Raw genomic sequence first — 55,146 nt, 5'->3', positions numbered from 1 at the left:
CAGAGCCTTCTTCTATCTCGCTTGCCTCTGGATCACAATGCGCAGGTGTTTATGAAACACGCTCTAGTAAGTCGTGACGTATTCCAATGGCTTGGATTCGCGCAATCGTCCTATGACTAATCGAGACAGCGTCTTCGTGATCACTGCCTTCATCCACAATGGGAGGAATACTCTCCCGCTTGCTTTATTTGCTACAAGCAAGCTAAAGCGGCGGTTGTTCTACGTCTCCTGTAAGTAATGCCAGTATCCCAGACTCCACACAGACGAGACGATCAGACACAACATTGGTATTCATTCGATGTTGATACATTTTTCAAGAGCGTACGAGACGGTTGGGAAACTTTACCGTGGAGTGGTCATCATGGCGTTGACTATTTCGAGTACAGTCTCGCTCCTAGCATCGAGCATCATCCCTTCTGCTGTAGATGCTCGGACGATAGCCAAGAATGCTGCACAGATAAAGACATCGCCTCAGTTCTTCGATGTGGCGAGTTTTCTGCTTCGATTCTGTTCTACTCAGCCCGGCGAAGCCGCTCTAAGCTGTTCAGGTTTTGAGAGTTTCTAAATGCTTGTCAGTTGTCCATGGAGAATCCTCTCATGATCAAGCGCCGCTACTGTTTTCTTCTTGGACCTGGGATCTTCCTTTTCACCGTTTTGCTTCCCGCGCAGGAAACGTCTGTGCCGCCACAAAATGCTCAAGCGACGTCCGCGCCAGCCGTGACGATGAGCGATACCGACGCGCTGGCGAAGGCTACGCAAAATCCGGTTGCCAGTCTGATTAGCGTTCCGCTCCAGAACAATTCAAACTTCGCAGTCGGGCCTTATAACCGGACGCAGGACATCTTCAATATTCAACCCGTGGTCCCTAAACGCATCAGTGAAGACTGGATGTTGATCACGCGAGTCATTCAGCCGATTGTGTGGCAGCCCTATACGACCCAGGATCAGGGGGGCGAGGTCGGCTTTGGAGATATGAATCCGACATTCTTTCTCTCTCCTGCGAAGCCCGGAAGACTAATCTGGGGGGTCGGGCCTGCGATCGGTATACCTACTGCGACCAGTACACTTCTCGGCCAGGGGAAGCTAAGTTTCGGGCCTTCCGTTGTCGCACTGGTACAGCCGGGACACTGGACCTTCGGAGCTTTGGTCAACAATGTTTTTTCTGTCGTCGGCTCCTCTCATCGTCCGTCTGTCAATCAGATGACCCTCCAATACTTCATCACCTATAACCTGAAGAAGGGTTGGAATATCAACAGTGGGCCGATCATCGCTGCAAACTGGCATAATAAGGCGAGCGGCGATGCGGCCGACGGAGACGATACCACTGCGGGAGGAAGATGGACTATACCCTATGGTGGTGGTGTTGGGCGTGTCACGCGCATGGGGTTCCAACCAGTGAACTTTTCGGTGAACTTCTATGGCAACGCCGTGCATCCTCCAGGCGCGTCGCCGTGGGGCATGCGGCTTCAAATCGCGTTACTATTTCCCCAGAAGCCGAAGGGCAAATAACTTCTGATCTGCCCCCGTGTTGAACACCGTTACAGAGAGTCTGGCAGGTTCTAGCTACACTATTTAATCAATTGCCAGGGCCGATACGCAGTTGTATATAGTAGTGGATCAGCGCGTCATCTGAATTATCCGAAACATCATTCACTGCAACGATGTATGCCGGATGACGCCTTTTCCAATGGCTCTCAAGTTCTTGTCGCGGACAGGTGAAGGATTTCGCTGGTAGATGAGATCTCCAAATCTTAGACAAGCCACAACTAGCTCTCGATTCTGGACATCTAACTCAGGTACTGGAGGGCGGCATGACGGTAGCAGAGATTTGCGCAGGGGCGCTTTGCCTCTTGATCTTAGGGTGGATCGTAATCGGGCGGCTGCGAGCAAAGCGCTTTCTGGAGGCGAACAGCATTGAGCCTGAGGCGCTACATGAGCTACTAAGTTCGAAACAGATTAAGTTGTACGATGTGCGCCAGCCGCTGGACTTTCTGGCTCATCCGGAGATTATTCCAGGAGCGATGAGGATCGCACCTAAAGAAATCGCCGAGAAGACCGCGTCGTTTTCTCGCAATCAGAACTCAGTAATCTATTGCACGGGAGCGGACGATGATACGAGCAAAATGGTTCTGGGAAAGGCGCGCGCACTCAAATTTACGCAGATAAGACTGCTGAGGGGTGGCCTCGCAGCATGGAAGGCGAAGGGATACCCGGTGGAGCCGTATACGACAGCGTTTCAACTGGATACCGCGACCTAAGTATGGTGAGTTATCGCCCGATTGAAGATAGCTCTGCTCAATTATCACTTCGCTTTGTTTCTGACTTTTCTCTGAACTGGAAAGGCCGGCTCTCGCGAGCCGGCCTTTCCAGTTCAGAGAAATTGCTCAGCTCTGCGTGATGCCCTTCAATCCAGTTAGTACAGCCATCTTCGTTTTATCGGCGATCATTCCCACAGCCCGTCGCGCGCTTAAGGCAGCACCTTCCTGCCAGGCGACGACATGACTAGCTGTATCTCCGGCAAAGTATAGCGGCCCATCTGCCTGGATGATCACGTCGTAGCCACTCGGACCACCGCCATAGTTCCGTATCCACGAGCCCTCATTCCAAACCACATGTTTCCAGCCACAGAAGATCGGGTTCTTCAACTCCTTGCCATGGCCGGGATGAAGCTTCTCAATTGATGCTCGTGACGCTGCGAACTTCTCGTCTAACGTCATATCGAAGAACGGCGTATTCTGCTCCTCCGAATAACCTGAGACAACCACCCCGGTCGGGTGCATCAGCCGGGACGACGGGTACCAGATCGGGCTGGGGCCCTGCGATACAAATGACAGTCCCCCGTAGATGTTGCAGTCCTGCTCCCAGAATCGGCGGCTCTCCCATGCGACTTTGTAGGATCCTGCCATCGTGCTCTCATCCACCACCTTCTTGAACTCCGGAGATAGGTCATTAGGAATCTTTTTCAAGATAGAGAACGGGATGGCAACGATGCAATAATCGGCTTCGATGTTTTTGGCTGCACCGCCTTGTGTATAAGCGACGGAGACACCTTTCGACGTCTTCCGTATCTCCGTTACAGGAGAGTTGTACTGCACAATCGGCCCAAGAGACTTTGCAAACGCATAAGGTATGCGATCCATTCCACCCACAGGCTGCATCATCGTGGCCTGCCAGTCCCAAGTCTCTTCATACAACATGCCGCGCCAGAAGTTTTCATCAAGCAGCATATGCATATCCATCGGAGCCTCGGGCACAGCCGTCTGTCCGCCCGCGCCTGGCGGCGTCTTCAGTCCAGCTCGGTCAGATCCCACATAGTTCCCCGTGGCATTCAACGGTCCGTAGATCGTTAGAAATGCCTTCATTCTCTCGCGATCTTCCTTCGAGATATCGGAGTCTAATGAGCCTTGCGAGATACACTTTGATAACAACTCCGACACGTGCCCTCTTGTATCGTTGATCGCCTTACGTTGCGGAACCGCCGCTCCACCGTTTGCGTTGTCGTTCTGTAAGAGCGTGGAACGAGACGTGTTGATCTCCACCTCCATCGGGATACCCAACTCCCTCGCATAGCCAAGCATCGTCCAGTGAGTCGAAGGCAGCCGCGCAGGCCCGAGGTTCTGGTAGTTCCCTTCTTCCCAGTTGATCGTCTGCTTGGTGCCATCCACGAAAGAAACGACTGTGCCGTCTCTTCCTGTCCAGTTTCGTCCGCCCGGCCGCTCCCTCGCCTCCAGCAGCGTTACGTCATATCCCAGCTTTTTCAATTCATATGCTGAGACCAGCCCGCCGATGCCTCCGCCCAGCACCACGACCTTTACCCCTTTTCCGCTGCCCGCTACCGCCTCAATCGGCGCCGCCAGGGCACCTTTCATCGGCATCATCCCAAGTGACTGCATGGTTGCGAACGCCGCACTGTAACCGCCGGCCTGGCCTACACGCATGAGAAAATCGCGTCTGGAGATACCCATGAACAACACCTCTTCCTTCGTGAGTTGAATGTGCAACGCAGCTGGTAAATGTCCAGGTGAGTGTGGCTTCGCGAAACAGAATGTGGGCGTTCTGTCGCGACTTTATTTTTTTTAACGGGAACTTGGATTTAATGTAACTCAAATTTTGGCTGTGTCAAAACTGAATTAAATCCACACACCATCCTGCGAAGGTGGTGCCGGCAAGACGTGCGGCTGCCACCCTTACCCATTTGTGGGATACCGGTTCGCCTAAGCCTCTCGCATCATCGGATAATGCCATCGAACCGACAGAGAAACGGTCTTCCGGCGATGCTACTGTTTTGGGCTGCTCTGCCTCTGAGCGCCTCAACAGCGGCGAATAGTCCGCGTGTTATTTCTTCGAATGTTGCCATCCATTCGGCGAATTACAGTGACACAATGCAGTTTCGTGCGAGCCTCAGACAGGATGTGATGAACCATCCCAACGAATTCATCACCTTCGAGACACAGACTTCCGCCGATCGATTCCTTGAAGAACACAGCGAAGAGGCACGCCGTGAGACTGACCGCAGGGTGGTTCTTCGCGGCATCGTAGGTTACTGGCAGGGCAAGATGCTTGTGGTCATGCCAAGTCTCTCCGATCTCAGGCCACTGTAAGTAACACTTCAGCAGACTATTTCATAATCGATCGAAAGAAGTAAACAGCGTGACGCTTACTGCGTGTTGGGCGATCTGTCCATTCTCTTCTTCTAACAACAGCCGTTACCAATGAATATCGCGGATAGCCCTGATCTTGCCATCGACGGAAGATCTGTGATGGAACGCCTTATCCGCGCTGGTGGCATACGCTCGTGCTGCTCGCATCTGTGCCATGGGGTAGAGCGTTCCTCCCAACATTGCATCCGTGCCTCGCCGGGCCAGAACGTCCTGAAAATCATCGGCAGCAAGCGGCATCTGGCCCATAGCGACATGAGCCAATCCACGGAGATAAGATGCGAGCGAAATCTGATCGTATTGTCTGACCGAAATGAGACCCGGTAATGCCCTCTCCGGTTCGTTTACTCCAATCGACGCGGCGGCTTCCAACTCCGGCACATAATATTGCGCGACTGCCGTATTGCGGGGAAAGTCACGGAGGAGCTCGGCAACGGTCTTCTCCGCGTAGGTCTGGTCTCCGCACAGCGCCGCAGCGATACCTGCATTGACACTCGCAACCGGCCCTTTCGGCAGATCTCTTAGATCGTTCACCATCTTCAGAGCCACCGTGCAGCTATCCGTCAACGCACGATCAAGCGCTCCCTGCGCCAACAGATACGCCTGTGCCGAAGCAAGCTCCGGCATCCTGGCTGCGCTGTCTGCAGCCGTAATCCAAAGTTCGAGTCCCGCGTCCATCTCGCCTGTCGCATCAAGGTAGAGCCCGTAGTTATCGAGGTCCGCATAGCTGAGCTGCCCATCTCCTGCAGATGATTCTCCGGAGATTCCAACCCGCAACGCGTTCGTCTCTTCCGTGACAATATCCTCTCTCCCATTGAGGTAGCCAGCCGTCAGTGTCAGCCCCGCAGGCAAAACGCCCAAGCGCCGGGCCTGCGCATCCAACTGCAGTGCGCTGTCGTAACGGTTCATTGTGATCATCGCGATCTCGGCCTCCGCATACGTCTCCGCGTCGTAAGGATCTTCGTTGTATCCCTGTTGCGCGGCCAGCAATGCCTCGGCGGGGTGCCCTTGCAGTCGAAGCACGCGCGCTAGTCCCTTCATTCCCTCCACATCTCGCGGATATCGTGCAACGAACTCGCGAATGGTCTGCGTAGCCTTCCCGTAGTCTCCAGTCGCAATCAACTCATAGCAGAACTGCGAGAGCAGCTTCATCTTGTCACTGGCTTGCGCTGGCGCAGATTGAGCCAGTTCCGCCGCATGTGTAGCAGCCACTTCTGCCTTCTCAGAGCGGTAAAGCCACGCCAGACGCATCTGCGCCTGCAAAAACTTGGGATCGAGCGAGGTTGCCGTTTGATAGTCCGCCAACGCGTCCTGTGGGCGACCACGCAGCACCGCATCCTCACCCATCGCAAACGCATGCAACGCATCTACATTGGCCGTGGCGTACTGCGCCATCGCGATACTTCTCTTCGTCCCCGCAGGACTGTCATTGCTCACCTCATTTCGCACCGCCTGGGCCAGGTTTCCGATCGCTTCGGGAATCTCCGCACGAGTCTCCGCCGTCTCCTCCAGGGTCGCTAACTTATCGTTTGAGTCTGTATTCAGCACATCGACGTTGATCGTATACGGCGGCTGATCTCCGCGGATCTCGCCGTAGAGATAGGCCTTTGCTCCCACTCGCTGCGCCACCTTCTGTCCAGAGGCCGACTCGCCCGAGTGTTCTGCCTCAATCTCTCGCAGACCAGCGCGGTATGCATCGCTGCTCATCATGTTCAAAGACTGCGACTGTCCCAGGGCAATCTCCAACCCCTGCATCACCGTTCCATCCAGCGTCTTATCCCCGGTCTTGTTTTCGATCATCGTCATCAGCATGCGTTCATTTGGCGCCAGCACGACGGGGCGAAAAAATCCCTTCCGTTGGAGCAAGACAACGCTAATGACGATCAGCCCGACTAAAGCCACAGCTACCGCTAGCCGCATCCGGTCACTCAGACGTCTGCTTTCAACCGCATTCAAAGTCAATTCGTTCGCAGCCGGATCGACGATGACGCTCCGTCCTCCGGTGGTCTTGCCCAATCCCTGCAGCTCAATATCGTTGAACCCATGCACAAATTGCCCTGCGTCAGAGTACGGTGCTGCAACTGCTTCTTTTTCCCGTATCGATCTGGCCGCGAGTGCGTCCCTCTCGGCCCTCTGCGCAGCCCTCACGTCGGCGGCAGCGGCAGACGAGTCGGTCTGCGCCGCAATACCATGTGCCCGCCGCAACCCGGTCGGCAACTCCGCATTAATTGCAGACAGCGCACCCATCGGACGCTCTACACTCGGTTCGTCCGGCGAGGATGTACGCCTCGGGCGAATCAAAATCTCCGTACTCGACTCTACCGCGGCTGCACCAATCAACGGCATCACCTCGCCACTCGAGTCCCCCGCGAATCTATCCGGTCGTTGTCTCTTGCCTCGATGCCGGGCTACCGGATCGACCGCACGCACCAGCGGCACCGGCGGCGCTGCTCGCCTATGCAGCCATCCTGTGCGGACCGGCTTTCTGCTCAAACTGGCTAACGCGTCGCTCAGGTCCTTCGCGGTCTGGAACCGGTCTTTGGGCTGCTTCGCAAGCAGTCTGAAGACCACTCTTTCGAGCTCTCGCGGAATCGTCTCATTCCAGTTTCGTACCGGCTCGGGCGTATGGGTGAACAATTGAACGAACATCAGCGCGCTGGTCATTCCACTGAATGGGACCTGTCGCGTGGCCATCTCATACATCACGACGCCAAGCGAAAAGAGATCCGTCCGCATATCCAGATACTCGCCGCGGGCCTGCTCCGGCGACATATACGCCAGCGTCCCCACAGTCGAGCCAGCCAAGGTCAGATCGAGCGTACGCGACTCCCACCCTCCGCGAACCTCCAGTTCGATCTTCGCCAGGCCGAAGTCCAGGACCTTCGCCTGACTCCTGCCGTTCGCCATGGCCACCAAAAATATATTTGCCGGTTTAATGTCCCGGTGCACGATGCCCTTTGCATGCGCAACCGTCAATGCCTCCGTGATCTCCTCCGTGTAGCGGATGATCTCCTCCGCCGGCAGAGCGCCACGTGCAATCCGGTCCTTCAGCGTCTCCCCCTCCAGCAGCTCCATCACCAGGTACGGGTCGCCACCTTGCTCGCCAATATCGAAGATTGTGCAGATATTGGGATGATTCAGAGCCGAGGCTGCACGGGCCTCCTGTAAAAACCGCTCACGCATTCCCGGCATCTTGAAGTCGTCATGAAGCAGCTTTATCGCCACCTCACGGTGCAGGCGCTCATCCCAGGCGCGAAAGACCAGACCCATGCCACCGCCGCCCAGCCTGCCCAGGATCTCGTACGGCCCGAACCTTTGGCCAGTGACTGGAATCATCTCTGCGGTGAGTCTCTCTCTTTCCCTTGTTTGAAACCGCCGGTAAACCCCGTAAAGGCTTGTGTAGCTTCATCATACCGACCATCGACTTCCACTCGGAACTCGACCTCGAACGGGTTCCACACTCGATAACCCACATCGGCTGACGATCTTGAACCATGAGTCGTTTCGACTTCGTCCTTCATCCCGGGTCCCACTGCACTTTCACAAGTCACCATCTCCAATCTGGCACATCACAGGCTTGGAACCCATCCCCCAACCGTGCCATGACCACGCTTCTATCGATCTACGTCCGCCCACGAGACCGCCTTATAATCAGCATGTGAACGATCTTTTCCACAGCAACGAGCCTCAAGGCGCCAACGTCTCGATCTCACGCCACTCCACCAATCAGACCCTGCTTATCGACGCCGATGACACGCTCTGGGAGAACAACATCTACTTTGAGCGCGCAATCGCGAGCTTCATCTCCTACCTCGACCACCGCGTCCACACCCCCGAAGAGGTACGCGACCATCTCAACCGCGTCGAGCACGCTACGGTCCTCTCCCACGGCTATGGACTTCACAGCTTCCGCCGCTCCCTGATTACCTGCTTCGAACAGCTCACCGACGAGCCCCTCACAGCCGATAAACATAGCCGCATCGAATGCTTCGCCCAGTCCATCGCCGACCAAGAGATCGAACTTCTGCCCCGTGTGGCCCTGACCCTTGCTGAGCTTGCGACACGTCATCGCCTTATTATGGTCACCAAGGGAGACAAGATCGAACAGACAGACAAGCTCCAACGTTCAGGTCTTTCCCCACACTTCAACGGGGTGGAGGTCCTGCACGAAAAGAACCACGATGCCTACCAGGCCGTCTCCGCACAGTATGCCTGCGAATCGTGCAATACGTGGATGATCGGCAACAGTCCGCGCTCGGACATCAACCCCGCCCTCAGCGCAGGCCTTAACGCCATTTTCATCCCCCATGACTACACCTGGGTTCTCGAACATGAGGTTGTTAGTCAGCCACCCGACGGCCAGCACCTCCTGCGACTGACGACCTTTGCTGACCTTACACGCCATTTCTAAATAGCCATCTCGGTCGCCTTGGTCGTTTCCACCTTCGCCGTTGGCCGTTCTTCATCGGCCGCCATGGATGAAATTCCAGCTTAAATTCCTTCTGTCTGCCAAAACTGTAATATCGACGCCTCTCGTTCGTCAGCAGCAGTGTCGGGCGCAATAACCCGGCCAAAGGAGAACAAATGACCACCGAATACACATGCCCCTGCGGCGTTGAATGCACCTGCCCCCTCCCCTGCCCCTGTGGAGCCGCCTGCTCCTGCGGACCCATCTGCCCCTGTGCCTCATCTAAATAACCAGATAACCAGAAGCGGTGTGGAGCTATTCCTCTGCACCGCTCTTCGAGAGTCCACTTTGCAACCGAAGACGCAGGCCATCGACGATCTCATCCTTCAACGCGGGAAGTTCCTGCAGTTCCTGCGTAGTCGCGTCGATACGGTGACTACCGCCGAAGACATTCTCCAAAACGCGTACGTTCGCGCCATGGAGAAATCCTCAACCCTGCATAACGACGAGTCCGCCGTAGCCTGGTTCTACCGCATCCTGCGCAATGCCGTTATAGACCACTACCGTCATCGCGCCGCCGAAGACCGCGCCCTGGATCGCTGGGCACAGGACCTCATCGATCTGGATCAGACTACTCAGCCTGCACCCGATCAGGTGACTCACGATATTGTCTGCCGCTGCATTGAACAAGTAATGACCACGTTGAAGCCGCAATACAACGACATCCTTCGTCGAATTGACCTTGGCGGCAGTACTTTGGAAGCCTTTGCGAAGTCAGCTAACATCACTACTGGCAACGCCGCCGTTCGCGTCCATCGCGCCCGCCACGCCCTGAAGAAGCAGCTCGCCCTTACCTGCGGCACCTGCGCGGAGCATCGCTGCGTCGACTGCACCTGCGCATAAATCTCGAGCTCAAACGTCCATAAAATCGCCCAGTATTAACATCCCATAAACCTCCCACAAAACTTCCCTGTACCATCTATATGGATCACAAGAAGCAGCGAGAGGTGTATGAGCGAAGGACGTTGGGTTTTATTGATTGCGAGTGAGGTAGGTGGCACGGATTCGGTCTCGGATCGTGCCATGGAGCGGCTGGTTGATGCCATCGGCGAAGAAGGCTATGAAGTCGTGCGTACCTCTACGCCGGAAGACGGTCTTTCGCTCGTCACCTCCGACCCGTCTTACTCTGCGATTTTGCTCGACTGGGACCTGGAAGGCGACAATCAGTTCGACGAACGTGCTGCACTCCAGATTCTCCGCGCCGTGCGTCGACGCAATAAGAAGATTCCTATCTTTCTTATCGCCGACCGCACCCTGGTCAGCGAGCTTCCGCTCGAAGTCGTCAAGCAGGTCCACGAGTACATCCATCTCTTCGGCGATACCCCGGCTTTTATCGCCAATCGCGTCGACTTCGCGGTCGAGCGTTATCACGAACAGCTCCTGCCGCCTTACTTCCGTGAACTCAAGAAATACAACGATCAGGGCGCTTACTCGTGGGACGCGCCAGGCCACATGGGCGGCGTAGCTTTTCTTAAGCATCCGATCGGAATGGAGTTCCACAAGTTCTTCGGCGAGAACATCATGCGTTCGGACCTGGGCATCTCCACCTCGCCGCTGGGCTCCTGGCTCGATCACCTCGGACCTCCGGGCGAATCCGAACGTAATGCTGCTCGCATCTTCGGCGCCGACTGGACCTTCTACGTACTTGGTGGCTCGTCGACCTCGAATCAGATCGTAGGCCATGGCGTTATAGCCCAGGACGACATCGTCCTCGCCGACGCGAACTGCCACAAGTCCATCTGCCACTCCCTCACTGTTACCGGTGCGCGTCCCGTCTACATGAAGCCCACCCGCAACGGATACGGCATGATCGGCCTCGTGCCGCTGAAGCGTTTTGCTCCCGAGTTCATCCGCGGCATCATCGACAAGAGCCCGCTCACCACCGGCGTCGCCAACCAGAACCCCACGTACGCCGTCGTCACGAACTCTACCTATGATGGTCTCTGTTACGACGTGAACAGAGTCGTCACAGAGCTTGCCAAATCGGTGCCGCGTATTCACTTCGACGAGGCGTGGTATGCCTACGCCAAGTTCCACCAGATCTACCAAGGCCGCTTTGCCATGGGCGTACCCGACGATATGCCAGACCGGCCGGCCATTTTCGCCGTTCAATCGACTCACAAGATGCTCGCGGCCTTCTCCATGGGCTCCATGATTCACGTTAAGCTCAGCCCACGCGCTGCGCTCGACTTCGATCAGTTCAACGAGTCCTTCATGATGCATGGCACCACGTCGCCGTTCTACCCGCTGATCGCATCGCTCGACGTAGCCGCTGCCATGATGGACGAGCCGGCCGGCCCCACGCTGATGAGCGAGACGCTGCAGGATGCCATCAGTTTCCGTAAGGCCATGTCGTCCATCGGCCACCGGCTTCGCGCCGCAGAACAGGGCTGGTTCTTCCGGCTGTATCAGCCCGAGTATGTCTTCGATCCCCTCGACGGCCAGACCTATCTGCTTGAAGAAGCTGCGGACGGCCTGCTCACCAATCGATCGAGCGCCTGGACTCTCAAGCCCGGCGAAGACTGGCATGGGTATCAGGACGAAGATATCGCCGACGACTACTGCATGCTGGACCCTACCAAGGTCACTATCCTCACCCCGGGCGTCAACGCGCAAGGTGTCGTCAGCGACTGGGGCATCCCCGCATCCATCGTCACTGAGTTCCTCGACGGCCGCCGGGTCGAGATCGCCCGCACGGGCGACTACACCGTCCTCGTCCTCTTCTCCGTCGGTACGTCCAAGGGTAAGTGGGGCGCGCTTCTCGAAAATCTCTTCGAGTTCAAGCGTCTCTACGACAGCGAGGCCCCTCTCGAAGAGGCTCTCCCTGAACTCGTCACCCGCTATCCCCACCGTTACCGAAACGTTACTCTCAAAGAACTCTCCGATGAGATGCACGCTGCCATGGTCCAGCTCAATCTCTCCGGCCTGGTCAACGACGCCTGCGACGAAGACTTCGACCCCGTCCTCACGCCCGCGCAGACCTATCAGAAGCTGCTTCGCCACGAGACTGAGAAGATCCGCTTCTCCGACATGGCCGGCCGCATCGCCGCCGTCATGCTCGTCCCATACCCACCAGGCATTCCGATGTCCATGCCTGGTGAGCGCCTCGGCGGTCCAGACAGCCCCGTCATCAGACTCATCCTCGCGATGGAGGAGTTTGGCAAGCGCTTCCCTGGCTTCGAGCGTGAAGTACACGGCATCGAAGCCGACGCCGAAGGAAACTATTGGATGCGCGCTGTCATCGAGACTAATGGCAAGCGCCGGAATGGGAACGGAAATGGAAAGCAACGGCCACCCAACGCCGCTCCGCCGGTCAAAAAGAAGAAGCGCTCACCGGCGACCGGTCCGGTGGTTCCAGGAAGCGGGCTCGGCACGGAGAGGTAATCCTCTCCGTGGACGCGCTAACTTCCTCGTCTGTAAAACCTTCCACAGACGCTCTCAACCAACCCCTCGAAGATGCTATACTTACCTTCGGATTGCTTACCGCAACTCGCGCTTACCGGCGTCGAGATAAATGCGCGGAGGTGGCGAAATTGGCAGACGCACTAGCTTGAGGTGCTAGCGCCGCAAGGCATAGGGGTTCAAGTCCCCTCCTCCGCACCAATCCAACGAATCAATGACTTACTAAGAGGCTAACCAATAATGGTTAGCCTCTTTTCTATGCTGTAGCGTTTTGGCAGCCGTTGTCATTCACCTAACCATGGCTACCGAGAGGCGCTAAGGCAATCTCCGTGACACTTTGCGGCCTGAGCGAAAACGAGAGTGTTCTTGGCGAATAATCGGGTCTATTGAAGGGCAAGTACAGACGACCCAACATTCAAGGCCACCAACGCATTTTGCGCTTATCTTATGGTTGAAAACTCTCTATAAGACTGGTAGTTTACCTGTGTTCTTTCAGCACTGGGTTACTCTGTTCGCCGCAGTTGGCCTCGACAAGGAGAATACATGCGCCAGTCTGTTCTTTTTCTCATTGCTGTCACGGTTTTCGCTGGAACGATGCGTGCGACCTGCGCGGAGTCTACAGACAGCGTCCGCGCACAATCCATTTCAGGCTCCACAACCTCTCCGGAACTATCCGTTGACGGGCCGATCATTGAAGTAGTCTCGAAGCGCTCTCTCGGCAGTCCGCAGGGAACTCATCTTCTAGTGAGCGCCAACATGCAAACCATGGACGTAAGCGTTGGCCCTTACCTGGCACCCGACGTCAGGACAAAGATCTCTAAAGCATCCCAGATCCACGTAACCGGCGTCATGAGGTCAATCAACGGCAAGACCTATCTGGTGGCGCGAGAGATCGTACTCAATGGACAGACGTTTGTAATACGGAATCAGAGTGGATTTCTAGTTCATGGCTCTTCTTCAAATGGCCAGCCTGGGTCCAGGCGCGAGCACACCGAGCAGGTTGGAGGTGCTAATTGAAACTCCGCCAAGCAATCACTCTCGCCAGTCTCACGTCTCTCGTCTGTCTGCTCAGCGCCTGCAGCAGCAGCTCAAATACACCGCCCCCACCCGTAGTCATCTCAGTAACTTTCTCTGCGCCAACATCTCTTGCGACATCAGCTACGGCCAATCTCACAGCAGTTGTCACCAACGACAGCGCTAACGGCGGCGTTACCTGGTCGGTCACCTGCGGAAGTGCGCCATGTGGCAGCTTCAGCGCCACTTCCACGGCCAGCAATGCACCCACCACGTATACAGCCCCCTCTACTGTTCCGACGAATAATACCGTGACGATAGTTGCTACATCAGTCACGGATAAAACAAAGACGGCATCGAACACCATTACCATTACTGCCGCTCCTCCGCCTTCCATTACCGTGGCACTCACCCCGACTCCGCCGACCTCACTCTTAGTAGGCTCTACCACTAGTCTTACTGCGGTTGTTACCAACGACAGCGCAAATGCCGGTGTTACCTGGTCTGTCACCTGTGGAAGCACAGCATGCGGTAGTTTCAGTTCCTCCTCAACGGCCAGTGGTGCGTCGACAATCTATACAGCTCCGACGGCCGTTCCAACAAATAATGCGGTCATGGTTGTCGCTACCTCGGTTACGGATAAGACGAAGTCAGCATCCGCGACTATCGCCATTACAACAATGCCGCCGCCGAATTCCCTTCTCAATGATGGAACGTACGTCATTCATGCAGCAGGACAAGACGCAAATAGCCAATATTTCGTCGCTGGTGCATTCACGGTGAAGAGCGGGGCGATCACGGGAGGAGAGCAGGACTTCCTCGACAGTAGTTTCGGAAAAACCGATCAGCTGTCAGCGTCCGGATCCAGCCTCTCCCAGACTACGGACGGCAATATCCAGATCACTCTGAATACTGGCGATACGACGATCGGCGTCAATGGTGTAGAGACCTTCACCGGAACAATAGTCTCTGCAACGCGCGTACTGATTACCGAATCAGACACCTTCGCTGCTGGGACAGGTTCTGTCGACCTGCAAACCAGCGCCGCAGCACCGTCGGGAGGCTATGCATTTGCCGTCTCCGGCTTAGATAACCAACAGCCGCAACTTCCTTTGGGAGTTGGAGGTGTGCTCAACTTCTCAGGAACTTCTCTGGCCACGACCTCAAGTGTCTTCGACTGCAATGATGCTGGCGCACCCGGTCTGGGCCAGTTCTTCACAAGCGGATCAGTCAGCACTCCTGATAGCTTTGGCAGAGTCACCATTACTTTGAACCCAGCCACCGTTTGCACGCTGGCACAGATGGTATTTGGCGGTTACATCGTGGGAACAAACCAGATTCAGCTCGTCGAAAGCGGCGCGGATACCTTCAACGGAACCCTAGGCGGACTGGCTCTCGGACAGGGCAGCCAGGCGGGTCAGTTCAGCGCTTCCAGTGTCAACAATACGACGTACGTCTTCTCATCGCTCGGTGAAGATACCAATGGCTCGCTTACACTCGCAGGTGGATTCAACTTCAGTTCCACCGCGCCACTCTCAGGAGATCTTGCTATCAATGACCTGGTTGTATCGGGTGGAAACACAATTACCGGCGGTTCGTTCCTGGTCGATCCTACGGGACGAGTAACACTCAGCAATGTCACAACCTCAGGGAACAATTCGACCAATCCCCTGACACTCGGCTTCCAGCTTTATCTCGACGGGAATGGCAACGCTCTTGAACTCGGTGTAGATAGCGTTCAGGTCACCAGTGGAATGGCATATCTGCAGACCACCGGTGCATTCCCGCCTGCAGGAAACTCCGGGTTGTCGGCTCAGGGGCTTGTGCCCGTATCAACCAATACCATTGCATTTTGGAGCGCGGCTGGCCCGCAAACCTTAACCACGAATGCATTCACAGGATTTGTCGATTACAACCTGCAAGGTGGTTCCTTTACCGCTAATGTCGGCGTCAATGGAACGGTTGATCCCACAAATGGTGTCATTACGATTGGCGGACTCGATCCAAACTTTGCAACAGGATTTGGTTACTATCCCATCGACGGTTCGAGAGTACTCGCTATCGAAGTAGATGGAAACCAACTTGGATTGCTGCAAATCGAAGGCGTCTCCCCTAACTGATTAGACAGCTACAGATCCCGCTGGAGATGTGTCTCCTGCGGGACCACTCTCTCCTAGTCTGTGCGAAGGCGAAGATAGGACACTTGTCTACTCTCCCCCGTGTGCCCTATCAATCCTGCGATAGCACCACACACGTATAGGCCCCTAAACTCAAGTTGGCGCTATACGGCATCCCATTCATCGCCGGCCCATTGGCATTGGTATCGTAGGTTGGCCAGTTACCGAAGCCATAGTCGCCGGAATCGCCGTTAAAGCGCACCCACCACATCCCCTGCCGTGGCACTCCAATCTGGTAGTTGGTATAGGACTGATTGGCGAAGTTGCATATCACTACTACATCGTCGCCTCCTCCGCCCTGGTCCCACCGGTGGTATACAAGCACGTTATCGCCGAAGACGGGGAGCACATGCACGTTGGGGCCGCGCAGGCCGCGGGTGTTGTTGTACCAGTTTCGGCGCAGACGGATCATATCCCGATAAAGCGTCCAGATCCCGTTGTATGTATCCTTCCGGCTCCAGTCGATTGGCTGCGGATCGCCGAAGTTGCTCGGTGGTCCTCCATAGTTCGGAAACGTCCTGTACTCTAGGAACTCCTGCCCCATAAACATCATTGGAATTCCTGATACGCTCAGTACCACGCAAGCAGCTAGAGTGGACTGTTTTCTCGCAAACCAGCTGTCCGCCACCCCATTGCCAATGATTGCCGGGAGCCGGCCGCCGCCCGCATTCTGAGGATCGTCCTGGTCGTGGTTCTCGCTGTACAGTATCGACTTGAAAGCATTCTCTCCGGTCATCCCTGCGATCGACCCTGCCAAGTCGCCTATATTGCGTTGGTTGTCCATCGGAGCCGTTGCCGCCCAGCGCAGCTTGCCACAAAAATCGTTGTTCCATTGGGCGTTGAAGCCATATCCGCCATTACTCACTTGGGTTGTGATCGACACGTCGCCCTGTAGATCTTCGGCGATCATGATCTTCCATCCCTGGGTACTCTGCACATGCTGGTTTATGCGCTGCAGCAGTTCGATCCCTTCAGGCACAGGCTGTTCCAGCTTCCAGTTGTCGAACTGGTCCTGGATGTTGCGTATGCTCACCGTCGAATCTAAGCGCAGCCCGTCCAGAAACCGATCCTCCAGCCATCGCGTCACATTGTCGAACAGATATTGGCACACCTCGGGTCGCCCCACATCGAAACGCGCATGCGAATACGGCGTGTGCGACCGCCCATCCTGGAAGAAGTAGATCCCTCCATTGGTATAGTTCGGCGGGTTAGTGTTCCCGGCGCACCACGGGCAAATATTTCCGTCGATCGACCATCCGTCGAACTGCCAGAGGTCGAGGCCGTTGACGTGGTTGTATACCACATCCAGAATGAGCGCAATATTCTGCGAGTGGGTTGCGTTCACGTAGGTGCGCAATCCATCTGGCCCTCCAAAGTCCGGGTCGACCGCAAAGATATAGCCAGGGTTGTAGCCTGTGCCCGCGTTACCCGGAAACTGCCCCAGAGGCATGACCTCGATTGCATTCACGCCTAGTTGCGCCAACTCTGGAAGCCGAACCATGGCACTGTCGAAGGTCCCGGCCGCCGGGAGTGTGGGATCGGAGTTGAAGGTGGGAATGTGCAACTCGTAGAGCACCGCCTCATTCCATGCCGGCGTGCTATATACACCGCCTTCATAGACGACCGTAGTACTTGCAATGACCGCGTTCATGCGGCCAAACCCATCCGGGGAGAGCGATGTCGCATACGGATCCATGCGATCGTTCAACCGTCCCGGCTTGGCAGCGTACGGCAGTACAAACTTATAGGGCTGGCCTACTGCCGCTCCTGGCACGTCGACCGACCAGTAGTTGCTGCCCGGCGCATCGGGCGTCAAGGGCGTCGATGTCCAGCCATTGAACAGGCCCGATACCGACACCGAATCGGCGAACATCGACCAGACCCGAAACGTTACCCCTCCCGGGTAAGGAACCGCCCCCATGCCTTTGTGTCCGGCAGCAGCCGGAGCGACAGGGGGACTAGGGGGAACCGCGGCGACTGGTGTAGTACCCATGAGCTTGCTCCTCGAAGTGGTCTCGACGGAAGAACGCGGCCGAATTGTCATGTGGAAGCTCGATTGTGCGCCGATCATTCTCGTGATGCAAGTGCCTCGAAGGTTGATTGCCCGTGAGTGGACTCGGCCCTTACCGATCCTCATCGTTTGCGACACACCGGCTGTCTTGCGACGGCTAGGCAATCCTTGTGTGTTTCTTATTACCAATCTATTCATGTTTCGCATAAGTCCTCACCACAATAAAAATCTGGAAGGCTCCTGTCGTATGCTTAAGTCAGTTGCTGTCGATATCAACGAGATAGTGATTGTAGTCAGTTCGACACCGTGTCCACGGTGAGAGGCATGCATAACGAGGAACACCGCGAAGAAGTGATTCTGTAACAGTTAGCTCACGCCAAACCAATCAATACGGATAGAGGGAAGACGAGATGAAACAGTTAGCGATAGCGGGGCTATTTCTGGCTCTGGCAGCGACCCAAGTAGATGCGCAGATCAATGCAGGCGAGCAGAAGCCTGAGGCTAGCCTGCCTTTCAATATGGTCCAGGTCACGACCCTCAAACTGCCTTGGCGGATTGCTTTCCTACCCGACGGGCGGATGCTGATTACCGAAAAGGTCGGCGCTCTGTGGGTGGTCACTCAGCAGGGAGACAAGACGCCCGTCGCGAATGTGCCGGCCGTTCTTGCGAAAGGACAGGGCGGCATGCTGGGCGTCTTTCTCTCGCCACATTACGCCAAGGATCATAGCGTCTACCTCACCTATTCGGAGCCGGGCGAGGGCGGATCGAGCCTTGCTCTTGCACGAGCGACCCTAACACTTGGCAAGGATTCCGCGAGCCTTGACGGGCTGAAGGTGATCTGGCGCGATGGCGAGAGGGGCGAAGGCGGACAGTTCGGTGCACAGATAGCCTTTTCGCCGGATAGCCGCTATTTATTCCTTACCGTTGGCGATCGGCAGCGCATGACGCCGGCTCAGGATCCTAATCAACCTCTCGGCAAGATCCTGCGTCTGACGTTGGATGGCAAGCCTGCTAAAGGCAATCCGATGGCTGGAAAGATCGGCGCGGCCAGTGTTCCCGTGATTGATCCGCCGGCGGATACTGAAGCCGCGAAGACTGCTCCGGTCGTAAAGACTTACACCTTCCCCGGCCCTAACCTGACGCTGGCTGAGACCTGGACCAGCGGACATCGTACGCCCTATGGTCTGGCCTTTGCGCCTGACGGGAGGTTATGGGAGATTGAGCACGGCCCGAAGGGTGGTGATGAGCTGAACCTGATCGAGCCCGGCAAGAACTATGGATGGCCGCTGGCTTCCTACGCGACCAACTATAACGGTGTGCCGATCCCCAGCCCGGATACGCGGCCTGATCTGACCAAGCCCATCATCTACTGGACACCAATCATCGCGCCAGGCAACCTCATCTTCTACAACGGCGCAATGTTCCCTCAGTGGAAGGGCTCTGCTCTCGTGAGCGGCCTGGCAAGCAAGGCGCTCTTCCGCATTACCTTCGATGGTAAGGGTGGTGCCAAACCTGCGGAACGCTGGGAGGTCGGTCACCGAATCCGCGACGTGGAGGTCGCTCCCGATGGCGCACTGTGGTTGCTTGAGGATGCCAGGTCAGGTGGTGTCTTCCGCGTGACGCCGAAAGACCAGTAGGTCATCTCCTGAAGGCTGAAGATCGATTCTCCGGCTCACTTATCCATCAATGGTGAGCCGGAGAATGCCCAGCCTATTCCTAATAGAATTCAGGTTTCAGGATGACAACAGACAAGACGCCACAAACACAGATCAACACACCACGCCAAGTCCTCTTCGCCAGCATGGTGGGGACTACCGTCGAGTTCTTCGACTTCTATATCTATGCCACGGCAGCGGTGCTTGTCTTCCCGCGCCTCTTCTTCCCGGCATCCGATCCAGCATCCTCTATACTGGCATCACTCGCCACGTTCGGCATTGCCTTCCTCGCACGGCCCGTCGGATCGGCACTCTTCGGACACTTCGGCGATCGCATCGGACGTAAGAAGACGCTGGTTCTCGCTTTATCGACCATGGGCCTGTCGACCTTCGTGATCGGAGCTCTGCCGACGTATCACTCCATCGGACTTGCCGCGCCCCTGCTGCTTGCTCTCTGCCGGTTCGGCCAGGGGATTGGATTAGGCGGGGAGTGGGGTGGAGCTGTCCTGCTCGCAGTCGAAAATGCGCCACCCAACAAGCGTGCACTTTACGGTATGTTTCCACAGCTCGGCGCTCCTATCGGCTTCCTGCTCTCCGGAGGAACCTTTCTCCTACTCTCGCGCTGGCTCACCGAGAAGCAATTCTTCTCCTTTGGCTGGCGCCTGCCATTCCTCGCCAGCGCCGTGCTGGTACTGCTTGGGCTTTATGTCCGCCTGACGATCACCGAAACACCCGCCTTTCAGGCTTCGGTCCTGCGTGCTGAGCAGGTCGGCGTCCCGATGCTTACTGTCCTGCGCCGTCACAAGCGCTCACTCGCGGCCGGCATACTCGTCTGTCTCGCGACTTTTGTGCTTTTTTACCTGATGACTGTCTTTGCGCTCTCCTGGGGAACCACCGCTCTCCACTACAGCCGGGGCAGTTTTCTGCTCATCCAGCTCTTCGGCATCCTCTTTTTCGCGCTTACGATCCCGATCTCCGCATTGCTCGCCGAACGTGGGCGACGCCCCATCATGTTTGGGGTGACGGCACTGATCGCTCTCTTTGGTCTCGTTCTCGCGCCGCTCTTCACTGCCGGGACAACTGGCGTTGTCGTCATGATGGCCCTAGGACTTGCGCTCATGGGACTTACTTACGGCCCACTTGGCACGGTCGTGTCCGAGCTCTTCCCCACCCCGGTTCGCTACACGGGCAGTTCGCTTGCGTTTAGCATGGCAGGAATTCTAGGCGCGTCGCTCGCACCCTATGTCGCTACATGGCTTGCCAAGACCTATGGACTGCAGTACGTTGGCTACTACCTCAGCGCCTCTGCTGTCCTTACGTTCTTAGGACTGCTCCTGATCCGCGAAACCAAAGACGACGATCTTACTGTTTCAACCGATTGATTCCTTACCTGCCCTAGATGCGAGGGCGGGCACCACGTTCCCACGGGCGCGGGGTAACTGGATCATCCTGCCACTTCTGGCGCCGGCCTACGAGGAACATGATGAGGCCGAAGACGAACATGAGGAGACCCCAGGTGAGATTTAGGTTAATGCCTAGAGATTTTTCGTAAACGGCTGCGCTGTGGCGAGTGAAGAAGCCAAAGACGCTCATAAGCCCCCCGATGATTAGGAAGATGAGGCCGAGAGGAATGCGGATGTCTAATCCCATTGAGCTCCTTTGAGGCGTTTGAAATTAAAAGAAATACGGCATTAGGCGAAGACGAGGTTGAGGATAACGAGCATGGCGAGGACGACAAAGGCAAGGGTCGCCGGCTTTTGATACCAGCTCAGGTGAGTTTCTACGGGTTTCGGTGTGAGGGAGTACACCAAACCCACAAGCTCCGGCTCGGGTCGTGGGGTGGTCACGAGACTGACTGCGATGGTGACGAGAAGGTTGACGGTGAAGGCAAAGATAGCGGTCCAGAAGTTCTGGGCCATGTCGCTCGGGTAGTGATGAATCACGCGGATCCAGCCGCCGTGGATGCCAACCGCAGCATCGACCGGCGAGGTGAGGCCATGGTGGACGAGCGCAGCCCCAGTACCGGCGATAAGGCCGGTGAAGGCTCCATGACCGGTGGTGCGCTTCCAGAACATGCCGAGCAGGAAGGTGGCAAAGAGTGGAGCGTTGATGATCGAGAAGACGAGCTGCAGCGCGTCCATGATGTTGTTGAAGTTGGTAACGAGATAGGCGGCCCCGACGGACAGCGCGACGCCTCCAATCGTGGCCATGCGGCCCATCCAGAGATAGTGGGCGTCGGTGCCACGCTTATTGATGTACGCCTGGTAGATGTCGTAGGTCCAGACGGTGTTGAAGGCGGTAACATTGCCCGCCATGCCTGACATGAAACTGGCGAGTAGGGCGGTGAGTCCGAGCCCAAGAATGCCGGTTGGGAAGAAGTGGAGCAGCATGACCGGAATGGCGAGGTCGTAGTTATAGACAGGCTGGCCGTTGCTGTCGAGGATGGGCTGGCCGCTGACGGGATTGGTCTTCAGTGGGATGATCCCGTGTGGGTGGGCGTCGTCTAGCGGCTCATGTGCTGTACTGGCAAGCAATGCCGAGGGACTCTGGCTCGGCGCACTGAGTACAGTGGGAGTGCTTCCGGCTCCGGCCATGTGACTGGTTACCGTGACGGCGATGAGGCCGGGCAGGATGACCAGAAAGGGGAAGAACATCTTGGGGATAGCGGCGATCAGCGGGACGCGGCGGGCAGAGATCTCGGAGTCGGCAGCCATGGCGCGCTGGATGACGAGGAAGTCGGTACACCAGTAGCCGAAGGAGAGGACGAAACCCAGGCCCATGGCAAGACCCACCCACTCGACGCCGAGAGTATTGGTGGAAGCGTGAGCCATACCGCGCCAGGAGTGGGTCATGGTCGCCGGCAGGGTACGTTTGATTCCCTGCCAGCCCCCTACGTTGCGGAGGCCAATCCATACAAGAGGAGCAAAGCCGGCGACGATGAGGAAGAACTGGAGGACTTCGTTATAGATGGCGCTGGTGAGACCGCCGAGGAAGATGTAGCCGAGGACGATGATCGCGGAGAGAAAGACAGAGACGTGGAAGATGTAAGCGTCGGGGATGATGCCGTGGAACAGCCCCAGAGTCTGGATCAACAGTGCCATCGCGTACATGGAGATGCCTGAGCTGAGCACAGTCATGATGGCAAACGAGAAGGCGTTCACCGCACGGGTCTTCTCGTCGAAGCGTAGACGGAGATATTCAGGGACAGAGCGAGCCTTCGAGCCGTAGTAAAAGGGCATCATGAAGATGCCTACGAAGACCATGGCGGGAATGGCGCCGATCCAGTAGAAGTGGCTGGTAATGATGCCGTACTTGGCTCCCGAGGCGCCCATGCCAATAACCTCCTGGGCGCCGAGGTTGGCGGAGATAAAGGCAAGGCCGCAGACCCAGGCCGGAATGGATCGCCCGGCGAGGAAGAAGTCGTTCGAGGTACGCATGTAGCGCTTAAGGGCAAAACCGATCCCCAGAACGAAGACGAAGTAGACCAGCATGATGAGCCAGTCGATGATAGAAAGATTCACGATAACCCTATTTTACGCACCTAATAGAAAGAGATGATACGGCTCACTCTAAATCCTGCAGGTGGGTCCGTCCAGAGCTCTCCGGACCGGAGGAGACGGGTCAGGCGCGTGGCGATGCGGCGCGCGAGGAAAAGTTGCAGCGGATACCTGCCTCAGGGCAAAATTCTGCATCACAATAATATGGCCAGGTCGTACTTTCTCAGAGTTGAGTTCTATAGAGGTAAGAAGGTGCGACGATGGTGAATGAACATCTTCGGGATTCGTCCCCTTTCTCTCTCCTTGGAGCAATAGATTCTGGTATGACAGACACACTACTTCTTATCGATGACAATGCCGTACAGGCCGCAACCAGGCAGACGATCCTGAGACGGGCAGGATATTTTGTGATTGCCGCACTAAATCCGGTGCGTGCGCTCGATCAGTTTCAAAACGACGAGTTCCCGGAAAAGATTAAACTTGTTATTACCGATCATCTGATGCCGGGGATGAATGGCGCGGACTTTGTGCGGGCCTTACGGAAGCTGCTCCCTACGATTCCAGTACTGGTTATCAGTGGATTGGAAGAGGCGGAGCAGGAGTACGTGGGGCTGGATGTGACCTTCCGGGTAAAGCCTCTGCTGCCAGAGCTTCTGCTGGAGACAGTACATCGCTTGGTGCATCAGGATGAACCCGATACCGCTTCACCGCCAATCCGGTAAACACTTCCATCGAACGGTTGATTGCTGTTCCGCCCTGCCCTTGAGAGAATGGGGTAGAGGAATACATGCGACTGCATCCGATGCCGGAATTTGGAAGTTTTACGCTTTTGCTGGCCCTGGCGCTGAGCGTCTACACGCTGGTGATGGGTGGGGTGGCGCTGTGGCGGACGCGCGGGCTGGCTGCCGGTGTGGATGGCGGCGCAGGACGGTTGGGCGAGACAGCACGCCGGGCCGGAATCTCAAGTTTTGTTGCGCTCAGTTGCGCGGCGTTTGCGCTGGTCTGGGCGTCGTTCACGAATGACTACTCGGTCTCGTATATTCTGCACCATACCAATCGAGACCTAAATACAGCCTACAAATTTTCGGCGCTGTGGAGCGGGCAGGAGGGATCGCTCCTGCTCTGGGCCTGGCTGCTGAGCGCATACGGATTTGTTCTGCGGATGCGCCATCGCGTGGATGTGCGGCTGTCGGCGTTTGCTTCGACAATTCTGGCGGGAATTCAGGTCTTCTTTCTGCTTCTGCTGAACTTTGCGGCGCCTCCGTTCGCCATTCAGCCTGGGCCGGTGTCGACAGATGGGTTCGGGTTAAATCCGCTACTGCAGTATCCGGAGATGGTGATGCATCCGCCCCTGCTGTATCTGGGCTATGTCGGTTTTTCGGTTCCATTTGCGTTTGCTCTGGGCGCGCTGATGATGCGGTATCCCGGAGAAAAATGGATTCACATCACACGCCGCTGGACGATGGTGACCTGGATGTTCCTGACCTGCGGGATCTTCATGGGCGCGCACTGGGCGTATAGCGTGCTGGGCTGGGGCGGCTACTGGGGCTGGGACCCGGTAGAGAATGCGAGCCTAATGCCATGGCTGACGGGAACGGCATTTCTGCATTCGGTGATGATGCAAGAGAAGCGCGGCATGATGAAGAGCTGGAATGTCTGGTTGATCTTCTCGACGTTCATGCTGACGATTCTAGGGACACTTCTGACACGGTCGGGCATCGTAAGTTCGGTGCACGCGTTTGCGCAGAGTTCGATCGGCGACTGGTTCTACGGCTTTATCATCATCGTGTTCGCGATCTGCCTGTTCACCTTCTTCAAGCAGAAAGATCATCTGAAGTCGGAGAACAAGCTGGAGTCGCTGGTAAGCCGCGAGTCCAGTTTTCTGTTCAATAACCTCATCTTGCTAGCTGCCTGCTTTACGGTGCTCTGGGGAACGCTTTTCCCGGTGCTCAGCGAGTATGTGCAAGGGACAAAGGTTACGATGGGGGCTCCCTTTTATAACCGGGTGAACCTGCCGATAGGCTTGTTCCTGTTATTTCTCACAGGAATTGGACCGCTGCTGGCGTGGCGTTCCACGTCGCTGCGATCGATTCGCCGGAACTTTGTACTGCCATCCATTGCGATGGGCGTAGCTTTGGTGGTCTTGCTGGCGATTGGCATCAGACCGTGGGAGGCTGGAGATGACTGGCAAGCGACCCTCTTCTCGCTGGTGACGTTTACGCTGGCGTCCGGGGTAATTACGGCGATCTCAGCGGAGTTCCTGCGCGGAGCTTCGGTAGTGCGGACACAGACAGGAAAGAATCTGCTGGCATCGACAATCCTATTGATGCGACGGAATACTCGCCGCTATGGCGGATATCTCGTTCACTTCGGAATCGTGGTTATGTTTATCGGGATCGCGGGTGGCGCGTTCAACCAGTCCCATGAACAGGAGATGGGGTTTGGCGACACCCTGAAGCTGGGTCAGTACAGGCTGGTGTGCAAGAGCTACACCCAGGACAGCAATCCGAACTACGACACCGAGTACGCGCTGATGGATGTTTTCAAGGGCAGCCGACAGATCACGCAGCTTGCACCCGAGAAGCGGTTTTATAAGGCGAGCCAGACGTCATCGACGATGGTCGCGCTGCACTCGACGCTGGCGAGCGATCTGTATGTGATCTATGAGGGTAAGAATCCGGATACGGACCGGCCGATCATCAAGGTGTTTCTGAATCCGCTGATGAACTGGATCTGGATTGGCGTATTGATCGTCGTAATGGGTACAGTGGTGGCCTTGGTGCCCAATATGGCGAGGACGCCTGCGCGGGTTGCGGTTGAACCAAAGATGGAAGTGGCCGAGGTTCATCATGTTTAGCATTGTTTACAGTTTTTTCTCGTCACATTTTTCTGTTCGACTTTCTGTTCGCCGATGGACGCAGGCAGGGATCGTTTGTCTATTGGCCGTAGTGATGCTGGGAGCAAATCCTTCTTCTCGATTCGACAAGGCCGGGCACGAGATGATCTGCACCTGCTCCTGCGGACAGATTTTGTTGGAGTGTAACCATGTTGGCTGTCCTGTCTCGCCAGTAATGATTGGAGAGTTGCACTCATTGATGGATAGTGGCCAGTCGGATACGGCGATCTTCAATTGGTTTGCAGCGAAGTATGGGGCGATAGTTCTGGCTTCTCCGATGCGTGGCGGATTCGATAATGTGGCTTGGATTGCACCGATTACAGTGTTCTTTCTGGCGACGGTAGGGACGGGATTTCTCATCCGGATGTGGAAGCTGCGATCAGGACAGCGCATAACGGCGAACGCAGCAGGCCCAAGCGCGGGCGGGGATGAACTACGGGAACGGATACGACGGGAGACGGAGTACTGATGGGCATGATTGCTGGTGTGGTACTGACGTTTGCGTTGTTTGTATTCATCTTCTGGCCGGAGCGGAATCCATTCGTCCAGGCAGACAAGACGAGGGTAGATTATCTGCGCGAGCGCAAGGACGCGATCTACGAGAATCTGAGAGACCTGAACTTCGAGTACATGGCCGGGAAATATCCGGAAGAAGACTATGCCGAGCAGCGTGCCGGGCTGGAGGACGAGGCGGCGCGAGTCATGACAGAGATGGAAGTACTGGAAGCACGTGGAGATTTTGGGCGGCGGAGTAGAGCCTGAAGGTCTTGGCTTCCCTTCTTTGACGTAAACTTAAGCGTGACCTTTTTTACCTCTTCCCTGCGACGTGTTGTTGTGGCTGCTGCGATGTTGGCAGCTGTTTCTGGCTTTGCCTTTGCCGATTCGATCACCGGTGTCGTTACAAATAAGACGACGAACAAGCCCGCGGCTGGCGACGATGTGGTTCTGATTCGCCTGCAACAGGGGATGCAGGAGGCGGCGCGGACCAAGACAGATTCAAAGGGCCGCTTTACGCTGGACCTTCCGGACAATGGGCTGCACCTGGTCCGGGTGACGCACGACAAGGCAAACTACTTTCGACCGGCTCCTCCAGGGACCCAGTCGGTAGAGGTTGAGGTTTATAACGCCGCAGACAAGGTGAAGGGTGTGAGCAGCGAGGCGGATGTCATGCGCATCCAGACCGACGAGAGCGGCAAGGCGCTGCATGTGGTCGAGAATTTCTTTGTAAAGAATGAGTCGAGCCCACCGTTGACGCAGTTCAGCGACAAGCCATTTGAGTTTTATCTGCCCGAAGGTTCGGTAGTGGAGGGTTCGGCGGCGCTGGCTCCGGGTGGAATGCCGGTGCAGGCTTCGCCGGTGCCCGTGGGAGATCCCGGCCATTACACCTTTATCTTTCCAATTCGACCAGGCGAGACCAGGTTTCAAATTACATACCGCCTGCCCTATAGCGGAAGCATGAAGTTTGCCCCGCGGGTGCAGATGCCGACGGACACGGTTGCGATCATGATGCCGAAGAGCATGGGCTTCAAGCCGGGACCAGCTTCCCCCTATACTCCGGTGACCGAGGAGACGACGGCGCAGACGTACGTTGCGCGAAGTGTGCAACCCTCGCAGCCGCTTGATTTTACAGTCTCGGGCACGGGCCAGATGCCTCGGGATGCCGGTGCCGCCGCAACGGCCGGAGCAGAGAGCGCGGCAGGAGATTCAGCTCAGACAGGCCCTGCCCCCGCAGCCGGTACGGCAGCCAGCGATACGAGGCCAGGTGGCGGACTGGGAACTCCGCTTGATCCGGAGGGAACGAACGACCCCTGGGCAAAGTACAAGTGGTGGATTCTAGGCGGGTTGGGGCTGGTGATGGCAGTGGGCGCCGGGATTATGCTGAAGAATAACCCAGCACAGGTGTCGCGCACGGCTGCCGGTCTGGTTGCAGACGCGCCTGCTTCCCTGCTGACGGCGATGAAAGAAGAGCTATTTGCTCTGGAGACGGACAGGTTGCAGGGACGATTAAGCGAAAGCGAGTATATAGAACAGAAGGCAGCGCTCGAGGTTGTGTTGCGCCGGGCGCTACTGCGCGGCGAACAGAGCTCCGCTGCGTCCAAGGTAACGGGACCGGTTGCATGAGGGACTGACCAATGAATACGTTCAAGTCGACATTGCTGCTTGTAGTACTGACGCTGTTTCTTATATTGATCGGTGATCACTTTGGTGGACGGAACGGGATGATGCTCGCGTTTGTCATCTCGGTCGCATTCAACTTCGGAACGTATTTCTTCTCGGACAAACTGGCGCTGCGAATGTACAACGCGCAGCCGGCAACACGGGAGCAGCTTCCACGAGCATACGCAGCAGTGGAAAGGCTGACGGCGAAGCAGGGTCTGCCGATGCCGAAGATCTATGTGCTACCGACGGAGTCGCCTAATGCATTTGCAACGGGACGGAATCCGCAGCACGCTTCGGTCGCGGTGACGCAAGGAATTCTCCAGCTGCTTGACGACGAGGAACTGGAAGGTGTGCTGGCCCATGAGCTTGGGCACGTCCGCAACCGCGACATACTGACGAGCTCGATTGCGGCCACGCTTGCCGGGGCGATTACGATGGTCGCGCGAATGGGATATTGGGCCTCCCTGTTTGGCGGGGGCGGCGGAGGCGGTCGTGAAAGACGTGGCGGCGGTGGGCTGAGTGGCCTGCTGATGATTATCGTCGCTCCAATCGCAGCTTCACTGATTCAACTTGCGATCTCTCGGTCCAGGGAGTACGAGGCAGACGCGACAGGTGCGGCGGCGACCGGCAATCCGTATGCATTGGCACGGGCGTTGCAGAAGCTTGAAGAGTATTCGAAGCGAATTCCAATGCAGGCTTCGCCGTCGAACGCACATCTATTTATCGTCGCGCCACTCCTGGGAAGTGGAGGGATCGGAAGTTTGTTCTCGACGCATCCTCCCATGAAGGAGCGGATTCGAAGACTTATCGGAAGGGACCACGTCTGATCAACAGGAAGGACTTCATTTAGCATGCAGACTTTTTTACGGGCCCTACGGTTGTACGCGATGGTGGCATGGGTGGGCGGACTTATTTTTTTTGCGTTTGTGTTGGCCCCGGTTGCGTTTCATACCCTCTCAAGCGCGCATGACGCAGGGCTGATTGTGGGCGGAACCTTGCGGATACTGCACTCGATCGGCCTGATTGGGGGAGCGGTCTTCTACTTGGCGACAGGAATCCTCTGGCTGCGAGCGGAGGTACCGGCCAGAGTGGGGTTCGCAATTGAGATGGTGCTGACTGGCCTGATGATGGCAGTGACATTTTATTCGCAGTACAAGATACTGCCTGCGATGGATGTGGACCGGGCGCTGGCGGGTGGTCTAGTGGATGCGGCTCCCACAGATAATGCCGGACGGCTGGACTTTGAGCGGCTGCATGTGCTGTCAGAACGGTTGGAGGGATTTGCGTTGTTCTGCGGACTGGGCGCGGTGTTCTTCCTATCGCGCGAGTCGCAGTGGCCGGAGACGGGTAAAATCGTTAGACCATGATAATCAGGGTGCTGGACAGGCAAGAGACCTGTAAGACGTCTTTTTTTGAGGTTTCGATCAAGACAGCGAAGGGTGGCGATATTGTGACGATGCGCCACGGCCGCTAGCGGTGTCGGCGCTATGGTTGAGCCTGACGCTGGGACTGGTGGCGGGACTGGCGGATTACCTGGGTGGATTTCTTTTAGTGAGACGGTCTCCTTCCGCGCGGGCGCTACGCTATTTTGTCGCACTGGGCGCGGGTTTCATGCTCGCAGCGGCTTTGCTGGAGATGGTTCCCGAAGGACTGCACGTCAACCCAAAGTGGGCTCCGCTGCTGATTCTGGCTGGGTACTGCGGTGTGCATCTACTGGAACATTCGCTGGTGCCTCACTTCCACTTTGGCGAAGAGACGCACCACCATGAGTTTCTTTCGGCTAAGACGAGCTACTCGGTACTTCTGGGTCTGGCGACGCATACGTTCTTCGATGGGGTCGCGATCGGGTCGGGGTTCGTGTTATCGCACTGGCTGGGCTGGGTGCTCTTCTTCGCAGTATTTCTGCATAAGATTCCCGAAGGCTTTACGATGGCAAGCGTCATGCTCGCGGGTGGGCGCGGAAGGGCGATGGCCCTGAACTCGGCGTTGTTTCTCGGGGCAATGACGGTACTTGGGGTGTTGGTCATCAACCTGGAGCCAAACTGGGTGCGTGCGGGGCTGCCGCTATCGGCGGGCGTGACGATCTATGTCGCCGCAACGGACCTGGTACCCGAGGTGAACCGCGAGCCAGGAATCAAGATGGCGTTGGTGTTCTTTGTCGGGGTAGTGGTGTTCTTTCTGTTGCGATTGCTTGGACCCGGTTAAGCGTCGTTAGCCAACTCATCAGGAAGCTGGCTGGAGGATGAGCGTCACGGTGGCGACGTGCTGCAATATGCTGCCGGTTGCCGTCGTGGCCGTGCCGGTGACGGTGACGGTAATGGTGTAAGTCTTCGTAGCGGCGGCGGTGCCGAGCGAGCCTGAAGAGTTGACGCGATCGCCGCAGCCAGTCGCAAAGATCATAGGCAGCGTAACAATCGCCAACAGAACAAGTCGCCGCACGAAGCCGCGGGTGCGGAGACGAAGCATCAAGCAGGCACCAGGACACAGCAGGAGAGCCCAGCCAATGGGCGAACGGCCGCGAGTGCTGGCAATGGTCTGTGGCGTCGCAATGGTCAGGGTAAAAGTATTCGTGGGAGAACCGGGAGGGATGTAGCCGGGGTTGAATGAGGCGATAGCGAGATTGGGGAGACCGCTGGCAGCAAGGGTAATCTCACTGGCGAGTGCGCCCTGTGGCTGAACAGCAAAGGTAAAGTTGGCGGAGCTTCCGGAGAGGATTGTCTGGGTGGAGGAGCCGGTGGCGGCGAGGGTAAAGTCGGATGGGAGAGTGGGCGTGCCCGGGCCGATGGTGACCTGCTGGGACACGGAGACGCTGGCGGAAAAGTTGGTGCTGCCGTTATAAACAGCGGTAAAGTTATGGACTCCTTGGGCAAGTGAACTGGTGGAGAAGACTGCATCGCCGGTGCTGGTGAGAGCCGTGGTGAGGATCGGAACGGAGCTGTCAAGGAGAGTGATGATGCCTGAAGGCGTGCCGGTGGTGGTGCTGGCGACGTGTACGGTGAGCGTGGTGGGCGCGCCGCTGGTTGCTGTCGCGGTGAGGTTACTGAGGGTTATGACCGTGGCGGCAGGCGTGATGGTAAGCGTGGCCGGGGTAACACTGTAGTTCCCTGCTGCCGCGCCGGTGAGGAGCGCAACGATGGGGTAAGATCCCACGGGTGAGAGGCTGGCGGCGGTGGTAGAGAAAGTAGCAAAGACATTACCGGCATCTTGAGCAAGAACTCCGGCGATAGATCCATTGAAGGTGGGGATGGGTTGGCCGTAGACAGCGGTTGTCGGCATAACTGCGGCGGTAAGAGGTTGCGGAACGATTTGGAGACTGAACAGAGAGCTTTGTTCAGAGAGATGGCTCTGATCCCCGGCATAGATAGCGGAGAGAGTGTAGTCGCCTACTGACAGGCCGGCGGTAGATAGAGTAACGACATCTCCGACCAGGGACGCTGTTCCTAGTGTCGCCGTCTTGGCACCCGAGATATTCACGAAGGTGACTGGACCAGTGGCCGTACCGGAGGCCGATAAGGATGCGGTGATCAGGCCAGTACCGTAGACGATGACAGCAGGAGCAGTGAGGGTGAGGGATGAAGCAAGACTAGGGCCCAGGCCCGTAATCGTCTGGATGTTCGTAGAGGGGGCGGGTTGGGCTTCGAGCTGTCGGATGCGTTGGTTGGCAGTGTCGGCGAGAGTGACGAGACCAGACGGGGAAAGAGTTGTGGTGCGAGGCATATCCACGGACGCGGAGATGGCAGGACCGCCGTCGCCGGAGAAGCCCTGAATCCCGGTGCCAGCAACCGTGGTGATGACGCCGGTGATGGCATCGATACGACGGATGCGATGATTGGAGACGTCGGCAAGGTAGAGATTACCGGCGGCGTCGATGGTAATCCCCTGAGGGAGAGCCAGAGCGGAGGTTATGGCAGGCACGTCGTCGCTGGAAAAACCTGCGATGCCAGTGCCGGCAATAGTCGTGATGATACCAGTGGAGACATTAAGCCGACGGATGCGATGGTTGTGGGTGTCGGCGAGGTAAAGGTTGTTGGCAGCGTCGACCGCAAGGCCCGTAGGAGAGTCGATGGTCGCAGCAGTCGCGAGAGCATTGTCGCCAGAGGAGCCCTGAATCCCTGTACCGGCGACTGTGGTGATGATGCCGGTCGTGAGGTTCAGTCTGCGGATGCGGTGATTGCCGGTATCGGCTATATAGAGGTTACTGGAGTGGTCGAGCGCGAGAGCCGTAGGAAGATCAAGCTGAGCTGTGGTGGCGAGGCCGTTGTCACCGGAGAAGCCAGCGGTGGTGCCAGCGATGGTGGTGATGATGCCGGTCGTGAGGCTGAGTCTCCGGATGCGGTGGTTGTGGGTGTCGGCAATATACAGATTATTGGCGGTATCAAGCGCAAGTCCCTGCGGAGAATCAAGCATTGCGTTCGGGCCGGAGCCGCTGTCCCCAGAGAGGCCCTGCGTTTCAGTGCCAGCGACGATCGTAAGTTTGCCCGTGGTGTCGAGCAGGCGGATGACGTGATTTGCGGTCTCAGCGAAGTAAAGATTGCCTGCGGCATCGAAGACGATGGCAGAAGGAAGAAGGAGCGACACCGAAAGTACAGGGTCAGAGGCGGTCTGCGCGGGCGCGGCGAAACAGCAGACAAGATGGAGCAGGAGCGAGAGTGCGATCCGGAGAGGAGCGTGCTTGTGACGCGAGGGAGAGAGGCTCTGCTTACCCATGAAGGACCGGCGCGTTGGCGATTTCGCTTGCGCCACTGGTCTTACTTTACCTCAGGATTTTCCCGGCGGATACGACTTTTGATACTCCTGTGTTCTCGTTGGCCGACTGCCAGCTTTGCAAAGGAGGAGACATCTTTTATTCAGCGATGGTGCGATTGCGAAGCTGGCCCAGCTTTTCGATGGTGACAACGACTTCTTCGTTGGGCTTTAGCCAGCGCTTAGGGTTGCGACCGAGCCCTACGCCCTCGGGGGTTCCAGTGGAGATAATGTCTCCGGCTTCGAGAGGAGTAATGCTGGAGATGTAAGCAATCATCTCCGGAAGCTTGAAGATGAGGTCGCTAGTATTGGAACTCTGCATGGTCTCGCCGTTGATGGTGAGGGAGATGTCGAGCGCGTGAGGATCGGCGATCTCATCAGCAGTGGTAATTGCCGGGCCAAGCGGGGTAAAGGATGGAAATGATTTGCCGAGAGTCCACTGCGAGGTGGAGAGTTGGATGTCCCGTGCGCTGACGTCGTTGAGAATGGTGTAGCCAAAAACGTACTGTCGCCAGTCAGAGGCGGATATCTGGTAGCCGGGTCGGCTGATGACAAAGGCGAACTCGGCCTCATAGTCAGGCTGGGTGCTAAGCTTCGGCAGAATGATGGGATGGTCGGGACCGACGACGGAACTCGAGAGCTTCATGAAGACAGTCGGGACCTTCTGGACCGGCATGTTCGATTCGTCAGCATGTTTTTGATAGTTGAGACCGATGGCGAAGATGCGCGGCGGACGCTGAATCGGGGCAAGAAGAGTGACGCTGGCAAGAGGCAGGCGCGGTAGTCGGGATAGCTTCGACTGGATCTCCTCGAGCGCCTTGCCGCCGCCAGCGATGATGTCCACAACAGTGGGGTAGCCGAGCGCGGAGAGATCGACAACATCATCGCCGGCGAGAACTCCAGGAGTCGGAATGCCCAGGCTCAGAGTGGATGCTGCGACGGGAGAGCTGGGTGTAAGAGGCTGTTGATCCGCAGTGTCCGACTGCGTGGAGAAGGTTACAATTTTCATGCGTGATTGCTCCTGACCTCACTCCAGGCTGCGCCGGTTGGGTAGGCGAAGCGGATGAGGGAATCTTTGCGGATCTGGATACTGTAGCCGGGCTCTTCGGGGAGGAGATAGTGTCCGTTGCGAATGTGCACCGGGGTAAGGAAGTGTTCGTGGAGATGATCGACGTACTCGATGACACGATTCTCAAGCGAGGCAGATACGCTGAGATAGTCGAAGGCCGCGAGGTGTTGAACGTACTCGCAGAGGCCGACCCCGCCTGCATGAGGACAGACGGGCACGTCGAACTTGGCTGCGAGCAGGAGGATTGCAAGGTTCTCATTGACCCCGGCGACGCGGCAGCTATCGAGCTGTACGACGTCTATAGCTTTCGCCTGCAAAAACTGCTTGAACATGATGCGATTGTGGCAGTGCTCACCGGTTGCGATGCGAACCTGCGGCACCTCGCGGCGGATGCGAGCGTGACCGAGAATGTCATCGGGGTTCGTGGGCTCTTCCATCCACCAGGGCTTCAGCTCGGCAAGCTGGCGAGTGCGTTCGATGGCTTCTAGGACGCCCCACTTCTGATTGGCGTCGACCATAAGCTTGTTGGTCCAGCCGATCTCTTCACGTACAGTTCGTCCGCGGTGGAGGTCGTCTGCGGGATCGCCACCAACTTTGAGTTTGAAGTGAGTCCAACCCTCGGCGAGCGCTTCATGGCAGAGGCGGCGAATCTTTTCTTCCGAGTAACCGAACCAACCGACCGAGGTTGTATAAGCGGGATAACCGGTCTCGCGGAGCTGGGCGAGACGCTCCTGCTGGCCCTCTCTCCGTGCGATGAGGAGATCGAGCGCTTCGGAGCGCGAGATGGCGTCATCGATGTACCGGAACTCCACGGCTTTGAGAAGTTGAGCCGGATCGAGGTCGACGAGTAGCTGCCAAAGAGGCTTGCCTTCAGCGCGAGCATAGAGATCCCAGACAGCGTTGAGGAGCGCACCTGTAGCGAGATGGATCACTCCCTTCTCCGGTCCGAGCCAGCGGAACTGGCTATCGTCGGTAAGCTGCCGGGAGAAGGCACCCAGGTCCTCTGTAAGAGAGCTCAGCGTACGGTTGACAACATAGCGGGAGAGGTAGCGAACAGCCTGAACCACGAGGTCGGTACCGCGTCCAAGGGTGAAGGTAAGGCCATGACCTTCGAGGCCGGAGTTGGTCTCGAGGATGCAGTAGGCTGCTGAGTAATCAGGGTCTTTGTTGACAGCGTCTGAACCAATGCTCTCCTGCGACGTCGGAAAGCGCAGGTCGATGACACGGACGGAAGTAATGAGTATCTCGTTCAACTTTTCGTCTTCACTTTCTGGGTGAATTGCGTAATTTAATTCGAGGTGCGTGAACTAAGCCGCAGTCCAGCCACCATCGATCGGAATGAGCGCGCCGTTGATAAACTCTGCCTCGCAAGAGCTGAGATAACGCACGAGGGAAGCAATGTCCTCTGGCGTACCCAGGCGGCCGATGGGCTGGCGCGCGACTAACTCAGCCCTAACTTTTTCCTTTTCGTGAGCGTGATATTTTTCGAGATAGCCTTCGACAAAGGGAGTCTGGACTGTGCCTGGAGCGATGCAGTTAATGCGCAGCTCCCGAGGGTAGTCGACCGCGATCTGGCGCGTCATGGCCAGGACGGCTCCCTTGCTGGCGCAGTAGGCAAAGCGCTGTTTGACACCAACCGTGGACGCCACAGAACCTATGTTGATGATGCTGCCATGCGATGCCAGAAGCAGAGGAAGCGCAGCCTGGGTGACGAGAAAGACGCCATGGACGTTCACGCGCATCAGGCGGCTGAAATCTTCTTCGGAGGTATGAGCTATATCGCCGACCAGGCCTATACCTGCGTTGTTGACGAGGATATCGAGATGGTCGATCTCACGAAAGACCGCGGCGACGGAGGCGGAATCGGTAACATCCATTGCGAGAGCGCGGGCGTTGGGGAGCTCAGCGGCGAGGGATTGGGCGGCGGAGAGGTTAAGATCGGCGATGAGAACGTGCGCTCCTGCACGGGAGAGCTCGCGTGCAGTAGCTGCGCCGATACCGCTAGCCGCTCCGGTAATGAGGGCAATCTTTTTTTCCAGGCGAAATGAATCTGTCACAGGTTGAACTTCCCTTTCGTCCACAGTGGAAGCATACCTCTTTTCCTAGCGGTTTCGTCTGAAGAAATTTTGGCGCTGAGTTCCCTGTGAAACGGTCGTATATGTGCCGGTGATAGTCTTCGGTTGACCCGCACGGCGAGACCGAAGAAAACAAATATGGAGGAAGCATGCCACGACACTGTTTTGCGCTTGATCTGAAGGATGACGAGAACGGAATCGCCGCATACAAGCGATATCACGAGAAGATATGGCCTGAGATCAAGCAGAGTTTGCTTGACGCAGGAGTCGCGAAAATGGAGATCTATCTACTGGGAACACGAATGTTCATGATCATGGACGTGGTCGACGGATTCTCGCTTACGGCGAAGGCTGCTGCGGATGCCTCGAACACCCGAGTCCAGCAATGGGAAGCGCTCATGCGCACCTTCCAGCAGCAGTTGCCGAACGCGGGCGCCGAACAATGGTGGACAGAGATGGAGAGAGTATTCGACCTGAAGGAGCAATAGGGCCGGTCGCCCTGCGTGGGATGAATGCAGAAAGCCCCGGGAAGAGTAGATCCCGGGGCTTTCTGTTGACGTTTTGCAGCGTGGGTTAGGGGATCGCCTGGTAGCGACCGTTCGTAAGACCCATCGAGTACGGCTGATAGAGGGGAACGGCAGCACCGACAATCTCGGTGATGAAGCTGGCGCCGTCTCCCGCGACCCAGACGTTTCCTGCTTGATCGATGACCAATATGCGGCTCGAGTTCAGGTACGTGGAAGGCCTCTGGAAGCCAGTTGAGGGAGAGGTGGCAGTTGGCGTATCGCTAATCTCGCTTATGCTACCGGTGGAAGTGCCATTGGTATTGTTAGGAAGCCAGGTGTTGGAACGGCCATCGATGGAGATCGCCGTAGGGCCGGCGATGCCTGCAGTGGTTGCCGTGAAAGGCCAACCGGTAGGAGCGGCATAGGAACCCGAATGCAATACAAGGGACGTAACCGCATTCGTATCCATCGCCGAGACGAAGACGCTGTTGATCTGGTTGATGGAGAGTCCGTAGGAACTGCCCGAAGTGGCAATGGGAGCTGTCACGAAGCCGTTCATAGCTGACCCCGAGGTGCTGGGGGATACCTCTGAGACGAAAGCGGCACCGGAGGAGACCCAGATGTTGCTTGGGTTCGCAACCTTGTTGACCTCGCCCTGGAAGTCGGGCATCAGCCGGATGGGATAGGTACCTACAGTACTGGAGATCTGTACCGGGGTGACCGCAGAGGGTGCTGCTGTTCCGTTCGGCAGTTCATACAAAGATCCATTGGTTGAGGAAAAGTAGATGTTGCCGTTACCGTCCGTGGTAACGCCGAGGACCGCTACGCCGGCTGGCATCGCGAGCATCGTCTTAAGCGATGGGTTGTAACGGTAGACGCTGTTGCCTGCACCGGTCCAGATGTTGCCGTTGATGTCGACGACACCTCCACTCTTCGATCCACCGCTGCCAACCTGGAGGCATACGGTAGGAATGCCTGCCGCGGAGATCTCGACGAGATTTCCTGTGCTGGCCTGGGAGTTTGCAATCCAGAGATTGTCGGCATTATCGATTCCAATATCGGCAGGGCCGCTGATGAAGCCACCTGTTCCGCCGGTCGGTGTACCGCAGGTGCTGGTGCTGTTGTAGTTGATGGCAACAGTCCAATCGGTCGGCTGCGTGTTGAGAGCCGGCTGGTAGGGACCGGAAAGCCCACCGGCAAGGCCAAAGATCGTGTTCATATTGGACGTACCGGCTGCCGTGCTGGTCGGATTCGTCAGCATGTAGAAGAGTGCCTGAAGCGTATCCTTGGCTTTGGCGTAAGAGACCGGGTTGTTGGTCGTGGTATTGGGTACAGGCGGAACTGCAGCGTTGAAGAGCGTCGTGCAAGGAGTCGCCGTCGCACTTGCATTATCAACGCAGGCGGCCATGATATTCGCAAGCAGGCTGATCTTGCCCGGTTCGGGAGTTGCGTTCATGGACACAGCAGAATTGATGTTGCTTGTACCACCTGTGGCTGCATTGAGCGTTGTCGTACCAGCTACACTCCCGTCCGCCACATTCGCGAGAAGAGCGATCGTGTTCTTAAGGTTCTCGACGATAATCTTCTGGGCTCCCGTGCCGTCCGCCGAAAGTGTGTCGAACGCCGGGTTGAAGAACTGCTGCGCCGCAACCATGGTAGCCGCCGTTGTGGCTTCGCTGAGATGAAGAAAGTGCGGCGTCCCCAGATTGTTGCAGACGTCATAGATGCCAAGGAACACGGCAGCGGTATTGTTGGCAGAGCTGCCATCGTTGAGGGTATTTCCACCCTCGGATATGACATAAACCAGAGGATTTGTGGTGCCGCTCACGGTGGGGCAGGAAAACTCGTTGGCAGTGGTGGGGGTCTCCCCGTCAGTTGCGTCCTTTGTAAAGGAGAACGCTCCTGTGCTATCGGTCGTAGTCGAAGCCGCAAGCGCGGGAGCCGCGGGAGCCTGGCCCGCATACCAGAGCTGGACTGCGGCACCGACCACGGGCTGGTTACCGCCGTGCACACGCCCGCTAAGGGTAGCCGCAGTGCTAAAAGAGTTTGTGTCTGGCGCCGTGCTTGTCATATTCGAGCAGCCCGCAGTGAAGATCGCGCACGAGGCGAGCAATGCGAGCGCGCTTCGCTTTGAAGCTGTCAGCTGGGCAAAATAGTTGCCAATCATGGGTGTTCCCTCCAGAAGGTGGTGGTACGGTTTCGAGCAGATTGAACTTTCGAAGCTGAAGCTACAGACATGAAGTGAAGAGGAGAACGACGTCTGAGAAACTAGTACTAGTTCTTTTTTGGGAAACTGGATCAGAATGTGAGAATAATATTCGATTTTCTCCAAATATCTCGCGTAGTTTATCTTTAGCGGTCCCTTGAGAGTTAGTAGTCGCCGACAGGCAGATCGTCCTCTACCGGAAGATACTTATTGATGACTTCCCATGGAGCATAACCCGCTACCCGGGAATTGCCCGTAGTACTTTCGGGTCACATCTCTGTATCTATATACGAGGCCTTTGATGGCTTACTCTGCGTCAGGCGATAACAGTACCACGGAGCCATGAGAGGTGGCAGTTCCAATCGGGGTTCCGGCTCATTTCTTCGATAATTCTCGGTAAAATTGAATAACATCTACCAAAACGAGAGATTCTCGCTCTCGTGGAATGCCTATCCCCTGCTGCCCGACACTCCGATTGGCCGTCCGAAACTAGCCCACAAAGCTGCGATCAAATGAGTTTAGAGTTTACAAAAATGCCGCATCCGGTACACCCTATTTACTCATTGATAACTATCCAACTCATATTAAATGAGAAGATTTTCTGAGAAGATTCGATCTTGCCAACGAAACGGCGATGCCCGTCAGACCAATCTCAAAGTGCCTTCTTCTCTCTTGGCAACTTTTGCCAGAGGGTCTAATCTATGCAGGATATTGATCTGGCAATTAGCGCACCATCTGGAGACAAGCCATGCGAACAGGTTCAATACCCTTTGCAGCAACATTAGCTCTTTCGACGGCTCTCTTCGTCGGCGGATGCAAGAGCTCTCCTCCTCCACCTCCTGCGCAAGGTCTTAACTCGGACGGGACGGTGGCCCCTCAACCCAGCACCCCTACAGCTGCGAATCCTTCGACGGCTGCTCCGCCTCCTGCAACTGCGCCAGCCCCGGCATCGGAGACGTCATCTGCACCACCGCCAGCGCAGCCGGCAGTACAACCAGGCCCCGCCATGGTGGCCGAGCCCCCACCCCCTCCACCGCCGCGCAAAGTAACGGCAGCAGCAGGTAGCGCGGTGACCGTTACCATTACAGAGCAGCTCAGCGCGAGCCACAACAACGTCGGGGACGGGTTTACGGGCGTGCTGGCAGCGCCTCTCCGCAGCTCCGGCGGCGCGACCATCTTTCCACGCGGAGCCCATGTTGTGGGTACAGTGGTCGCCGCAAAGGGACGCGGTAGGTTCAAGGGGTCAGGCGCACTCGGCATTGCGGTGACCTCGATCTCCGGAACGCCCGTCAGCGTGACCTCTTACGAGAAAGATCAGAGCGGAAAGGGCAAGCGCACCGCAGGCTTTATCGGCGGAGGCGCAGGTGGAGGCGCTCTGATTGGCGGCCTGGCGGGTGGCGGCAAGGGTGCGCTGATCGGTGGTCTACTGGGCGCCGGCGCGGGCACGGCTGGAGCCGCGTTTACCGGAAACAAAGACGTCGTAATCCCTTCGGAGTCAACGGTGACCTTCCACCTGACGGCGCCGGTTACAGTTACACTTCGGGACTAGATCCACCCGATCCAATCTGCTCCCAAAAAGCACCCGCTCTTCACGTGAGAGTGGGTGCTTTTTGATGTAGTCGAATTTACTGGAAGCAAAGTCTCAAAAGTAAACAGCAGGATGAAGCGGTAGACTGACTCAATGCGGCTCAATCCTGTTTTTCTACTATCTGCCACCGACGTCGCGCACTTCCCCGCCGAGTCCAAGACCTACGGAGCGCCGGAGATAGCGTTTCTGGGACGCTCGAACGTAGGCAAGTCTTCCCTCATCAATGCCCTGCTTGGATCGAAGCAGGCACACACCTCATCTACGCCTGGACGAACGCGGGCGATCAACTTTTTTGCTTTGCACGAAGGTTCGGGAGACAAGATGAAGCTGAGGCCCACGCTGATCTTCGCCGACCTGCCGGGATACGGGTACGCTAAGATCTCGAAGTCCATATCGGCCGAGTGGCCCAAGTTTATCGAACCCTATCTGGCGGAGCGGGAGACGCTGGCGCTTTGCATCTGCCTCGTGGACACGAACATTCCACCGCAGGCGAACGACACCCAGCTGATTACCTACTTCAAGCAGACGCAGCGCCCATACCTGGTGGTTGGAACGAAAGCTGATAAGCTGTCGAACAACGAGTTGGCGAAGTCGGTAGCTGCGTTGAAAAAGGAGCACGAGGTCGACGAGATTCTTGCTGTATCGGCCAAAACAGATGCGGGAACGAAGGCCCTATGGGCGAAGCTGCAGGAGATCGCCGATTAAACGTAGCCGTTGGCTCTCGCCTGTTGGAACGTCAGACCAGCAAATTAGCGACGGGAGATTTCATGAAGAAGTTTTTCCTGCTGATGATCTTGTTTACCGCCACCCTGCACGCGCAATATGAGGGCCTTTGGGAGGGGTACAACGGCGAGTGGAGCCATGTCTCAAAGCAGCTGATCGCCCTGGCGGAGGCCACACCGGCGGATAAATTCAGCTGGCGCCCTGCGCCTGGAGTGAGGTCGACCAGCGAGGTCTACATGCACATCGCGGTGGCAAACTTCTATCTGCTGAGCGTGACGGGATCACCGATGCCATCGGAGATCAAGGCCAGCGAAACAGAGGATCAGATCGAGAGATCCCTGACGTCCAAAGCGGATGTTATCGCGTTCCTAAAGCGATCGCTCGATGCGGTGAGGACCGCCCGCGCCCAACTGAAGCCGGGAGATCTCCAGCGCAAGGTCAGGATCATGGATAAGGATGCGACTGTGGACGGTATGTATCTCCGCATTCTCGTTCACGACAACGAGCATATGGGGCAACTGATCGCCTATGCCCGAATGTCGGGTGTGGTTCCACCGTGGTCGAAGTGATGACCAGAATTTCTAATGAAAAGGCGACGTTGGCGCATCTACCATCGGCACAAAAAGGAGACTGCACTATGCGTAAGAGATATCTGATGACGATATTGGTTCTGATGACGGTGCTGCCGGCGATGGCGGCGAAGTTCAAAGGCCGGACGATACTAAAGGACGTGAATCCCACAGGGGCAAGCGATAAGGATCATAAACATCAGCAGTACGACCTGTTCTTCACCGGCACGGACAAGCAGTACACCTGCAGGACCGATGGAAAACACTCGATGAATGCAACCGACTTCGTCGTCGGAACCACGATGAAGTACGAGGTCAACGGAAAGAAAGGTAAGCTGACAAACCCGGATGGTAAGGACGTGGACTGCAAGATCGTCCGTGTAGAATTGCTGAGCGCCACGCCTTAGCTTTGAGGAAGCAGCGTTTTGATCTGGCTGAAGACGTCAGATGGCTTCCACTCGTTGGTGGGATACCAATCGACGATCCTGCCGTCTTTGCCGATGAGTACCGTAGAAAGCGAGTGCGTGAGAGATCTGCTATCGCCGGGAGTAACGCCTACGTTGAAGAACTGCGTGACCGTAGGGAGATCTTTCTCCGTGGGCGCAGCGAAGTCCCAGTGGGCGAATCTCTCATTGGTGTAGTTGCCGGTATACGCACCGCCGTAGCTGCGTAGAACCTTAGGCGTGTCGTAAGCAGGATCGAAGCTAACGGACAAAAGATGTGTCTGGTCGTAGAGGGCTGGCTCCGCTGCCAGAGCGTGGTCGATCTCAGCGAAGTTCCGGCTCATACGCGGACAGAAGTCAGCCAGCTGGCAGCGAGTGTAGATGAAAGTCATCAAGACAACCTTGCCCTTGAACTGAGAGAGGTGAACAGTACGTCCGCTCTGGTTAAGGAGAACGAAGTCAGGTACCTGGTCGCCGGTAGTGGGCACGTGGTATTGAATCGCGGGCTTATAGTCAGGTCGCGCCTGGGCGATGACGACAATATTGTCGAGGCGGATATTCGTATACCCCTCGGAGGAATGGTCAGCAAGAACGGTCGCGGTGATGCGGTCGCCTGGGTGCAGTTCGCTGACGACGCTGGGGTCCCTGAGCTTGTACTCCATGGTCATAGCTTCCATAAAACCGGGGACGTTTTCGCCGTCGAGCGTAACGCCAGTGGACGTGGTGGCCAGCACGCGTCCACGGATAGTGAAAGTCTTCTGATCGCCTGCGTTTGTCTTCGGCGTCGGCCTCGGCGTCTTGGGCCCGCAGCCGGAGAGCAGAGCCAGTGTGAGAACAAATGGGAAGAGCAGCTTGCGCGACAAAATTGACTCCTCTTCCCATGATAACTGGCTGAGGCCCGAAGCATCGCCAATATGGCAAGCGCCCCGTCAGGCTGGGCACATCACGTATTCCATACGAGCCTCCCGAAGGTGGCCTGAGGGCTGCGAAGCAAGTCGCACGGGCCGAGATCAGGAGTGATTCCGAACGTTTTTTGCACAGCATGATGCGAAGGTTTTATCCCTGGCACGGGGCGTATAACCGAGGTATGGATGTTGCAGAGCTTCTGCCGGTAGAGATCATAGAGGCGCTGGAGCGTGGCGCGACGGTGGTCACAGGAAACCAGCGGGCGGCGCGGACCCTCCAGCACGGCTTTGACCTGCGCAATAAGGAACTGGGCCACACAAGCTGGACACCGACCGCTGTAACGGCGTGGGAGACATGGACGACCGCGCTGTGGCGCGAGCTGCTTGTAGCTGGAGAGGACTCTCGACTTCTGCTGAACCGGTCACAGGAACACGCGGTATGGCGAACCGTCTTGGAGGCCGATGAAGAGCTCGCCAGTCTGAAGACAGTTGAGACCCTCGCAGAGATGGCCGCCGAAGCATGGCGCCTTCTATGGAGCTACGAGGGACAGCGTAAACTGCGAGGCTCCGGAGGAAGCTCCGATGCGCGCGCGTTTCAGCGCTGGGCACAGATGATGGAGGGCGTGTGCCGTACCGAAGGGTTCGTCACACACGCTCAGTTGGAAGAGGTGCTGCGCAGTGCGGTTCAGAAGGGCCAGCTTGCGGCCGCGAAGAGCGGCTTGGTGCTGGTTGGATTCGACACCCTGACCCCGGCGCGGGAGACTTTGCTGGAGACTATGCGAACAGCGGGGATGTCGATCTCGGAGCTGCCGGTGAGCGCAAAGGCCGAGAGAACAGTGTTGGTGGAGGCGACAGAAGAACAAGAGGAGTTGCGCACTGCCGCACGCTGGATAAGAAGTCTCCTGGAGTCACAAGAACACGCTAGCGTCGCAGTAATTGTTCCAGGGCTGGAGAGCGAACGTCGAGAGATCGACCGAGTCTTTCGCGAATTGCTGGCCCCCGAGCTCGAGGATATTCGCGCTGGAAATGAGATCGGCCCATATGAGTTTTCGCTTGGCGTCGCGTTGTCGGAGACGCAAATGGCATCGGTTGCGCTCGACCTCTTGCGCTGGGCCATGGAAGCCCTGCCGCTGGAGCGGGTGAGTATCCTTTTGCTCTCGCCCTACGTTGCGGTGGCGAATGAGGAGCGCGGACCACGCGCAGAGTTCGATGCGTTCGAGCTGAGAAAGAAAAGGATGCTGCGTCCGGAGATCTCGCTGGAGGCAATGGTTGCGCTGATTGAGGGCTCGCGCCGCAGATCAAAGCTGGGGCATCTACTAAGCGCGCTGCGCCGGATGGATGCGGTAGCACGGCGGATCGAAGGCCTGAATGCACGAAGCCATGCCGACTGGGCCGATGCGATGCGAGAACTTCTGGAGGCCGCCGGATGGGGGGCAGGAGTGAGCGAGACCAGTGTCGAGTTCCAGACACGGCAGAGGTGGGAGAGCGCGTTCGATGAGTTGGTAACACTCGACTTCGACGGGATCAGCGTGGACTTTGCGCACGCGCTGACGGGACTTGAGCGGATCACGCGGCAAACAGTCTTTGCGCCAGAGTCACGAGAGGCTCCGGTCCAGATCATGGGGCCGCTCGAGGCCGCGGGCAGTCGATTTGATGCGGTATGGTTTTTACGCGCGGGCGAGTTCAGCTGGCCAATGGAGACACGGAGCAGTTCCCTGCTGCCGTGGACTCTACAGCGAGAGCTTGAAATGCCTGGAACCGATGTCGCCCGAGACAGTGAAGAAGCCCGGAGGATGACGAAGCGAATTGCAGAGAGTGCTGCGACAGTGGTGTTCAGCTATGCGCACGAGAGCAAGGACGGGACACAGCGGCCTTCACCTGTTCTGCATGCAAAACTCGCTTCTGAAGATTCTGACGTCCCGCACCAGACGGTCTCCGATCTGGAATTTGTAACTGCCAGAGAACTTATTGATGATGAGCCCAATCGGATAGTGGTCTCGCTGGAGGAGCTTGAAGATATAGAACGCGTGGGAGAACTGCCCGACCGTGTGATTCCAGGAGGCGCGAGGATCCTGGAACTCCAAGCAGCGTGCGGGTTTAGAGCCTTCGCAGAGCAAAGGCTTTGGGCGACAGAGCTGGCGTCAGTCGAGCCCGGGATGGATGCGCGTGAGAGCGGCACAGTGGTGCACAAAGCGCTGGAGTTGTTCTGGGATGAAGTGAAAACGCAGGATCAGCTTCGTTCAATGACCGAAGAAGAGCGAGAGGAGGCATTGGAATGGAGCATCCGAGAAGGATTGAAGAGAACCGCAGAGTCGAGCTCGACCGCGTGGGATATAGCCTATGTAGAGGTGCAACGGGAGAGGCTGCGCAGACTGTTGCGTTGGTGGTTGGAACTGGAGTTGGAGCGAGCACTGCCCTTTGAGGTGAGAGGAAGCGAGACGGAGTTTGCTGACGTGCATGTGGGACCACTCCGGCTGAGCGTGCGTATGGATCGCGTGGACATGGTCGAAGGTGGAGAGATACTGATCGACTACAAGACAGGAGATGCTTCGCCGAGCGACTGGCTGACGGAGAGGCCGGATGCGCCACAACTCCCCCTCTACGCGATTCTCTCTAAGCCTGAGAGCCTGCAAGGCGTAGCCTTCGGCTTAGTACGAGCTGGAGAAGGACGTGACTTGAAGGGCTATTCGGTAGGTCATGGCGTGCTGCCAAAGATCTCCAGGATGAAAGCAGCTACATTGGAGGACCAAATTGCGGAATGGCGGCGGGTCCTGGTGAATCTCGCGGAAGAGTTCGCTAACGGCGATGCAAGAGTGCGGCCAAAGACCTATCCGGCGACATGTGCCCACTGCGGACAGAGGCTGTTGTGCCGTCTCGATGTGACAATGCTCGATGCAACCGACGAAGACCTAGAGGAGGCGAACCGTGGGTGAACTGTTTCTTGTACCCAATGCAGTTCACTCGCAAGATAGCGTCGATGGTCGTCCACCGGACTGGAACCAACGTGAGCACGCACTCGACGTGCAGCAGTCATGGATCGTGGAGGCTCCCGCCGGTTCAGGCAAGACGGGCTTGCTCATCCAGCGTTATCTAAAGCTCCTCGCAGATGAAAGCGTGGAGAAGCCGGAGCAGGTCCTTGCGATCACGTTCACCGTCAAGGCCACCAACGAGATGCGCGAACGCGTGATGGCGCAACTTCAAAGTGCTGAGCGCCGCGACAGCATCAGTGACGCCTCAAGCTTCGATCATGCTACGCGCGAGCTGGCGGAAGAGGTACTAAAGCGCGACGCCCTGTTTGCATGGGGATTGCTGGAGCATCCTCGCAGATTGAATATCCGCACCATCGACTCCGTATGCGGTGAAATCGCTCGCCTGCTGCCGGTACTATCGGGAGGCGGTGGACGGATGGCTCCCGTGGAGGACGCGACGCTGATGTATCGCGAGGCAGCCCGCCAGACGCTCATGCAACTCGGCGGTGCAGACGCGCAGATGGACGAAGCCTTCAGAACTATTTTGCTGCATCGTGATGGAAGCCTGTCGGACTGCGAGCGTTTGCTCGTAGAGATGCTTCCACTGCGAAACCAGTGGGGCGAGCTCGTTCCTCTCCTTGGCCAGCCGGGGATGGATGAAGAGTATCTGGACCTCGAAGTGCTGCCGCAGCTGCAACGCACGCTGGAGCAGGCAGTATGCGTCGGCCTTACTCAATTCGCGCAAGCCGTCCCTGAAAGTTTTCTACGTGCGCTCGCTGCGCTGGCCTCATCGCTAGCGGAGATCGAGCCCTACGAGCGAGAACGATCACCGATTGCTGCGTGTGCAGGCAGGGTAGGTGTGCCTTCGACCGACGCCGCGGAACTTGAGCACTGGCGAGCGTTGATTCATCTTCTGGTGACGCCGTCTGCGCGTACTTGGAGAAAGAGTTTCGCAAAGAACACACTGGGATTTGAGACGACACCGCATCAGAAGAGGAGTCTAAAAGCGCTGCTCGATGAGGTAGCGCACAGAGACGATCTGCTGCGAGCGATCGAGCGGGTGAACCAGCTGCCACCGGCAATCTATCCGGAGGAGCAGTGGCGAGTAGCAAAGGCATTCTTCCGCGTGTTGAGCCGTGCCCTTGCGGAACTGCAAGTCATCTTTGCGCAGCGTGGCGAGTGCGACTTTGCGGAGATGGGGCTGCTGGCGCAGGGTGCGCTCGAGCGAGAAGGAGCAGTAGAGGATTTAAATGCGGCGCTGGGCATGACGCTACAACACCTATTGGTGGATGAGGTGCAGGACACCTCGACTAGCCAGTACAGACTGATCGAACTTTTGACCGAAGGCTGGGACGGGCATAGTCAGACGGTATTCCTTGTGGGCGACCCGAAGCAGTCGATCTACCTGTTTCGACAGGCAAGAGTCGAGCGCTTCGTCCGAACCATGCAGACAAGACTTCTAGGTGATCTACCTCTGGGATGCCTGCGGCTAACAGCAAACTTTCGGTCGCAGCGCGGCTTGGTAGAAGCGTTCAACGAAGACTTTTCGCTTCTATTTCCACGTGAGATGATTGCGGCAAATCCTGAAGAGGTACCGTATGTCGAAGCTCGAGCAGTGAGAGGGGAATCAAAATACGAGGCGCGCAGTATGGTGTGGCATGCGCGAGCGGTGGATCTGGAGGATTCGATTGAAGAGAAGAGGGCGGCGCGGCGGAGACAATCTAAATTAGAGGCCCGAGAGGTACGTACGGTCATCCAGGATTGGCGTGCCCGGCCTCTGCCCCAAGGCCGAACAGCGCCGTGGAAGATCGCGGTGCTGGTGCGGAGCCGAAATCTTCTCACCGACATTGTCGCAGAGCTGAAAGACGAGACGCGCGGCTCAATTCCCTTTCGCGCAGTCAAGATCGAAGCGTTGGGAGAGCGGCAGGAGGTACTCGACCTCTTCGCGCTAACGCGTGCGTTGCTGCATCCCGCAGACCGTGTAGCGTGGTTCGCGGTCCTACATGCTCCGTGGTGCGGGCTGGGAATGGCCGATCTGCACATGCTTGCGGGTGCAGATGATTTTGGATTAGCGGAGCGGTGCGTCGAGGATCTTATCGCCGAGCGCGGAGATCTGTTGAGCGAAGAGAGCTGCACGAGGCTGGCGCGAGTGTGGCCTGTGCTGCAAGCGGCTGAGAAACATCGTACAGTGCTGACGACGGCGCAGTGGGTCGAGCGAACCTGGCGGTCCTTGGGGGGCGATGTCTATCTGGAGACTGCAGAGATGGCTAATGCGCGTCGTTATCTGCAGTTGCTCGATCAGGTGGAGGAGCAGGCTGGCACGATGGACCTTAGCCTCTTGAAGCGGCGGTTGGATCAGTTGTTCGCCGAACCTGCGGCAACCACGGACGCGGTTGATCTGATGACGATCCACGGTGCTAAGGGGTTGGAGTGGGACGTGGTGATAGTGCCCGGGCTGGAGAAGAGAGCGCAGGCCAGCCGCGAGAGACTCCTGACGTGGAGCGAGATCGATTCGGGAGATGCTGAGGCTGCGCCGATCGTGCTTGCACCTATCGCAGGCCGGGGCGAAGGCTCGAAGGAGTTGAACGTGTGGCTCAAAAACATGGACAAGACGCGTGAAGCTGCAGAGAGAAAGCGACTGTTCTATGTGGCATGTACTCGGGCGCGGGAGGAGTTGCATCTGTTCGCCTCTCCCGAGCGAACATCGAAGGGCGAAATTAGTCGCGCATACGGAAGCCTCCTGGCCACGGCCTGGCCTGCCGCACAGAGACACTTCGCAACAACGAATGCTGAAGATGCGACTGGAACTGAAGTTGTCTCCGAGAGAGGCTCGGATGCGATAGCAAAGATGTTTGAAAAGTCGCTCGTCACCGAAGTAGAAGATTTCGTTGTAGACCTCGCAGCAGAATATGAGAAAGAACAGGCTCGACCATCTTTGCTACAACGATTGCCACTCGGGTTCGAGCCGGCGATGCGGTTTGAAGCTATGCGAAGACTGTCGTATGGAGACAGTGCAGTAGCGCCTGCGTCAACCCGCTTTGAAAGGCCGGAGGGTTCGTTTGAGGCAAGATCATTTGGAAATGCGGTGCATGCGTTCGTGGAGAAGATAGCACAGCGACGAGCAGAGGGTGTCGGTGTGGAGGATCTATTGCAGCAGATAGCAGGATGGTCCCCGCGAATTGCAGCGGTCCTGCGCGGAGACGGTCTGTCGCCCACAGTTGTCGAGCGCCTAGTGGGGCGTGTGAAGACGGCCCTGAACAATATGCTGCGAGATGACGCAGGCCTTTGGCTGATCCGCACCCACGACGGAGCTTCGAGCGAGTTTGCGCTGACCTCCTGGAGCGAGAGCCGAAGCACTGTGCGATTCGATCGCCTCTTTATGGCCGGAGAGAAGCCCCTTGAGCCGGGTAGTGATTACCTGTGGATCATCGACTACAAGACTGCATCGCACGGACGCGAAGGAATAGAGGAGTTCTTAGCCAGCGAACGCGTGAAATACGGGGCGCAGATGGCAGCCTACGCACGTGCTATGCAAGGACGCGTCGATGCGGGAAGTGTACGGGTGGGCCTGTATTACCTAATGCTGCCGAAACTAATCTGGTGGGAGCCTTAGACAGCAGAGGCGTTGTGGCGCACGTCTGCCCCACGTACCCAGAAGATGACGTCTTCTGCGATGTTCGTGGCGTGATCCCCAACGCGCTCGAGATTACGAGCGATAATTAGAGCGTTGAGAGACTGTGGAGTCAGCTCAGGCTTCTCTTTGATAAGCGAACTCAACGCATAGAACGCGGCGTCATTCATCTCGTCAACCTGATCGTCCATCTGGAGGACAGACTCAGCCATCTCAGCGTCGCCTTCGATAAAAGCCTGAAGCGATTTGCGAACCATTGCGGAGGAGAGCGAGGCGAGCTTCGGAATGTCCACAGGCAGGTCAGTGTTGGCGAAGGCCCCCATCTCGCGGACGCGAACGGCAATGTTGACAGCCTGGTCGCCCACGCGCTCGAGGTCCGCGTTGATGCGGATGACCGACAGGATGAACCGAAGATCGATAGCCATGGGCTGCTCCATCGCGAGCAGGTCGAGCGCCATCTGATCGATCTCGCGCTCAAGCCGATTGATCGAGGGTTCAGCGCGGAAGACCAGTTCGCAGATAGTGAGATCGCGTGTGCGATATGCCTCGATAGAGCGCTGGATCGCCTGCTCGGCCATGCCAGCCATCACAAGCAGCTTCTCTTTGAGGTCGTCGAGGCTCTGGTGAAATTTGACGCGCATCAACCGAACCTCCCGGTAATGTAATCTTCCGTACGCTTGTCCTTGGGATTCGTAAAAATCTTGTGGGTGGAATCAAACTCGACCATCTTCCCATTGAGGAAGAAGCCAGTGTTTTCGGCCACACGCGCAGCCTGCTGCATGTTATGCGTCACGATGACGATGGTGTACTGAGACTTAAGCTGGAAGATAAGATCTTCGATCTTTGACGTGGAGACAGGATCGAGCGCGGAGGCGGGCTCGTCCATCAGGAGCACCTCGGGATCGACCGCAAGAGCACGGGCGATGCACATGCGCTGCTGCTGGCCGCCGGAGAGCGAAGCGCCGGACTTTTTCTTGAGATCGTCCTTCACTTCTTCCCAAAGCGCCGCCTGCTTGAGCGAACGCTCTACCGTCTCGTCAAGGATGCGTCGATTGCGGAAGCCGTTGAGCTTGAGTCCGCTGATGACGTTGTCGTAGATCGACATCGTTGGGAACGGGTTGGGCCGTTGGAAGACCATACCCACGCGGCGGCGGATCTCAACCGGCGAAGCATCCTTGTAGATGTCGATATCGCCCATCTTCACAACGCCGGTGGCGCGGGCGATTGGGTTGGTCTCATGCATGCGATTAAGGCAGCGCACAAAGGTAGACTTGCCGCAGCCCGAGGGACCGATCAGTGCGGTGGCGTGATTCGCGGGGATCGGCAGGTTAATGTCCTGCAGAGTGTGGGTCGAGCCATACCACGCGTTCAGACCCTCGACTAAGATGCCTACTCCCACTAGCTTCCTCCTTTGAGTACGCCGCGGTTGGCAAAGATGCGGACGAGCGTGACTGAGACCATGATGAGAACGATAAGGACGAGCGAGCCCGCCCATGCCAGTCGATGCCACTCGTCATACGGCGAGATAGCGTAGACGTAGATCTGCAGAGGCAGCGCGGCGATAGGCTCGTTCAGTTTGAAGCTCCAGAACTGGTTCCCGAATGCTGTGAAGAGCAGCGGAGCGGTCTCACCCGCGACGCGCGCAAAAGCAAGCATGCAACCTGTGATGATCCCTGGCGAGGCCGTGCGCAGGCTGACCGAGATAGCAGTGCGCCACTTCGGAACGCCCAACCCAAGGGCCGCCTCGCGGATGGCATGCGGAACCGTACCCAGCATCTCCTCGGTGGTTCGCGTGATCGTCGGAACCATCATGATCGCAAGAGCAACGCCACCGGCGAGCGCAGAGAAGTGTTTCTGCTGCAGAACGATCAGCGAATAAATGCTGATGCCCATCACAATTGAAGGGACGCCGTTGAGAACATCTGCGGTGAAACGAACCGCGGTGGCCAGAGGCTTCCCGCGACCGAACTCCGCGAGGTACACCCCGGCGGCGATTCCAATCGGAATTCCCATCAGGCTGGCGACCAGAAGAATAATGCCCGAGCCCACAATAGAGTTCGCCATACCGCCGCCGGACTCGCCGACCGGCGCGGGGATATGAGTGAAGAACGCAAAGTTCAGAGAACTGGCGCCCTTGTAGATCAGATAAAAAAGGATCGCGATCAGCGGCAGAATAACCAGGACAGTCGCCAGAACAGAAAGCGCGCTGATGAAGTAGTTGGTCGCGTTGCGGCGAGCCGTGTTCAGGCGCATCGACCGGGTCTGCAGATCGAGCGGAGGCCGCTGGTTGCTAATGGGTTGCGTGCTCATTAGTGCACCCTCGCCGGAGCGTTGCGCGTGACCGCCCAGACCATGAGACGGGCAATCGTGTTGACGACGATGGTGACCAGAAAGAGCGCGAGGCCGATCTCGATGAGCGCGCTAAGATAAAGATCGCCCGTAGCCTCGGAGAACTCATTAGCGATAACACTCGCCAGCGTATACCCCGGAGCAAAGAGCGACTTCGAGATATCCGGATGATTGCCAATCACCATGGTGACGGCCATCGTCTCGCCAAGCGCACGGCCGAGGCCAAGCATCACAGCGCCGACGATTCCAATGCGCGAGTTACGCAGCACGCCGATCCGGATCATCTCCCAGCGGGTTGCGCCGAGCGCGAGAACCGCCTCGCGTTGGCTGTTGGGCACCGCATTCATGATGTCCCGTGTGAGTGACGAGATGATGGGCAGAATCATGATGGCAAGGATGATACTTGCCGTGAGCAGGCCGACGCCGAAGTTCGCACCCTCAAAAAATCCAGTCCAGCCAAGAGTCTTGACCAGAAACGGCCCCAGATGATCGCGCATCAGCGGAACCAGAACAAAGACCGCCCACAGCCCGTAGACTACCGACGGAATCGCAGCAAGCAACTCAGTAAGAAAAGAGATCGGCGCACGCAAAGGACGCGGGCATAGCTCCGTAAGAAAGACCGCGACGCCCAAAGCCAGAGGAACCGCCATCAACAGGGCAAGCAGAGAGGTCGCCAGCGTCCCGTAGATAAAGGGCAATGCCCCGAAGTCTCCCGAGACCGGATCCCACGCCTGCCGTGTAAAAAACTTCCAGCCGAACTGTACCAGGCTCTGATGAGAGCGAAGGATGAGAATGGTGAGGATGAAGAAGACGATGGCAAAGATACTGAGCGCGCACAGCAGCATCACCGCGGCGAAGCTGTTGTCCGCTAGGCTGCCGCTGCCGCGTTTGCTAAGAAACTCCCGGATGGGCGAGTTCTGCATACCCGGCGAATCCAGCTCCGGTGGCGGCGCAGAGAGTGACGGAGACAGCGTCGATGGAACGGGTAGGGGGGACCCGGGGTTTCGTTCGGTCGTCATGCGGGTAGAGGACACGATCCTGTTGTTCCTGTCAGGTTAACTCCAGGATGATTGTATCGGCCCGGCGGTCTTACGCGGGTCGGACTAAAAAAAACCGCACGGACTGGAGGATCTCAGCACGTCCGTGCGGCCGTAAAGCTATTTGACGCTGGTTATCGTCTTGCGAACCATGTCCTGCACCGGCCTCGGCAGCGGAGCGTAGGTCATGGAGGAGGCCTCAGACTCGCCCTTGTCGAGCATCCAGGTTAGGAATCCAGCCAGCGCCTTGCCCTTTGCGGCGTCGGTGGACTGAACCGGGATCAACAGCCATGTAAAGCTGGAGATCGGGTAAGACTCCGCACCCGGAGCATTGGTGATCGAGACCCGGTAGTCTGCAGGCATCGACTTCGCAGCAGCGGCTGCAGCAGCGGTCACGCCATCGGTAGAAGCCTGGATGAACTTGCCGGCAGCGTTCTTGACCGAGCCGAACTGCATGTTGTTGCCCTTCGCATAGATCAACTCGACGTAGCCGAAAGAGTTAGGCGACTGCCGAACCATGCCTGCAACTCCCTCGTTGCCTTTTTGGCCGATCCCTGTGGGCCACCGGACCGAAGCCGCAGCGCCAACCTTGCTCTTGAAATCAGGGCTTACCTTCGAGAGGAAATCGGTAAAGATGAAGGACGTTCCGCTTCCATCCGAGCGGTAGACCGGCAGGATGGCAGCGTCGGGAAACTTCACTCCGGGATTGTCCTTCGCGATGCGCGGGTCGCTCCACTTCGTGATCTTGCCGAGATAGATGTCCGCAATGACGTCGCCGGAGAAGTTGAGGTTCGCGCTGACACCCTTGAGGTTGTACACGGGGACGACCGCACCGAGAACAGTCGGGATGTGCATCGTCTTGACCTTGGCGCTCTTGATCGCCTCATCGCTCATCGGACTGTCGGTCGCGCCGAAGTCGACGGTGCCTTCTGACACCTGGCGGATACCGCCGCCGGAGCCAATGGACTGGTAGTTGATCTGCACACTGGGGTTCTGCTGCTTGTACTCGCTGAACCAGCGCGAGTAAATAGGATACGGAAACGTCGCTCCCGCTCCATTGAGATTCTGCGCGCCTGCGCCTGCTGCCATAAGTGCAAGTACGCCTGCTGCGATAACTTTCAGTTTCACTTTTCCCCCCTGGGATTGAATACGTCGAACGAATCAATTTGTACATCTCGGATTCGTTTAAGTGTGATGCTCAATTGTTACGGAGATGTTACATCGCAGTAAAAACCGCAAAAACCCTAACCGGAGGAGACCTCCGCCCTTGGCAGGGTGAAAAGGAAGGTACTGCCGGCATTCATCTCACTCTCGGCGCGGATGTCCCCTCCATGTGCCTGTACCGTGTGCCGCGCAATCGCAAGTCCGAGGCCCGTGCCTCCCGACTCCCGCGAACGTGCCTTATCGACCCGGTAGAAACGTTCGAAGATCCGATCAAGATGTTCGGAGGCGATGCCTGGGCCAAAGTCCCGCACGCTGAACTCGACCGAAGGAATGGGTTCGTCGACGTCGCGCGTCGAGATCACGATCCGGCACTGGCTCTGGCTGCGGGCCTGGCCGTACTTGATCCCGTTCTCAATCAGGTTGCTCAGCACCTGGACGATAGCATCGCTGTCGGCCATCACCTCCGTGCGTGTAGTCCCCTCAACCTCGAGAATTGCATTCGCATCCTGCACCAGACCGCTCATCGCCTGCACAGCGTCGCGCACCAAGATATCGGCCGGTATGGGCGCAGGGTGCAGTTCCTGCTCAGAGGACTCCACGCGCGCCATCACCAGAAGATCTTCTGTCAGGCGATTCATCCGGTTCGCATTCTTCAGAATGGTCGTCAGGAACTCCCGAGCCATGGGAGTCAGCGTCGCCTCATGGTCGAGCAGCGTCTCGACATACCCGCTAATTGAAGTAAGTGGCGTACGAAGTTCATGGGATACATTAGCTACGAAGTCCCGCTGGGTACGTTCCACCTGTTCAATGCGCGTGATGTCGTGGAGAACGGCGACCGCGCCACCAGCCGGCATGGGCGAAGCCGCAACCTCAAAGATCCGCCCCGGAAGCAGCGAGGTGGATCGGCCTTCGGTGACGATGCGCTGATCAAGCGCAATCCGGACGCACTCCAGAATGTCTGGGTCGCGGATCGTCTGGACCAGAGCGTGGCCGATGCGGATAGCACTCGAAAACGAAGCCCCCGGAATGAGCCTTTGCATCCGCTGATTCGTCCACTGGATGCGTCCGGCCTGATCGACCGCAACCACCGCATCCTGCATGCTGTCGATCATCGCCTCAAGCTCGCGCCGACTCTCCGTGACTGTGGTCAGCGAGCGGTTGACATGGTCCGAGGCGACCGAGATCGCGTGCGCCAGCCCATCAAAGTCGCTGTAGGGCGGATGCAGCACGC

General features: G+C 57.2%; 43 protein-coding genes and 1 tRNA gene (1 of these 44 running past the window's edge). 26 read left to right on the top strand and 18 right to left on the bottom strand.

The genetic code is table 11. The features are described from left to right. Nucleotides 1–597: 597 nt before the first annotated feature. Nucleotides 598–1,509: a neuromedin U gene (locus tag GSQ82_RS07220; protein WP_158791621.1), complete on the top strand. Its 912-nt coding sequence runs from the start codon at nucleotides 598–600 to the stop codon at nucleotides 1,507–1,509. A gap of 302 nt (nucleotides 1,510–1,811) precedes the next feature. Beyond that, on the top strand, nucleotides 1,812–2,258 hold the full coding sequence (locus tag GSQ82_RS07215; protein ID WP_158791620.1) for a rhodanese-like domain-containing protein: 447 nt from the start codon (nucleotides 1,812–1,814) through the stop codon (nucleotides 2,256–2,258). A gap of 126 nt (nucleotides 2,259–2,384) precedes the next feature. On the opposite strand, the gene GSQ82_RS07210 is transcribed toward GSQ82_RS07215, so the two are convergent. Next, the gene (locus GSQ82_RS07210) at nucleotides 2,385–3,965 is read right to left on the bottom strand and encodes an FAD-dependent oxidoreductase (RefSeq protein WP_158791619.1); all 1,581 of its coding nucleotides are present in this window, start codon (nucleotides 3,963–3,965) and stop codon (nucleotides 2,385–2,387) included. Between the two features lie 450 nt (nucleotides 3,966–4,415). Between GSQ82_RS07210 and GSQ82_RS07205 the strand changes: the two genes are divergently transcribed. Next, the gene (locus tag GSQ82_RS07205) at nucleotides 4,416–4,601 is read left to right on the top strand and encodes a hypothetical protein (protein ID WP_158791618.1); all 186 of its coding nucleotides are present in this window, start codon (nucleotides 4,416–4,418) and stop codon (nucleotides 4,599–4,601) included. A gap of 105 nt (nucleotides 4,602–4,706) precedes the next feature. On the opposite strand, the gene GSQ82_RS07200 is transcribed toward GSQ82_RS07205, so the two are convergent. Continuing rightward, entirely contained in the window at nucleotides 4,707–7,994 is a 3,288-nt protein-coding gene (locus GSQ82_RS07200; RefSeq protein WP_158791617.1) for a serine/threonine-protein kinase, read from the bottom strand. A gap of 322 nt (nucleotides 7,995–8,316) precedes the next feature. Here GSQ82_RS07200 and GSQ82_RS07195 point away from each other — a divergent pair, with 322 nt between their 5' ends. From GSQ82_RS07195 to GSQ82_RS07175, 5 genes are all read left to right on the top strand, one after another. After that, nucleotides 8,317–9,069 (top strand): HAD family hydrolase, encoded by a 753-nt coding sequence (locus tag GSQ82_RS07195; RefSeq protein ID WP_254061478.1) that lies wholly within the window; start codon nucleotides 8,317–8,319, stop codon nucleotides 9,067–9,069. A 345-nt stretch (nucleotides 9,070–9,414) separates the two neighbouring features. Continuing rightward, complete coding sequence (locus tag GSQ82_RS07190; protein WP_158791616.1) at nucleotides 9,415–9,969, top strand: RNA polymerase sigma factor; 555 nt, start codon at nucleotides 9,415–9,417, stop codon at nucleotides 9,967–9,969. Between the two features lie 108 nt (nucleotides 9,970–10,077). Continuing rightward, complete coding sequence (locus GSQ82_RS07185) at nucleotides 10,078–12,510, top strand: Orn/Lys/Arg decarboxylase N-terminal domain-containing protein (protein ID WP_158791615.1); 2,433 nt, start codon at nucleotides 10,078–10,080, stop codon at nucleotides 12,508–12,510. A 134-nt stretch (nucleotides 12,511–12,644) separates the two neighbouring features. Next, nucleotides 12,645–12,729: transfer RNA gene (locus tag GSQ82_RS07180), tRNA-Leu, on the top strand. A gap of 342 nt (nucleotides 12,730–13,071) precedes the next feature. Then, nucleotides 13,072–13,545, top strand: coding sequence for a hypothetical protein (locus GSQ82_RS07175; protein WP_158791614.1), 474 nt, complete (start codon nucleotides 13,072–13,074; stop codon nucleotides 13,543–13,545). Here the strand turns inward: GSQ82_RS07175 and GSQ82_RS07170 are convergent. Beyond that, nucleotides 13,538–13,954: a hypothetical protein gene (locus tag GSQ82_RS07170; protein WP_158791613.1), complete on the bottom strand. Its 417-nt coding sequence runs from the start codon at nucleotides 13,952–13,954 to the stop codon at nucleotides 13,538–13,540. The genes GSQ82_RS07175 and GSQ82_RS07170 overlap by 8 nt on opposite strands. 202 nt (nucleotides 13,955–14,156) lie before the next feature. On the opposite strand from GSQ82_RS07170, the gene GSQ82_RS07165 reads away from it, so the two are divergent. Then, the gene (locus GSQ82_RS07165; protein WP_158791612.1) at nucleotides 14,157–15,662 is read left to right on the top strand and encodes a hypothetical protein; all 1,506 of its coding nucleotides are present in this window, start codon (nucleotides 14,157–14,159) and stop codon (nucleotides 15,660–15,662) included. A gap of 109 nt (nucleotides 15,663–15,771) precedes the next feature. On the opposite strand, the gene GSQ82_RS07160 is transcribed toward GSQ82_RS07165, so the two are convergent. Beyond that, nucleotides 15,772–17,712 (bottom strand): alpha-amylase family glycosyl hydrolase, encoded by a 1,941-nt coding sequence (locus GSQ82_RS07160; protein ID WP_158791611.1) that lies wholly within the window; start codon nucleotides 17,710–17,712, stop codon nucleotides 15,772–15,774. Nucleotides 17,713–18,140: 428 nt separating this feature from the next. On the opposite strand from GSQ82_RS07160, the gene GSQ82_RS07155 reads away from it, so the two are divergent. Together GSQ82_RS07155 and GSQ82_RS07150 are read left to right on the top strand one after the other, a co-directional pair. After that, nucleotides 18,141–19,367 carry a PQQ-dependent sugar dehydrogenase gene (locus tag GSQ82_RS07155; RefSeq protein ID WP_158791610.1) on the top strand — a complete coding sequence of 409 codons (1,227 nt, stop codon included), beginning with the start codon at nucleotides 18,141–18,143 and terminating at the stop codon, nucleotides 19,365–19,367. Between the two features lie 101 nt (nucleotides 19,368–19,468). After that, nucleotides 19,469–20,767, top strand: coding sequence for an MFS transporter (locus tag GSQ82_RS07150; RefSeq protein WP_158791609.1), 1,299 nt, complete (start codon nucleotides 19,469–19,471; stop codon nucleotides 20,765–20,767). Between the two features lie 13 nt (nucleotides 20,768–20,780). Here the strand turns inward: GSQ82_RS07150 and GSQ82_RS07145 are convergent, their stop codons facing one another. Together GSQ82_RS07145 and GSQ82_RS07140 are read right to left on the bottom strand one after the other, a co-directional pair. After that, the gene (locus GSQ82_RS07145; RefSeq protein ID WP_158791608.1) at nucleotides 20,781–21,035 is read right to left on the bottom strand and encodes a hypothetical protein; all 255 of its coding nucleotides are present in this window, start codon (nucleotides 21,033–21,035) and stop codon (nucleotides 20,781–20,783) included. A gap of 41 nt (nucleotides 21,036–21,076) precedes the next feature. Next, nucleotides 21,077–22,906, bottom strand: coding sequence for a sodium:solute symporter family protein (locus GSQ82_RS07140; protein WP_158791607.1), 1,830 nt, complete (start codon nucleotides 22,904–22,906; stop codon nucleotides 21,077–21,079). A 299-nt stretch (nucleotides 22,907–23,205) separates the two neighbouring features. On the opposite strand from GSQ82_RS07140, the gene GSQ82_RS07135 reads away from it, so the two are divergent. The 8 genes from GSQ82_RS07135 to GSQ82_RS07100 all read left to right on the top strand — a co-directional run bounded on the left by GSQ82_RS07135 (nucleotide 23,206) and on the right by GSQ82_RS07100 (nucleotide 30,143). After that, nucleotides 23,206–23,604, top strand: a complete 399-nt coding sequence (locus GSQ82_RS07135; protein WP_158791606.1) for a response regulator — start codon at nucleotides 23,206–23,208, stop codon at nucleotides 23,602–23,604. 65 nt (nucleotides 23,605–23,669) lie between these two features. Continuing rightward, nucleotides 23,670–25,739, top strand: a complete 2,070-nt coding sequence (locus GSQ82_RS07130) for a heme lyase CcmF/NrfE family subunit (protein WP_254061477.1) — start codon at nucleotides 23,670–23,672, stop codon at nucleotides 25,737–25,739. Beyond that, nucleotides 25,732–26,247, top strand: coding sequence for a cytochrome c-type biogenesis protein CcmH (locus tag GSQ82_RS07125; RefSeq protein ID WP_158791605.1), 516 nt, complete (start codon nucleotides 25,732–25,734; stop codon nucleotides 26,245–26,247). Before GSQ82_RS07130 ends, GSQ82_RS07125 begins: the two co-directional genes overlap by 8 nt. A 5-nt stretch (nucleotides 26,248–26,252) precedes the next feature. Further along, a complete protein-coding gene (locus GSQ82_RS07120) occupies nucleotides 26,253–26,540 on the top strand; it encodes a hypothetical protein (RefSeq protein WP_371417176.1) in 288 nt (95 codons plus the stop codon). A gap of 36 nt (nucleotides 26,541–26,576) precedes the next feature. After that, complete coding sequence (locus GSQ82_RS07115; protein ID WP_158791603.1) at nucleotides 26,577–27,899, top strand: carboxypeptidase regulatory-like domain-containing protein; 1,323 nt, start codon at nucleotides 26,577–26,579, stop codon at nucleotides 27,897–27,899. Nucleotides 27,900–27,910: 11 nt separating this feature from the next. After that, nucleotides 27,911–28,765: a zinc metalloprotease HtpX gene (locus GSQ82_RS07110; RefSeq protein WP_158791602.1), complete on the top strand. Its 855-nt coding sequence runs from the start codon at nucleotides 27,911–27,913 to the stop codon at nucleotides 28,763–28,765. 24 nt (nucleotides 28,766–28,789) lie between these two features. Then, nucleotides 28,790–29,305, top strand: a complete 516-nt coding sequence (locus GSQ82_RS07105; RefSeq protein WP_158791601.1) for a DUF4149 domain-containing protein — start codon at nucleotides 28,790–28,792, stop codon at nucleotides 29,303–29,305. A gap of 124 nt (nucleotides 29,306–29,429) precedes the next feature. Then, nucleotides 29,430–30,143: a ZIP family metal transporter gene (locus GSQ82_RS07100; RefSeq protein WP_254061476.1), complete on the top strand. Its 714-nt coding sequence runs from the start codon at nucleotides 29,430–29,432 to the stop codon at nucleotides 30,141–30,143. An 18-nt stretch (nucleotides 30,144–30,161) separates the two neighbouring features. Here GSQ82_RS07100 and GSQ82_RS07095 read toward each other — a convergent pair whose 3' ends face one another. The 4 genes from GSQ82_RS07095 to GSQ82_RS07080 form a co-directional block, all read right to left on the bottom strand. Continuing rightward, complete coding sequence (locus GSQ82_RS07095; RefSeq protein WP_158791599.1) at nucleotides 30,162–32,645, bottom strand: Ig-like domain repeat protein; 2,484 nt, start codon at nucleotides 32,643–32,645, stop codon at nucleotides 30,162–30,164. A gap of 136 nt (nucleotides 32,646–32,781) precedes the next feature. Then, nucleotides 32,782–33,690: a fumarylacetoacetate hydrolase family protein gene (locus GSQ82_RS07090; protein ID WP_158791598.1), complete on the bottom strand. Its 909-nt coding sequence runs from the start codon at nucleotides 33,688–33,690 to the stop codon at nucleotides 32,782–32,784. Continuing rightward, nucleotides 33,687–35,003, bottom strand: a complete 1,317-nt coding sequence (locus GSQ82_RS07085) for an L-fuconate dehydratase (protein ID WP_158791597.1) — start codon at nucleotides 35,001–35,003, stop codon at nucleotides 33,687–33,689. The genes GSQ82_RS07090 and GSQ82_RS07085 overlap by 4 nt, the downstream gene beginning before the upstream one ends. Nucleotides 35,004–35,057: 54 nt before the next feature. After that, nucleotides 35,058–35,807 carry an SDR family NAD(P)-dependent oxidoreductase gene (locus GSQ82_RS07080; RefSeq protein WP_158791596.1) on the bottom strand — a complete coding sequence of 250 codons (750 nt, stop codon included), beginning with the start codon at nucleotides 35,805–35,807 and terminating at the stop codon, nucleotides 35,058–35,060. 167 nt (nucleotides 35,808–35,974) lie between these two features. On the opposite strand from GSQ82_RS07080, the gene GSQ82_RS07075 reads away from it, so the two are divergent. Further along, nucleotides 35,975–36,313: an L-rhamnose mutarotase gene (locus tag GSQ82_RS07075; RefSeq protein ID WP_158791595.1), complete on the top strand. Its 339-nt coding sequence runs from the start codon at nucleotides 35,975–35,977 to the stop codon at nucleotides 36,311–36,313. An 85-nt stretch (nucleotides 36,314–36,398) separates the two neighbouring features. Here GSQ82_RS07075 and GSQ82_RS07070 read toward each other — a convergent pair whose 3' ends face one another. Further along, a complete protein-coding gene (locus GSQ82_RS07070; RefSeq protein WP_158791594.1) occupies nucleotides 36,399–38,498 on the bottom strand; it encodes a hypothetical protein in 2,100 nt (699 codons plus the stop codon). A gap of 787 nt (nucleotides 38,499–39,285) precedes the next feature. Between GSQ82_RS07070 and GSQ82_RS07065 the strand changes: the two genes are divergently transcribed. The 4 genes from GSQ82_RS07065 (at nucleotide 39,286) to GSQ82_RS07050 (ending at nucleotide 41,824) form a co-directional block, all read left to right on the top strand. Continuing rightward, nucleotides 39,286–40,086, top strand: coding sequence for a hypothetical protein (locus GSQ82_RS07065; RefSeq protein WP_158791593.1), 801 nt, complete (start codon nucleotides 39,286–39,288; stop codon nucleotides 40,084–40,086). A gap of 132 nt (nucleotides 40,087–40,218) precedes the next feature. After that, nucleotides 40,219–40,830, top strand: coding sequence for a ribosome biogenesis GTP-binding protein YihA/YsxC (yihA, locus tag GSQ82_RS07060; protein WP_158791592.1), 612 nt, complete (start codon nucleotides 40,219–40,221; stop codon nucleotides 40,828–40,830). Nucleotides 40,831–40,892: 62 nt separating this feature from the next. Beyond that, nucleotides 40,893–41,417, top strand: a complete 525-nt coding sequence (locus tag GSQ82_RS07055; protein WP_158791591.1) for a DinB family protein — start codon at nucleotides 40,893–40,895, stop codon at nucleotides 41,415–41,417. A gap of 68 nt (nucleotides 41,418–41,485) precedes the next feature. Next, nucleotides 41,486–41,824 carry a hypothetical protein gene (locus tag GSQ82_RS07050; protein WP_158791590.1) on the top strand — a complete coding sequence of 113 codons (339 nt, stop codon included), beginning with the start codon at nucleotides 41,486–41,488 and terminating at the stop codon, nucleotides 41,822–41,824. Here the strand turns inward: GSQ82_RS07050 and GSQ82_RS07045 are convergent. Next, nucleotides 41,821–42,723, bottom strand: a complete 903-nt coding sequence (locus tag GSQ82_RS07045) for an SCO family protein (protein ID WP_158791589.1) — start codon at nucleotides 42,721–42,723, stop codon at nucleotides 41,821–41,823. The genes GSQ82_RS07050 and GSQ82_RS07045 overlap by 4 nt on opposite strands. 224 nt (nucleotides 42,724–42,947) lie before the next feature. On the opposite strand from GSQ82_RS07045, the gene GSQ82_RS07040 reads away from it, so the two are divergent. Both GSQ82_RS07040 and GSQ82_RS07035 read left to right on the top strand, forming a co-directional pair. Next, nucleotides 42,948–45,698: a PD-(D/E)XK nuclease family protein gene (locus tag GSQ82_RS07040; protein WP_158791588.1), complete on the top strand. Its 2,751-nt coding sequence runs from the start codon at nucleotides 42,948–42,950 to the stop codon at nucleotides 45,696–45,698. Continuing rightward, nucleotides 45,691–49,347 carry an exodeoxyribonuclease V subunit beta gene (locus GSQ82_RS07035; protein WP_158791587.1) on the top strand — a complete coding sequence of 1,219 codons (3,657 nt, stop codon included), beginning with the start codon at nucleotides 45,691–45,693 and terminating at the stop codon, nucleotides 49,345–49,347. The genes GSQ82_RS07040 and GSQ82_RS07035 overlap by 8 nt, the downstream gene beginning before the upstream one ends. Here the strand turns inward: GSQ82_RS07035 and phoU are convergent. The 6 genes from phoU to GSQ82_RS07005 all read right to left on the bottom strand — a co-directional run. Then, nucleotides 49,344–50,006, bottom strand: coding sequence for a phosphate signaling complex protein PhoU (gene phoU, locus GSQ82_RS07030; RefSeq protein ID WP_158791586.1), 663 nt, complete (start codon nucleotides 50,004–50,006; stop codon nucleotides 49,344–49,346). The genes GSQ82_RS07035 and phoU overlap by 4 nt on opposite strands. Beyond that, complete coding sequence (gene pstB, locus GSQ82_RS07025) at nucleotides 50,006–50,764, bottom strand: phosphate ABC transporter ATP-binding protein PstB (protein ID WP_158791585.1); 759 nt, start codon at nucleotides 50,762–50,764, stop codon at nucleotides 50,006–50,008. The genes phoU and pstB overlap by 1 nt, the downstream gene beginning before the upstream one ends. Next, the gene (gene pstA, locus GSQ82_RS07020; RefSeq protein WP_158791584.1) at nucleotides 50,764–51,675 is read right to left on the bottom strand and encodes a phosphate ABC transporter permease PstA; all 912 of its coding nucleotides are present in this window, start codon (nucleotides 51,673–51,675) and stop codon (nucleotides 50,764–50,766) included. The genes pstB and pstA overlap by 1 nt, the downstream gene beginning before the upstream one ends. Next, nucleotides 51,675–52,748 carry a phosphate ABC transporter permease subunit PstC gene (pstC, locus tag GSQ82_RS07015; protein ID WP_254061475.1) on the bottom strand — a complete coding sequence of 358 codons (1,074 nt, stop codon included), beginning with the start codon at nucleotides 52,746–52,748 and terminating at the stop codon, nucleotides 51,675–51,677. Before pstC ends, pstA begins: the two co-directional genes overlap by 1 nt. A 123-nt stretch (nucleotides 52,749–52,871) precedes the next feature. Further along, a complete protein-coding gene (gene pstS / locus GSQ82_RS07010; protein ID WP_158791583.1) occupies nucleotides 52,872–53,879 on the bottom strand; it encodes a phosphate ABC transporter substrate-binding protein PstS in 1,008 nt (335 codons plus the stop codon). 116 nt (nucleotides 53,880–53,995) lie between these two features. Then, nucleotides 53,996–55,146 carry the 3' portion of a cell wall metabolism sensor histidine kinase WalK gene (locus GSQ82_RS07005; RefSeq protein WP_158791582.1) on the bottom strand. Its footprint extends 220 nt past the window's final position, so 1,151 of the gene's 1,371 nt are visible here — the last part of the coding sequence; its start codon lies off the right edge, out of view; its stop codon occupies nucleotides 53,996–53,998.

It is taken from the genome of Granulicella sp. L60, from assembly GCF_009765825.1.
Classification (GTDB): domain Bacteria; phylum Acidobacteriota; class Terriglobia; order Terriglobales; family Acidobacteriaceae; genus Edaphobacter.
The sequence above is the reverse complement of the archived record's forward strand: the minus strand, read 5'-3'. Positions and strand labels throughout refer to the sequence as shown.

Coding starts and splice junctions, on each gene's coding strand:
- phoU (WP_158791586.1), bottom strand. CDS start 50,006: ATGCGCGTCAAATTTCACCAGAGCCTCGACGACCTCAAAGAGAAGCTG.
- GSQ82_RS07110 (WP_158791602.1), top strand. CDS start 27,911: ATGAATACGTTCAAGTCGACATTGCTGCTTGTAGTACTGACGCTGTTT.
- GSQ82_RS07130 (WP_254061477.1), top strand. CDS start 23,670: ATGCGACTGCATCCGATGCCGGAATTTGGAAGTTTTACGCTTTTGCTG.
- yihA (WP_158791592.1), top strand. CDS start 40,219: ATGCGGCTCAATCCTGTTTTTCTACTATCTGCCACCGACGTCGCGCAC.
- GSQ82_RS07055 (WP_158791591.1), top strand. CDS start 40,893: ATGAAGAAGTTTTTCCTGCTGATGATCTTGTTTACCGCCACCCTGCAC.
- GSQ82_RS07075 (WP_158791595.1), top strand. CDS start 35,975: ATGCCACGACACTGTTTTGCGCTTGATCTGAAGGATGACGAGAACGGA.
- GSQ82_RS07210 (WP_158791619.1), bottom strand. CDS start 3,965: ATGGGTATCTCCAGACGCGATTTTCTCATGCGTGTAGGCCAGGCCGGC.
- GSQ82_RS07185 (WP_158791615.1), top strand. CDS start 10,078: ATGAGCGAAGGACGTTGGGTTTTATTGATTGCGAGTGAGGTAGGTGGC.
- GSQ82_RS07095 (WP_158791599.1), bottom strand. CDS start 32,645: ATGGGTAAGCAGAGCCTCTCTCCCTCGCGTCACAAGCACGCTCCTCTC.
- GSQ82_RS07145 (WP_158791608.1), bottom strand. CDS start 21,035: ATGGGATTAGACATCCGCATTCCTCTCGGCCTCATCTTCCTAATCATC.
- GSQ82_RS07120 (WP_371417176.1), top strand. CDS start 26,253: ATGATTGCTGGTGTGGTACTGACGTTTGCGTTGTTTGTATTCATCTTC.
- GSQ82_RS07165 (WP_158791612.1), top strand. CDS start 14,157: ATGGTTGTCGCTACCTCGGTTACGGATAAGACGAAGTCAGCATCCGCG.
- GSQ82_RS07160 (WP_158791611.1), bottom strand. CDS start 17,712: ATGGGTACTACACCAGTCGCCGCGGTTCCCCCTAGTCCCCCTGTCGCT.
- pstA (WP_158791584.1), bottom strand. CDS start 51,675: ATGAGCACGCAACCCATTAGCAACCAGCGGCCTCCGCTCGATCTGCAG.
- GSQ82_RS07050 (WP_158791590.1), top strand. CDS start 41,486: ATGCGTAAGAGATATCTGATGACGATATTGGTTCTGATGACGGTGCTG.
- GSQ82_RS07175 (WP_158791614.1), top strand. CDS start 13,072: ATGCGCCAGTCTGTTCTTTTTCTCATTGCTGTCACGGTTTTCGCTGGA.
- GSQ82_RS07215 (WP_158791620.1), top strand. CDS start 1,812: ATGACGGTAGCAGAGATTTGCGCAGGGGCGCTTTGCCTCTTGATCTTA.
- GSQ82_RS07155 (WP_158791610.1), top strand. CDS start 18,141: ATGAAACAGTTAGCGATAGCGGGGCTATTTCTGGCTCTGGCAGCGACC.
- GSQ82_RS07040 (WP_158791588.1), top strand. CDS start 42,948: ATGGATGTTGCAGAGCTTCTGCCGGTAGAGATCATAGAGGCGCTGGAG.
- GSQ82_RS07135 (WP_158791606.1), top strand. CDS start 23,206: ATGACAGACACACTACTTCTTATCGATGACAATGCCGTACAGGCCGCA.
- GSQ82_RS07090 (WP_158791598.1), bottom strand. CDS start 33,690: ATGAAAATTGTAACCTTCTCCACGCAGTCGGACACTGCGGATCAACAG.
- GSQ82_RS07105 (WP_158791601.1), top strand. CDS start 28,790: ATGCAGACTTTTTTACGGGCCCTACGGTTGTACGCGATGGTGGCATGG.
- GSQ82_RS07200 (WP_158791617.1), bottom strand. CDS start 7,994: ATGATTCCAGTCACTGGCCAAAGGTTCGGGCCGTACGAGATCCTGGGC.
- GSQ82_RS07065 (WP_158791593.1), top strand. CDS start 39,286: ATGCGAACAGGTTCAATACCCTTTGCAGCAACATTAGCTCTTTCGACG.
- GSQ82_RS07150 (WP_158791609.1), top strand. CDS start 19,469: ATGACAACAGACAAGACGCCACAAACACAGATCAACACACCACGCCAA.
- GSQ82_RS07125 (WP_158791605.1), top strand. CDS start 25,732: ATGTTTAGCATTGTTTACAGTTTTTTCTCGTCACATTTTTCTGTTCGA.
- GSQ82_RS07205 (WP_158791618.1), top strand. CDS start 4,416: ATGAACCATCCCAACGAATTCATCACCTTCGAGACACAGACTTCCGCC.
- GSQ82_RS07220 (WP_158791621.1), top strand. CDS start 598: ATGATCAAGCGCCGCTACTGTTTTCTTCTTGGACCTGGGATCTTCCTT.
- GSQ82_RS07070 (WP_158791594.1), bottom strand. CDS start 38,498: ATGATTGGCAACTATTTTGCCCAGCTGACAGCTTCAAAGCGAAGCGCG.